Source organism: Citrobacter sp. RHB36-C18, assembly GCF_013814485.1.
In the GTDB taxonomy this organism is placed as follows: Bacteria; Pseudomonadota; Gammaproteobacteria; order Enterobacterales; family Enterobacteriaceae; genus Citrobacter; species Citrobacter braakii.
In genome coordinates this window covers 114,419-172,089 of record NZ_CP057125.1, presented here as the reverse complement: position 1 = coordinate 172,089, position 57,671 = coordinate 114,419, and the positions used below count along the sequence as shown (strand labels likewise).

53 protein-coding genes (1 of these 53 cut by a window edge) are annotated in these 57,671 nt (G+C 52.0%); 24 read left to right on the top strand and 29 right to left on the bottom strand.

From position 1 onward, the window contains the following. The first annotated feature begins 68 nt into the window (after window positions 1-68). Entirely contained in the window at window positions 69-608 is a 540-nt protein-coding gene (cueP, locus tag HVZ52_RS00800; protein WP_016157727.1) for a copper-binding periplasmic metallochaperone CueP, read from the top strand. Window positions 609-671: 63 nt separating this feature from the next. Here cueP and glyS read toward each other — a convergent pair whose 3' ends face one another. The 3 genes from glyS to HVZ52_RS00785 form a co-directional block, all read right to left on the bottom strand. After that, on the bottom strand, window positions 672-2,741 hold the full coding sequence (gene glyS / locus HVZ52_RS00795) for a glycine--tRNA ligase subunit beta (protein WP_016157728.1): 2,070 nt from the start codon (window positions 2,739-2,741) through the stop codon (window positions 672-674). 9 nt (window positions 2,742-2,750) lie between these two features. After that, entirely contained in the window at window positions 2,751-3,662 is a 912-nt protein-coding gene (gene glyQ, locus HVZ52_RS00790) for a glycine--tRNA ligase subunit alpha (protein WP_001168551.1), read from the bottom strand. Between the two features lie 95 nt (window positions 3,663-3,757). After that, window positions 3,758-4,066: a YsaB family lipoprotein gene (locus HVZ52_RS00785; RefSeq protein WP_016154920.1), complete on the bottom strand. Its 309-nt coding sequence runs from the start codon at window positions 4,064-4,066 to the stop codon at window positions 3,758-3,760. 173 nt (window positions 4,067-4,239) lie between these two features. On the opposite strand from HVZ52_RS00785, the gene HVZ52_RS00780 reads away from it, so the two are divergent. After that, the gene (locus HVZ52_RS00780; protein ID WP_016154921.1) at window positions 4,240-5,235 is read left to right on the top strand and encodes an acyltransferase; all 996 of its coding nucleotides are present in this window, start codon (window positions 4,240-4,242) and stop codon (window positions 5,233-5,235) included. A gap of 40 nt (window positions 5,236-5,275) precedes the next feature. Here HVZ52_RS00780 and yiaA read toward each other — a convergent pair whose 3' ends face one another. The 4 genes from yiaA to xylA form a co-directional block, all read right to left on the bottom strand. Further along, window positions 5,276-5,713, bottom strand: coding sequence for an inner membrane protein YiaA (yiaA, locus tag HVZ52_RS00775; protein ID WP_016154922.1), 438 nt, complete (start codon window positions 5,711-5,713; stop codon window positions 5,276-5,278). Window positions 5,714-5,737: 24 nt separating this feature from the next. After that, on the bottom strand, window positions 5,738-6,082 hold the full coding sequence (gene yiaB, locus HVZ52_RS00770) for an inner membrane protein YiaB (RefSeq protein ID WP_049271785.1): 345 nt from the start codon (window positions 6,080-6,082) through the stop codon (window positions 5,738-5,740). Between the two features lie 166 nt (window positions 6,083-6,248). After that, the gene (gene xylB / locus HVZ52_RS00765; RefSeq protein ID WP_047415853.1) at window positions 6,249-7,703 is read right to left on the bottom strand and encodes a xylulokinase; all 1,455 of its coding nucleotides are present in this window, start codon (window positions 7,701-7,703) and stop codon (window positions 6,249-6,251) included. A gap of 71 nt (window positions 7,704-7,774) precedes the next feature. Then, window positions 7,775-9,097 carry a xylose isomerase gene (xylA, locus tag HVZ52_RS00760; protein ID WP_016154925.1) on the bottom strand — a complete coding sequence of 441 codons (1,323 nt, stop codon included), beginning with the start codon at window positions 9,095-9,097 and terminating at the stop codon, window positions 7,775-7,777. Between the two features lie 365 nt (window positions 9,098-9,462). Between xylA and xylF the strand changes: the two genes are divergently transcribed. The 4 genes from xylF to xylR all read left to right on the top strand — a co-directional run bounded on the left by xylF (window position 9,463) and on the right by xylR (window position 14,524). Then, window positions 9,463-10,455 (top strand): D-xylose ABC transporter substrate-binding protein, encoded by a 993-nt coding sequence (xylF, locus tag HVZ52_RS00755; RefSeq protein ID WP_016154926.1) that lies wholly within the window; start codon window positions 9,463-9,465, stop codon window positions 10,453-10,455. Between the two features lie 109 nt (window positions 10,456-10,564). Further along, entirely contained in the window at window positions 10,565-12,106 is a 1,542-nt protein-coding gene (locus HVZ52_RS00750) for a xylose ABC transporter ATP-binding protein (protein ID WP_181598759.1), read from the top strand. Then, window positions 12,084-13,265 (top strand): xylose ABC transporter permease XylH, encoded by a 1,182-nt coding sequence (xylH, locus tag HVZ52_RS00745; RefSeq protein ID WP_181598758.1) that lies wholly within the window; start codon window positions 12,084-12,086, stop codon window positions 13,263-13,265. Before HVZ52_RS00750 ends, xylH begins: the two co-directional genes overlap by 23 nt. 80 nt (window positions 13,266-13,345) lie before the next feature. Next, a complete protein-coding gene (xylR, locus tag HVZ52_RS00740) occupies window positions 13,346-14,524 on the top strand; it encodes a D-xylose utilization transcriptional activator XylR (RefSeq protein WP_016154929.1) in 1,179 nt (392 codons plus the stop codon). Between the two features lie 42 nt (window positions 14,525-14,566). On the opposite strand, the gene HVZ52_RS00735 is transcribed toward xylR, so the two are convergent. Beyond that, entirely contained in the window at window positions 14,567-15,391 is an 825-nt protein-coding gene (locus tag HVZ52_RS00735; RefSeq protein WP_016154930.1) for a protein bax, read from the bottom strand. A gap of 316 nt (window positions 15,392-15,707) precedes the next feature. On the opposite strand from HVZ52_RS00735, the gene malS reads away from it, so the two are divergent. Together malS and avtA are read left to right on the top strand one after the other, a co-directional pair. Beyond that, window positions 15,708-17,738 carry an alpha-amylase gene (gene malS, locus HVZ52_RS00730; protein ID WP_016154931.1) on the top strand — a complete coding sequence of 677 codons (2,031 nt, stop codon included), beginning with the start codon at window positions 15,708-15,710 and terminating at the stop codon, window positions 17,736-17,738. Between the two features lie 134 nt (window positions 17,739-17,872). After that, complete coding sequence (avtA, locus tag HVZ52_RS00725) at window positions 17,873-19,165, top strand: valine--pyruvate transaminase (protein ID WP_231390989.1); 1,293 nt, start codon at window positions 17,873-17,875, stop codon at window positions 19,163-19,165. A gap of 35 nt (window positions 19,166-19,200) precedes the next feature. Here the strand turns inward: avtA and HVZ52_RS00720 are convergent, their stop codons facing one another. Further along, window positions 19,201-19,674, bottom strand: a complete 474-nt coding sequence (locus tag HVZ52_RS00720; RefSeq protein WP_181598756.1) for a 4Fe-4S dicluster domain-containing protein — start codon at window positions 19,672-19,674, stop codon at window positions 19,201-19,203. Window positions 19,675-19,911: 237 nt separating this feature from the next. Further along, window positions 19,912-20,652 (bottom strand): MipA/OmpV family protein, encoded by a 741-nt coding sequence (locus HVZ52_RS00715; protein ID WP_181598755.1) that lies wholly within the window; start codon window positions 20,650-20,652, stop codon window positions 19,912-19,914. A gap of 121 nt (window positions 20,653-20,773) precedes the next feature. On the opposite strand from HVZ52_RS00715, the gene HVZ52_RS00710 reads away from it, so the two are divergent. Further along, a complete protein-coding gene (locus HVZ52_RS00710; protein ID WP_047501322.1) occupies window positions 20,774-21,727 on the top strand; it encodes a LysR family transcriptional regulator in 954 nt (317 codons plus the stop codon). A 47-nt stretch (window positions 21,728-21,774) separates the two neighbouring features. Here HVZ52_RS00710 and HVZ52_RS00705 read toward each other — a convergent pair whose 3' ends face one another. The 9 genes from HVZ52_RS00705 to HVZ52_RS00665 form a co-directional block, all read right to left on the bottom strand. Continuing rightward, window positions 21,775-22,911: an HlyD family secretion protein gene (locus HVZ52_RS00705; RefSeq protein WP_016154946.1), complete on the bottom strand. Its 1,137-nt coding sequence runs from the start codon at window positions 22,909-22,911 to the stop codon at window positions 21,775-21,777. A 5-nt stretch (window positions 22,912-22,916) separates the two neighbouring features. After that, window positions 22,917-23,240: a DUF3302 domain-containing protein gene (locus HVZ52_RS00700; protein ID WP_003024200.1), complete on the bottom strand. Its 324-nt coding sequence runs from the start codon at window positions 23,238-23,240 to the stop codon at window positions 22,917-22,919. A 184-nt stretch (window positions 23,241-23,424) separates the two neighbouring features. Beyond that, window positions 23,425-24,963 carry an aldehyde dehydrogenase AldB gene (gene aldB / locus HVZ52_RS00695; protein ID WP_181598754.1) on the bottom strand — a complete coding sequence of 513 codons (1,539 nt, stop codon included), beginning with the start codon at window positions 24,961-24,963 and terminating at the stop codon, window positions 23,425-23,427. Between the two features lie 92 nt (window positions 24,964-25,055). After that, entirely contained in the window at window positions 25,056-26,207 is a 1,152-nt protein-coding gene (gene yiaY / locus HVZ52_RS00690) for an L-threonine dehydrogenase (protein ID WP_137380157.1), read from the bottom strand. 188 nt (window positions 26,208-26,395) lie between these two features. After that, window positions 26,396-28,240, bottom strand: a complete 1,845-nt coding sequence (selB, locus tag HVZ52_RS00685) for a selenocysteine-specific translation elongation factor (protein WP_016157738.1) — start codon at window positions 28,238-28,240, stop codon at window positions 26,396-26,398. Next, on the bottom strand, window positions 28,237-29,628 hold the full coding sequence (selA, locus tag HVZ52_RS00680; RefSeq protein ID WP_016154951.1) for an L-seryl-tRNA(Sec) selenium transferase: 1,392 nt from the start codon (window positions 29,626-29,628) through the stop codon (window positions 28,237-28,239). The genes selB and selA overlap by 4 nt, the downstream gene beginning before the upstream one ends. Before the next feature lie 98 nt (window positions 29,629-29,726). After that, window positions 29,727-30,335 (bottom strand): glutathione S-transferase, encoded by a 609-nt coding sequence (locus HVZ52_RS00675; RefSeq protein WP_016157739.1) that lies wholly within the window; start codon window positions 30,333-30,335, stop codon window positions 29,727-29,729. 70 nt (window positions 30,336-30,405) lie between these two features. Further along, window positions 30,406-31,542 carry an HlyD family secretion protein gene (locus HVZ52_RS00670; RefSeq protein WP_016157740.1) on the bottom strand — a complete coding sequence of 379 codons (1,137 nt, stop codon included), beginning with the start codon at window positions 31,540-31,542 and terminating at the stop codon, window positions 30,406-30,408. A 2-nt stretch (window positions 31,543-31,544) separates the two neighbouring features. After that, window positions 31,545-31,907 carry a DUF3302 domain-containing protein gene (locus HVZ52_RS00665; RefSeq protein WP_016154955.1) on the bottom strand — a complete coding sequence of 121 codons (363 nt, stop codon included), beginning with the start codon at window positions 31,905-31,907 and terminating at the stop codon, window positions 31,545-31,547. A 533-nt stretch (window positions 31,908-32,440) separates the two neighbouring features. Between HVZ52_RS00665 and mtlA the strand changes: the two genes are divergently transcribed. From mtlA to mtlR, 3 genes are all read left to right on the top strand, one after another. After that, window positions 32,441-34,357: a PTS mannitol transporter subunit IICBA gene (gene mtlA / locus HVZ52_RS00660; protein ID WP_016154956.1), complete on the top strand. Its 1,917-nt coding sequence runs from the start codon at window positions 32,441-32,443 to the stop codon at window positions 34,355-34,357. A gap of 220 nt (window positions 34,358-34,577) precedes the next feature. Continuing rightward, on the top strand, window positions 34,578-35,726 hold the full coding sequence (gene mtlD / locus HVZ52_RS00655) for a mannitol-1-phosphate 5-dehydrogenase (RefSeq protein ID WP_181598753.1): 1,149 nt from the start codon (window positions 34,578-34,580) through the stop codon (window positions 35,724-35,726). Then, on the top strand, window positions 35,723-36,313 hold the full coding sequence (gene mtlR, locus HVZ52_RS00650; protein WP_016157742.1) for a mannitol operon repressor MtlR: 591 nt from the start codon (window positions 35,723-35,725) through the stop codon (window positions 36,311-36,313). Before mtlD ends, mtlR begins: the two co-directional genes overlap by 4 nt. A gap of 12 nt (window positions 36,314-36,325) precedes the next feature. Here mtlR and HVZ52_RS00645 read toward each other — a convergent pair whose 3' ends face one another. Then, window positions 36,326-36,532 carry a hypothetical protein gene (locus HVZ52_RS00645; RefSeq protein ID WP_016154958.1) on the bottom strand — a complete coding sequence of 69 codons (207 nt, stop codon included), beginning with the start codon at window positions 36,530-36,532 and terminating at the stop codon, window positions 36,326-36,328. Between the two features lie 292 nt (window positions 36,533-36,824). On the opposite strand from HVZ52_RS00645, the gene HVZ52_RS00640 reads away from it, so the two are divergent. The 6 genes from HVZ52_RS00640 to trmL all read left to right on the top strand — a co-directional run bounded on the left by HVZ52_RS00640 (window position 36,825) and on the right by trmL (window position 43,120). Further along, window positions 36,825-37,187 carry a YibL family ribosome-associated protein gene (locus HVZ52_RS00640; RefSeq protein ID WP_016154959.1) on the top strand — a complete coding sequence of 121 codons (363 nt, stop codon included), beginning with the start codon at window positions 36,825-36,827 and terminating at the stop codon, window positions 37,185-37,187. 261 nt (window positions 37,188-37,448) lie between these two features. Beyond that, the gene (gene lldP / locus HVZ52_RS00635; protein WP_016154960.1) at window positions 37,449-39,104 is read left to right on the top strand and encodes an L-lactate permease; all 1,656 of its coding nucleotides are present in this window, start codon (window positions 37,449-37,451) and stop codon (window positions 39,102-39,104) included. Next, window positions 39,101-39,877: a transcriptional regulator LldR gene (gene lldR, locus HVZ52_RS00630; RefSeq protein ID WP_003024170.1), complete on the top strand. Its 777-nt coding sequence runs from the start codon at window positions 39,101-39,103 to the stop codon at window positions 39,875-39,877. The genes lldP and lldR overlap by 4 nt, the downstream gene beginning before the upstream one ends. Beyond that, the gene (gene lldD, locus HVZ52_RS00625; RefSeq protein ID WP_016154962.1) at window positions 39,874-41,064 is read left to right on the top strand and encodes an FMN-dependent L-lactate dehydrogenase LldD; all 1,191 of its coding nucleotides are present in this window, start codon (window positions 39,874-39,876) and stop codon (window positions 41,062-41,064) included. The genes lldR and lldD overlap by 4 nt, the downstream gene beginning before the upstream one ends. A 195-nt stretch (window positions 41,065-41,259) precedes the next feature. Next, the gene (locus HVZ52_RS00620) at window positions 41,260-42,600 is read left to right on the top strand and encodes an aromatic acid/H+ symport family MFS transporter (RefSeq protein WP_047415818.1); all 1,341 of its coding nucleotides are present in this window, start codon (window positions 41,260-41,262) and stop codon (window positions 42,598-42,600) included. A gap of 46 nt (window positions 42,601-42,646) precedes the next feature. Continuing rightward, window positions 42,647-43,120, top strand: a complete 474-nt coding sequence (gene trmL, locus HVZ52_RS00615; protein ID WP_016157744.1) for a tRNA (uridine(34)/cytosine(34)/5-carboxymethylaminomethyluridine(34)-2'-O)-methyltransferase TrmL — start codon at window positions 42,647-42,649, stop codon at window positions 43,118-43,120. Between the two features lie 181 nt (window positions 43,121-43,301). On the opposite strand, the gene cysE is transcribed toward trmL, so the two are convergent. The 5 genes from cysE to HVZ52_RS00590 all read right to left on the bottom strand — a co-directional run bounded on the left by cysE (window position 43,302) and on the right by HVZ52_RS00590 (window position 46,468). Continuing rightward, complete coding sequence (gene cysE, locus HVZ52_RS00610; RefSeq protein WP_016154965.1) at window positions 43,302-44,123, bottom strand: serine O-acetyltransferase; 822 nt, start codon at window positions 44,121-44,123, stop codon at window positions 43,302-43,304. 77 nt (window positions 44,124-44,200) lie between these two features. Beyond that, the gene (gene gpsA, locus HVZ52_RS00605) at window positions 44,201-45,220 is read right to left on the bottom strand and encodes an NAD(P)H-dependent glycerol-3-phosphate dehydrogenase (protein WP_016154966.1); all 1,020 of its coding nucleotides are present in this window, start codon (window positions 45,218-45,220) and stop codon (window positions 44,201-44,203) included. Then, complete coding sequence (gene secB, locus HVZ52_RS00600; RefSeq protein ID WP_003024155.1) at window positions 45,220-45,687, bottom strand: protein-export chaperone SecB; 468 nt, start codon at window positions 45,685-45,687, stop codon at window positions 45,220-45,222. Before secB ends, gpsA begins: the two co-directional genes overlap by 1 nt. A gap of 46 nt (window positions 45,688-45,733) precedes the next feature. Beyond that, window positions 45,734-45,985 (bottom strand): glutaredoxin 3, encoded by a 252-nt coding sequence (gene grxC, locus HVZ52_RS00595; protein ID WP_003024152.1) that lies wholly within the window; start codon window positions 45,983-45,985, stop codon window positions 45,734-45,736. 51 nt (window positions 45,986-46,036) lie between these two features. Next, window positions 46,037-46,468 (bottom strand): rhodanese-like domain-containing protein, encoded by a 432-nt coding sequence (locus tag HVZ52_RS00590; protein ID WP_005120473.1) that lies wholly within the window; start codon window positions 46,466-46,468, stop codon window positions 46,037-46,039. Between the two features lie 247 nt (window positions 46,469-46,715). Here HVZ52_RS00590 and gpmM point away from each other — a divergent pair, with 247 nt between their 5' ends. The 3 genes from gpmM to HVZ52_RS00575 are packed head-to-tail and all read left to right on the top strand — an operon-like array spanning window position 46,716 to window position 50,528. After that, the gene (gene gpmM / locus HVZ52_RS00585) at window positions 46,716-48,260 is read left to right on the top strand and encodes a 2,3-bisphosphoglycerate-independent phosphoglycerate mutase (RefSeq protein ID WP_047501311.1); all 1,545 of its coding nucleotides are present in this window, start codon (window positions 46,716-46,718) and stop codon (window positions 48,258-48,260) included. 33 nt (window positions 48,261-48,293) lie between these two features. Then, a complete protein-coding gene (envC, locus tag HVZ52_RS00580; protein WP_231390992.1) occupies window positions 48,294-49,553 on the top strand; it encodes a murein hydrolase activator EnvC in 1,260 nt (419 codons plus the stop codon). A gap of 3 nt (window positions 49,554-49,556) precedes the next feature. After that, on the top strand, window positions 49,557-50,528 hold the full coding sequence (locus HVZ52_RS00575; RefSeq protein ID WP_153689905.1) for a divergent polysaccharide deacetylase family protein: 972 nt from the start codon (window positions 49,557-49,559) through the stop codon (window positions 50,526-50,528). Here HVZ52_RS00575 and HVZ52_RS00570 read toward each other — a convergent pair. Beyond that, window positions 50,515-51,549 (bottom strand): glycosyltransferase, encoded by a 1,035-nt coding sequence (locus tag HVZ52_RS00570; RefSeq protein ID WP_049042810.1) that lies wholly within the window; start codon window positions 51,547-51,549, stop codon window positions 50,515-50,517. The two genes, HVZ52_RS00575 and HVZ52_RS00570, sit on opposite strands and share 14 nt — an antisense overlap. A 244-nt stretch (window positions 51,550-51,793) precedes the next feature. On the opposite strand from HVZ52_RS00570, the gene rfaY reads away from it, so the two are divergent. Further along, window positions 51,794-52,480, top strand: coding sequence for a lipopolysaccharide core heptose(II) kinase RfaY (gene rfaY, locus HVZ52_RS00565; protein WP_181598752.1), 687 nt, complete (start codon window positions 51,794-51,796; stop codon window positions 52,478-52,480). A gap of 67 nt (window positions 52,481-52,547) precedes the next feature. On the opposite strand, the gene tdh is transcribed toward rfaY, so the two are convergent. From tdh to yibB, 3 genes are all read right to left on the bottom strand, one after another. Next, a complete protein-coding gene (gene tdh / locus HVZ52_RS00560; RefSeq protein ID WP_016154972.1) occupies window positions 52,548-53,573 on the bottom strand; it encodes an L-threonine 3-dehydrogenase in 1,026 nt (341 codons plus the stop codon). A gap of 9 nt (window positions 53,574-53,582) precedes the next feature. Then, the gene (kbl, locus tag HVZ52_RS00555) at window positions 53,583-54,779 is read right to left on the bottom strand and encodes a glycine C-acetyltransferase (protein WP_046275754.1); all 1,197 of its coding nucleotides are present in this window, start codon (window positions 54,777-54,779) and stop codon (window positions 53,583-53,585) included. A 279-nt stretch (window positions 54,780-55,058) separates the two neighbouring features. Continuing rightward, on the bottom strand, window positions 55,059-55,916 hold the full coding sequence (yibB, locus tag HVZ52_RS00550) for a protein YibB (RefSeq protein WP_032932023.1): 858 nt from the start codon (window positions 55,914-55,916) through the stop codon (window positions 55,059-55,061). A gap of 278 nt (window positions 55,917-56,194) precedes the next feature. Here yibB and rfaD point away from each other — a divergent pair, with 278 nt between their 5' ends. Next, window positions 56,195-57,127: an ADP-glyceromanno-heptose 6-epimerase gene (rfaD, locus tag HVZ52_RS00545; RefSeq protein WP_003827312.1), complete on the top strand. Its 933-nt coding sequence runs from the start codon at window positions 56,195-56,197 to the stop codon at window positions 57,125-57,127. Between the two features lie 2 nt (window positions 57,128-57,129). After that, window positions 57,130-57,671 carry the 5' portion of an ADP-heptose--LPS heptosyltransferase RfaF gene (rfaF, locus tag HVZ52_RS00540; protein ID WP_131347174.1) on the top strand. The gene runs 505 nt beyond the window's last position, so 542 of the gene's 1,047 nt are visible here — the first part of the coding sequence; it begins with the start codon at window positions 57,130-57,132; its stop codon lies off the right edge, out of view.

Below are 57,671 nucleotides of genomic sequence, written 5' to 3'. Positions count from 1 at the left end.
CTTTCCCTAAGGGCAAGCTTTATAGTGAGCCAGTCTGTATTCCACAATATTCACAAGGAATTGAAGCTATGTCGAAATCCTCACTGCTGCTGGTTTTAGGTTTGCTCACTACCGCTAGCGCGTTCGCAGCAACTCCGGAAGCTGCTTTTCTGGCGGAACACGGGCTCAGCGGTAAATCCGTCGAGCAAATCGTCGAGACCATTGACCAGTCGCCACAGAACCGCCCGCTGCCGTACTCAGCATCTATCACCAGTACCGAACTGAAGCTCTCTTCGGGCGATCAGATTTATACCCTACCGCTCGGTGACAAGTTCTATCTGTCATTTGCCCCCTATGAATGGCAAACACATCCTTGCTTCAACCACAGCCTTTCTGGCTGCCAGGGCGAAATGCCGGAGAAGGCATTCAATGTCAAAGTGACGGATAACAAGGGTGAGGTGGTGGTACAAAAAGTGATGAAGAGCGGTCGAAATGGCTTCGTCGGGGTATGGCTACCGCGCAATATGGCAGGCACAATCGCGGTAAGTTACAACGGTAAAACGGCAGAGTATCCCATCAAGACGATGGAAGACAGCCAGACCTGTCTGACAAAATTACAGCTGCGCTAACAACATACAAAAAAGCCGGATGGCACAATGCTTATCCGGCTTTTCTAAGTCAGCTCAGGAGCGTTACTGCAGCAGAGAAATATCCGCTACGCGCAGGAACAGTTCGCGCAGTTTTGCGAGCATAGACAGACGGTTAATACGCAGATCTTTATCTTCCACGTTGACCATCACTTTCTCGAAGAACGCATCAACCGGTTCACGCAGTTCCGCCAACTCAACCAGCGCCTCCTGGTAACGACCAGCTGCAAAGACAGGCTCCAGCTTATCGCGCAGCACCACAACCTGCAGCGCCAGCGCAATTTCTTCCGGCTCTTTCAGCGTTGCCGAATTTACACGGTCATTCAGCGTCTCTTCAGACTTCGCCAGGATGTTCGATACACGCTTGTTCGCTGCAGCCAGCGCGGACGCAGCTTCCAGCGTACGGAAGTGCGAAACCGCCTTCATACGTGCGTCGAAATCAGCCGGACGAGTCGGACGACGCGCCAGTACTGCCTGAATGGTATCGACGGTGTAACCTTCATCCTGATACCAGGCGCGGAAGCGACCGAGCATAAAGTCGATCACATCATCCACCACGTTGGCGTTAGTCAGCTTGTCGCCATACAGACGAACCGCTTCTTCGGTCAACGTTTGTAGATCCAGATTCAGGTTCTTCTCAACGATGATACGCAGTACGCCCAGCGCGGCACGACGCAGCGCAAACGGGTCTTTGTCGCCTTTCGGATGCTGACCGATACCGAAGATACCCGCCAGTGTGTCCATCTTATCGGCAATCGCCACGGCACAGGCAACCGGATTAGATGGCAGGTCATCACCGGCAAAACGCGGCTGATACTGCTCGTTCAGCGCCACAGCGACATCTTCCGCTTCACCATCGTGACGCGCGTAGTGCATGCCCATCACGCCCTGGGTATCGGTGAACTCGAAGACCATGTTGGTCATCAGGTCGCACTTGGACAGCAGGCCAGCACGCGTTGCGTGGTTAACGTCAGCGCCAATTTGACCAGCAATCCAGCCCGCCAGCGCCTGGATACGGTCAGTTTTGTCGCGCAGCGTACCCAGTTGCTGTTGGAACAGCACGGTTTGCAGACGCGGCAGATGGTCTTCCAGACGTTTTTTACGGTCAGTATTGAAGAAGAATTCGGCATCCGCCAGACGCGGACGAACCACCTTCTCGTTACCGGAGATGATTTGCTGCGGGTCTTTGGATTCGATGTTAGCAACGAAGATAAAGTTCGGCAGCAGTTTGCCGTCGTTCGCGTATACCGGGAAGTACTTCTGGTCACCTTTCATGGTGTGTACCAGCGCTTCGGACGGAACAGCGAGGAATTTCTCTTCGAACTTCGCGGTCAGCACGACCGGCCATTCCACCAGCGAGGTGACTTCTTCCAGCAGGCTTTCACTCAGATCGGCGTTGCCGCCAATTTTACGCGCCGCGTCTTCGGCATCAGCTTTGATTTTGGCTTTACGCTCAGCGTAATCCGCAATCACTTTGCCGCGCTCACGCAGAATTTCTGGGTACTGATCGGCATTATCGATGGTGAACTCCGGCTCGCCCATAAAGCGATGCCCGCGGATCACGCGATCGGACTGAATACCCAGAATAGTTGCCGGAATAACTTTGTCGCCCAGCAGCAGCGTCACGGTGTGAACCGGACGCACGAAGTGAACGTCAGACGCGCCCCAGCGCATCAGTTTCGGGATCGGCAGCTTCGCCAGTGAGGTGGCGATCATGTTCGGCAGCAACGCTTCAGCGCTTTCGCCTTTCACATGCGCGCGATACAGCAGCCACTCGCCTTTGTCGGTGGTCAGACGCTCAGCCTGATCAACCGTGATGCCACAGCCACGCGCCCAACCTTCGGCCGCTTTGCTCGGTTTACCTTCGGCGTCAAACGCCTGGGCGATAGCCGGGCCGCGTTTTTCTACTTCACGGTCGGGTTGTGCTTCAGCCAGGGCAGCGACTTTCAACGCCAGACGACGCGGCGCGGCGAACCACTCCACGTTGCCGTGCGCGATGCCAGCATTATCCAGCTCCGCGGTAAAGTTCGCAGCAAAGGACTCAGCCAGGCTGCGCAGTGCTTTTGGTGGCAGCTCTTCAGTGCCGATTTCCACCAGAAAAGTTTTCTCAGACATGGCCGCCTCTTATTTGTCTTTGTTGCACATCGGGAAGCCAAGGGCTTCACGGGAAGCGTAGTAAGCTTCTGCCACTGCTTTGGTCAGGGTGCGAATACGCAGGATATAGCGCTGACGCTCGGTGACGGAGATGGCTTTACGCGCATCCAGCAGGTTGAAGCTATGGGCGGCTTTCAGAATACGTTCATACGCAGGCAGCGGCAGCGGATTTTCCAGCGCCAGCAACTGCTGCGCTTCTTTCTCGTACTGCTCGAAGCAGGTGAACAGGAAGTCCACGTCGGCGTATTCGAAGTTGTAGGTGGATTGCTCCACTTCGTTCTGATGGAACACGTCGCCGTAAGTGGTTTTACCCAGCGGGCCGTCGCTCCAGACCAGGTCGTAAACGCTGTCTACGCCCTGAATGTACATGGCCAGACGTTCCAGACCGTAGGTAATTTCCCCGGTCACTGGTTTACATTCCAGACCACCAACCTGCTGGAAGTAGGTGAACTGCGTGACTTCCATGCCGTTCAGCCACACTTCCCAACCCAGACCCCAGGCACCCAGCGTTGGGTTTTCCCAGTTATCTTCCACGAAACGGATATCGTGAATGGTCGGGTCCATACCCAACTCTTTCAGAGAACCCAGGTACAGCTCCTGAATGTTGTCCGGAGACGGCTTAATCACTACCTGGAACTGATAGTAGTGCTGTAAGCGGTTCGGGTTTTCGCCATAGCGGCCGTCGGTCGGACGACGAGAAGGCTGCACATAAGCAGTCGCCATCGGTTCCGGCCCCAGCGCCCGCAGGCAGGTCATTGGGTGAGATGTCCCCGCGCCGACTTCCATGTCCAATGGTTGAACGATGGTGCAGCCCTGGCGAGCCCAGTAATCCTGTAAGGTCAGGATCAAGCCCTGGAAGGTCCTGGTATCAAACTTTTGCATATTATTTCGTGCTGGATACGTGTGGATTTAAAGGAAGCGGTCAGTATACCCGCTGGCTGCAAGATATACAGTACGAAACGGGAAAAAGGGGGAACTTAGCGCATGGAAAGGTGTAAAAACTGCCCGTCTGCATCAAAAGAGCAGACAAAACTCTCTTTACGGAAGGTAGAACCACGCATCTCATAGCTGCCCTGAAATTGTTCCAGACCGGAGATATCAATTTTCTGCACACCAGTGTTGTAGATTTGTGCCGCCTCATTTTTACACAGTGACTCCATATCCAGCGAACGTGTTGCACTGACTTTGATCTTTTGCGCCTTCTGCGCGGGTGCAGGCGGCTGGGTGTCGGCGCACGCAACCAGTAAAAGGGTAACGATCGCGGAAAAGAAATACTTCATCATCATTTTATTACCGCCTGGTTTGCTGGTCAGTCTTATTATTAAGTGTCTGGAAACGGATGCTATTTTGAGAATCTCATCAGACCATCTCAAGCTTTAGCGTAAGAACTCGGATTTTTCCAGTGAGCTACGCTCGCAAAATTTCGGTCAGACTTTTTTTAATGAATACAGAGGAACTGATGCAGCCCAAAATATTCTGGATTGATAACCTGCGCGGGATAGCCTGTCTCATGGTTGTGATGATCCACACCACGACCTGGTACATCACCAATGCGCAAAGCGTCAGCCCATTGAATTGGGATCTGGCCAATGTGCTCAATTCAGCCTCTCGCGTCAGCGTCCCGTTGTTCTTTATGATTTCGGGCTATCTGTTTTTTGGCGAGCGCAGCGCCAAACCGCGCCATTTCATGCGCATTGCGCTCTGCATCCTGTTTTACAGCAGCGTGGCGCTAGCCTACATTCTGCTGTTTACCTCGATCAACGCTGAGCTGTCGCTGAAAAACCTGCTGCAAAAGCCGGTGTTCTATCACCTGTGGTTTTTCTTCGCGATCGCCGTAATCTACCTGGTTTCCCCGCTGATACAGGTAAAAAATATCAGCGGCAAGATGCTGCTGGCGCTTATGATGGTGATTGGGGTGATTGCCAATCCCAATACCGTCTCACAAAAAATTGGTGGTTTTGAGTGGCTTCCCATCAACCTGTACATCAGTGGCGACACGTTCTACTACATCGTGTACGGTATGCTAGGCCGAGCGATTGGTATGATGGATACGCACAAGCGCGCGCTTACCTGGCTCTGTGCGGCGTTGTTTATCACCGCAGTGTTTATTATTTCTCGAGGCACGTTGCATGAACTGCGTTGGCGAGGCAATTTTGCCGATACCTGGTATCTCTATTGTGGCCCGGCGGTGTTTATTTGTGCCGCCTCCCTCCTGACGCTGGTCAAAAATACGCTCAGTACGCGCACTCTGCCGGTACTGGGCCTTATTTCCCGCCACTCTCTGGGCATTTATGGCTTTCATGCGCTGATCATTCACGCGCTACGCACCAACGGTGTAGAACTCAAAAACTGGCCGCCGCTGGATATGCTGTGGATTTTTAGCGCCACGCTGGCGGGAAGTTTACTGTTGTCTGTATTGTTGCAGCGCATCGATACGCGCAGACTGGTGAGCTAACAATAAAAGCCCTCGATCGGTAACCATCGAGGGCATACGATCACTCCGTAAAATCGTCTGCGACTGCCAGCGTTTCTTTTGGATGCTCAAAGCCACTATCACGGATATTTTTCTGCACCGCAACGGTACCAAACAGGCTTAAAAAGAAGGCCAGGCCGTAAAACCCTTTCTCGTTTAGCAGCAGCGTGGCATTCCACAAACCGATAACCAACAATGCAACCGCAATAATAAACGCGGCAAGACAGGTTATGTAGTAAATCGGCGTAGTCGGGATCCCCTCATATTTATCCCGTACCGTCTTTTGATACGACGCAGCAGAAAACAAACCAAGCACCAAAACAGCAAAGTAATACCCCTTTTCGTTTAACTGCATATCGGCATTCCACAACCCCAGCAGATAAACCACAATACCGCCGAGAAGCGCGACCCATGACACAATACTAAATGCCGGTGAATAAGTTGATGTCCTGTTTTCCATTTAGAGTTCCGGTCCTTTAGATAACTATTCTGCTGAACGCATGAGTAAAACTTGCCCCAGTAAACATACGATGAATGCCACCGGGAACAGCCCCTTTTCGAGGGGTGATAATGGGACGTTCAATACGCCCACCAACAGCACCCCTACCGTGATGAGCGCCACCATCTGACATACAGAGGCGAAGAGTTCATCGTTCTGATTGAGATTATCTGCACGCTGATAAACGTACGTCACAAACATTCCCGTCATCAGCACGGCGAAAAAATAGCCTTTGCTACTCAATAACGGGCATGCCCGCCATAAGCCAATAACGTAAATAAATGCACCAGAGAAGAATAATATCCATGGCAACAGCCTTGTTGTCTTCATTGGGACCTCCTTATCCATCATGGATACAATATGAATAACCCGCTAAAGACAACACAGAAAAGGCCACTACGCCGGACTTTCAGAATAAATTCATGCGCGCTAATTATTAATTAGATTGAAATATATATTTGATAAATCCCCTCTGTTTACCAGAGGGGATTTAGGGTCAGGACATCAGCGGGTGTAATTGCTGATAGATTCGGCGGAAGGTTTCCCGACGCTGTTGGTAAAGGGCATGGCGCTCGACATCAGGATAATGCGCCTGCTCCAGCGTAAGCTGAGGTAGAAGGTCTGATAATGGCTGCTGCGGATTAATGGCAATTTGCGCCAGACGCGCCGCACCGAGAGCAGGACCAACATCGCCGCCGGTACGGTAATCCAACTGCAATCCGCTGATGTCAGACAGCATCTGACGCCAGTATTCGCTGCGCGCCCCGCCGCCAATCAGCGTAATGCTGGAGGGCTGCACGCCGCAGGCGTGTACCACGTCCATACCCTCAGCCAATGCAAAACCAACGCCTTCCAGCACCGCCTGTGCCAGCTCCGCCGGACCATGCTGATGCGTCAGACCGAAAAATACGCCCTTCGCCTGCGGGTTGTTGTGCGGCGTACGTTCACCGGACAGATAGGGTAAAAACCAGACCGGCTCAGCGTGTTCATCCGCCTGTTGCGCTGCGGCAATCAACGCAGGAACGCTCGCCAGTCCGGTTAATTTTGCCGCCCAGTCCAGGCAGGATGCCGCACTTAACATCACGGACATCAGGTGCCATCGTTCAGGCAAGGCATGGCAAAAGCTATGGACCGCGCTTTCCGGTTTGCTGAGAAAGCCGTCGCTGACCGCAAAATAGACCCCGGAAGTACCCAGCGATAGCATCGCCTGACCGGCATTCATCATGCCCACGCCAACTGCCCCCGCTGCGTTATCCCCGCCTCCGGCGACCACCGCAACCTCCTGCATTCCCCAGGCCCTGGCGACTGCTGGCAACAATGTTCCGGTAATCTCACTGCCTTCATAGAGCGCAGGCATATGCGCACGAGTCAGCTTACAGGCTTCCAGCATGACATCACTCCAGTCACGCTTCGCAACATCCAGCCACAGGGTACCAGCCGCATCAGACATATCGCTGGCGAAATCGCCGGTCATACGCAGGCGCAGGTAATCTTTCGGCAGCAGGACTTTATCAACCCGGCTAAAAATCTCCGGTTCGTGGCGCTGTACCCACAGCAGCTTTGGCGCGGTAAAGCCAGGCATCATTAGGTTGCCGGTGATGGCACGAGACTGCGGAACCAGGCTCTCCAGCATGACGCACTCTTCGGCGCAGCGACCATCGTTCCACAGGATAGCCGGGCGCAATACCTTCTGTTGTGCATCCAGTAGCGTCGCGCCGTGCATCTGTCCGGCAATTCCCAACGCTTTCACCTCGCGAAGTGAATGCTGCCGACCCAGAGCTTTCACAGCGCGATCCGTTGCCAGCCACCACTGCTCTGGGTCTTGTTCTGACCATAACGGGTGCGGGCGCGAAACGGTGAGTTTCTCTGTTTGCGAAGCGACCACATCGCCCTGCTCGTTGAGCAGAATGGCCTTTACGCCTGATGTGCCAAGATCTATCCCGATATACATAGGGCATCGTTCCTTAAAGAAAGGCCCGGTCGCGCGAGCTGACCGGGCTTACGGACATTCTCAGAGACCCGTTATTTGTCGAACAAATAATGGTTCACCAGATTTTCCAGCAATTCCTGATGACCGCTTTGGTGCACTGGCGCCAGGTTGTGTTGTTCAGCGTACTGCGCAATTTCCGTCAGCGTCATCTGCCCTTTCAGAATTTGCTGGCCCAGCTCACCATTCCAACCGGCATAACGTTTAGCCACGCGCTGATCCAGACCACCGTCTTCAATCATACGCGCCGCAATTTTCAGCGACAGCGCCATGGTATCCATCGCACCAATATGACCATAGAACAGATCGTATTTATCGGTACTCTGACGACGAACCTTGGCATCGAAGTTCAGGCCACCGGTGGTGAAGCCGCCGGCTTTCAGGATTTCGTACATCACCAACGCATTCTCTTCTACGCTGTTCGGGAACTGGTCAGTATCCCAGCCCAGTTGCGCGTCCCCACGGTTGGCATCGACAGAGCCAAACAGGCCCAGCGCGATAGCGGTGGCGATTTCGTGATGGAATGAGTGACCCGCCAACGTGGCGTGGTTGGCTTCGATATTCAGTTTGATCTCTTTTTCCAGACCGAACTGCTTGAGGAATCCGTATACGGTCGCCGCATCGTAATCGTACTGGTGCTTGGTCGGTTCCTGCGGCTTCGGCTCGATAAGCAAAGTGCCCTGGAAACCGGTTTTGTGTTTGTGTTCCACGACCAGTTGCATGAAGCGACCAATTTGCTCACGTTCCTGCCGCAGATCGGTATTCAGCAGCGTTTCATAGCCTTCACGACCGCCCCACAGAACGTAGTTTTCACCGCCTAATTTATGCGTGGCATCCATAGCCGTAACCACCTGAGTGGCGGCCCAGCTGAACACTTCCGGATCCGGGTTCGTGGCCGCGCCCGCGCCGTAACGTGGGTTGGTGAAGCAGTTTGCCGTTCCCCACAGCAGCTTCACGCCGCTCTGTTCCTGTTTTGCCGCCAGTACATCAACCATCTGCGCAAAATTGTTTTTGTACTCTTTCAGCGACGCGCCTTCCGGCGAGACATCCACGTCATGGAAGCAGTAGTAGGGCACGTTCAGCTTGTGGAAAAACTCGAACGCTACGTCCGCCTTGCGCTTCGCTAATTCCAGCGCTTCACCGGGCTGCTGCCACGGGCGATTAAATGCACCAACACCAAACATATCTGCACCATTCCAGCAGAAAGTGTGCCAGTAGCAGGCAGCAAACCGCAGGTGATCTTCCATACGCTTGCCTAACACTAACTCATCAGAGTTGTAGTGGCGAAATGCTAATGGATTAGTTGATTTGGTACCTTCATAACGAACGCGCTCAAGCTGGTCAAAATAGGCTGGCATAATGAACTCCATAATCAGGTAATGCGGCGGGTAATGGATAATGTCGTAATATTGGGCACTCCCCACCCATTGCTCAATTATGTTATTTCATACTGCCATTGAGATAATTCACAAGTGTGCGCTACTTCTCAAAATAAAATCTGAACAATTTAAAAATTGTTACTTATCAAACTTAAATGCAACCCAGGTAACGAATCATTTAAAATACGATCCCGGTCATAAATCAAGAAATAAACCAAAAAACGTAATTGGAAGATAAAAATCTATAATTGCCTTCCCGCCGTTACCTGTTAAAACTCTGCTACGTCTTATGCTGTGATTGTTACTTTTACTGCTGTTTCTCCCCTACAAAAGGCATCACGATTATGAAGATGAAGAACATTTTACTTGCTGTTTGCACATCCCTTTTACTCACCAGTGTCGCAGGTCATGCCAAAGAAGTAAAAATCGGTATGGCGATTGATGATCTCCGCCTGGAACGCTGGCAGAAAGATCGCGATATTTTCGTCAATAAAGCTGAATCGCTTGGTGCGAAAGTATTTGTACAATCGGCGAATGGTAATGAAGAAACCCAAATGTCGCAGATTGAAAACATGATAAACCGGGGCGTGGATGTCCTTGTGATAATCCCTTACAACGGCCAGGTATTAAGCAATGTTATCAAAGAAGCAAAACAAGAAGGGATCAAGGTGCTGGCTTACGATCGCATGATCAATGATGCTGACATCGATTTTTATATCTCTTTCGATAATGAAAAAGTAGGTGAATTACAGGCTCAATCATTAGTCAATATTGTTCCCGAAGGGAATTATTTCCTGATGGGTGGCTCACCCGTTGATAACAACGCGAAGCTGTTCCGCGCTGGACAAATGAAAGTATTAAAACCTTATATCGACAGCGGAAAAATTAAGGTGGTGGGCGATCAATGGGTTGACGGCTGGTTACCGGAGAATGCGTTGAAGATTATGGAAAATGCGCTAACCGCCAACAATAACAAAATTGACGCAGTAGTTGCCTCAAATGACGCCACAGCTGGCGGTGCGATTCAGGCGCTGAGTGCGCAAGGATTATCAGGAAAAGTCGCTATTTCCGGACAAGATGCAGACCTTGCAGGCATCAAGCGCATTGTCGCCGGGACTCAAACCATGACGGTTTATAAACCTATTACATTGCTCGCAAATACCGCTGCGGAAATCGCCGTCGAACTGGGAAATGATCAACAGCCTAAAGCAGATACTTCGCTGAATAATGGCCTGAAAGATGTCCCTTCCCGACTACTCACACCTATTGATGTTAACAAAGATAATATTAACGAGACCGTCATTAAAGACGGATTCCACAAGAAAAGCGATCTGTAAGCCATGTGCCCTCTGCAAATCAGAGGGCAATAAAACGTGGTGTCAAATTCGCCACGGATAAACGTGAATATCCACGCAGGGTTCTCTTATTGGCTTATGTGGAGCAGTTATGCCATATCTTCTTGAAATGAAAAACATTACCAAAACATTCGGCGTAGTGAAGGCGGTTGATAACGTTAGCCTTAGGATCAATGCTGGCGAAATCATTTCATTATGCGGTGAAAATGGTTCGGGTAAATCGACGCTAATGAAAGTTCTGTGCGGAATTTACCCGCATGGAACCTACGAAGGCGAGATCATTTTTGCTGGCGAAGCCATCCGTGCCAGCCATATTCGTGATACCGAACGTAAGGGTATTGCGATCATCCACCAGGAATTAGCCCTGGTGAAAGAGTTAACAATACTGGAAAATATTTTCCTCGGTAACGAAATGACCCATAACAGCGTTCTTGATTACGAGATGATGACGTTACGCTGTCAAAAATTACTCGATCAGGTCAGTTTGTCTATTTCGCCAGATACGCGCGTGGGCGATTTAGGATTAGGGCAACAACAGCTGGTAGAAATTGCAAAAGCGCTGAATAAGCAGGTCCGCTTACTTATTCTGGATGAACCAACGGCCTCCCTCACCGAGCAGGAAACTGCAATACTGCTGAATATTATACGTGACCTACAACAGCATGATATCGCCTGCATTTATATTTCACACAAATTGAATGAAGTTAAGGCCATCTCGAATACCATTTGCGTTATTCGCGACGGTAAACACATCGGCACACGCGATGCAACCAACATGACTGAAGACGATATTATCACCATGATGGTTGGTCGTGAGCTCACCGCACTTTACCCCAGCGAGCCTCATACCACGGGAGAAGAGATTTTACGGGTTGAGAATCTGACAGCCTGGCATCCCGTCAATCGCCATATAAAACGCGTCAACGACATTTCTTTCTCACTCAAGCAGGGCGAAATTCTCGGCATTGCCGGACTCGTCGGTGCAGGACGTACCGAAGCCGTACAGTGTCTGTTTGGCGTCTGGTCTGGTCGTTGGGAGGGAAAGATTTTTATTGAAGGCACTCAGGTGCATATCCATAACTGCCAGCAAGCTATTGCTCATGGCATCGCCATGGTGCCTGAAGACAGAAAAAAAGATGGCATTGTTCCGGTGATGGCTGTGGGGAAAAATATCACGCTGGCTGCACTCGATAAATTTACCGGGGGCATGAGCCATCTTGATGATGCCGCTGAACAAAAATGCATTCTGGAATCGCTTCAACAGCTCAAAGTAAAAACATCGTCCCCCGACCTTGCGATCGGGCGTCTGAGCGGAGGGAATCAGCAAAAAGCGATTCTCGCGCGTTGCCTCCTGTTAAATCCCCGGATTCTCATTCTTGATGAACCCACCAGGGGTATTGATATCGGCGCCAAATATGAAATCTACAAACTCATCAACCAGCTCGTCCAGGAAGGCATTGCCGTGATTGTCATCTCCTCTGAATTACCTGAAGTGCTCGGACTAAGCGATCGCATCCTCGTGATGCATGAAGGAAAACTGAAAGCTAACCTGGTAAATCATAACCTGACTCAGGAGCAGGTGATGGAAGCCGCATTAAGGAGCGAACATCATGTCGAAAAACAATCCGTCTGAAGCGAAACTTTCTCCCTCTATCACAGGTGGTTTCCCAGCAATAAAATCGCTTAACTTGCAAGTCTTCGTCATGATTGCGGCGATTATCGTGATTGTGCTGTTTTTCACGTGGACCACTGATGGCGCATACCTGAGCGCACGTAATGTCTCGAACCTGCTTCGACAGACTGCGATTACCGGTATTCTTGCCGTGGGTATGGTGTTTGTGATCATTTCCGCTGAAATCGATCTCTCTGTCGGTTCCATGATGGGATTGTTGGGCGGCGTAGCGGCGATCTGTGATGTTTGGCTAGGCTGGCCTTTACCGCTGACGGTGATCGTAACCCTGACTCTGGGATTGCTCCTCGGGGCATGGAATGGATGGTGGGTTGCTTACCGCAAGGTTCCGTCGTTTATCGTCACCCTTGCGGGAATGCTGGCTTTCCGCGGTATTCTGATTGGCATCACCAACGGCACCACCGTATCCCCCACCAGCGCAGCAATGTCTCAGATTGGTCAGAGCTACTTGTCTGATGGCACAGGCTTTGTCATCGGTGCTCTCGGCTTAATGGCGTTTGTTGGCTGGCAATGGCGAGGCCGTATGCGTCGCCAGGCGTTAGGCCTTGCCACTCCCGCATCAACGTCGGCTGTGGGTCGCCAGGCATTCACAGCCATTGTCGTCTTAGGGGCAATCTGGCTATTAAACGATTATCGTGGTGTTCCAACGCCCGTCCTGCTGCTGACGCTGCTGCTGCTCGGTGGGATGTTTATGGCCACGCGCACTGCATTCGGTCGGAGAATTTACGCCATTGGCGGGAACCTGGAAGCCGCCCGCCTTTCAGGTATCAACGTTGAACGCACCAAACTTGCCGTCTTCGCTATTAATGGTTTGATGGTCGCAATTGCCGGGCTCATTCTTAGCTCCCGGCTTGGCGCAGGTTCCCCTTCCGCAGGGAACATTGCAGAACTGGATGCCATTGCCGCATGTGTCATCGGGGGAACCAGCCTGGCGGGAGGGGTCGGGAGTGTTGCCGGCGCCGTCATGGGCGCATTCATTATGGCTTCTCTCGATAATGGAATGAGTATGATGGACGTCCCCACCTTCTGGCAATACATAGTGAAAGGGGCGATATTGTTGTTGGCGGTATGGATGGACTCAGCAACCAAACGTCGTTCCTGAATTTAAGAAGTGGGTGTATCTCAATGCCGGTTAATGCAACCGGCATTGTCTTATCTACATGATTCAGCAGGAAAAGAACCATGTTTTATAAACGTCATCGTATTACGTTGTTATTTAATGCCAATAAAGCCTACGACCGTCAGGTGGTTGAAGGGGTTGGCGAGTATCTGCAAGCGTCGCAATCGGAGTGGGATATCTTCATAGAAGAAGATTTTCGTGCTCGCATTGATAACATTAAAGAGTGGTTAGGCGACGGCGTTATTGCCGATTATGACGATGATGATATTGCGCAATTACTTGTCGATGTGGATGTTCCGATCATTGGCGTTGGGGGTTCCTACCATCTGCAGCAAGATTATCCACCAGTACATTACATTGCCACCGACAACCACGCGCTGGTAGAAAGCGCCTTCCTGCATCTGAAAGAGAAAGGGATTAACCGGTTTGCATTTTATGGTCTTCCGGCTTCAAGCGGTAAACGCTGGGCCGCAGAACGTGAATATGCGTTTTGCCAGTTGGTTGCCAAAGAGAAGTACCGCGGCGTCGTCTATCAGGGGCTGGAAACCGCGCCGGAGAACTGGCAGCACGCGCAAAATAGGCTGGCGGACTGGCTGCAAACCTTACCTCCACAAACCGGGATTATCGCCGTCACCGACGCACGTGCGCGGCACGTTCTGCAGGCCTGTGAACATCTGCATATTCCGGTACCGGAAAAACTGTGCGTCATTGGTATCGATAACGAAGAGCTGACCCGTTACCTGTCACGAGTCGCCTTGTCCTCCGTCGCTCAGGGGGCCAGACAAATGGGGTATCAGGCAGCCAAACTACTCCACCGCCTGCTGGCTCACGAAGAGATACCCTTACAGCGCATTCTGGTTCCTCCTGTACGCGTTGTTGCGCGTCAGTCTACAGATTATCGTTCACTTACCGATCCTGCCGTTATTCAGGCGATGCATTACATTCGCAACCATGCCTGCAAAGGTATCAAGGTTGATCAAGTGTTGGACTCAGTAGGGATTTCACGTTCGAATCTGGAGAAGCGCTTTAAAGAAGAGGTCGGAGAGACCATTCACGCCGTGATTCATGCCGAAAAGCTGGAAAAGGCGCGCAGCCTGTTGATTTCTACCACGCTTTCAATCAACGAAATTTCACAGATGTGCGGCTACCCATCTCTGCAGTATTTCTATTCGGTATTCAAGAAAGAGTACGACACGACGCCAAAAGAGTATCGCGATGTGAACAGTGAAGTGTTGCTATAAGGATGATAGCCGGAGGGCGAAGTCGCCATCCGGCACTCGAAATTACATATGCGCGGCGATTAAACGCTGGTTGTCCTGATACATTGCGAACAGATAGTTGTTATAACTCTGTCCCTTAGTGGAATAACCCTTCAGCTTATGGATCATCGCGGTGGCGGTGACTTCCTGATCGGCTTTACGCAACTGCGCACGTGACTTACGGAAGGAAGAGTAGGCCGGATGCGTATTCAAATTAATGACGTAAGCATTCACCGACTCTTTCACTGATTCAAACTGTGAGTAGCCTTTCACCTTACCCGGTGCATTGTTACAACGACCCTTGCCACATTTCATGCCAAACAGGTTGTTGTTGCTCCGCGCCAGCTTCGACGTACCCCAGCCGCTTTCTGCCGCAGCCATGGTTGCCACCATACTGGTCGGGATAATGTCTACACGCTCAAGTAGCGTATTCCACGGAATTTTACGCGTGTTACCAGACCAGTTCACCTTGTAGCGCTTCGCGATGTCTTTCATACGCGTACGCTCAGTCGGTGACCAGCGGTTCTGGTACTGTTTTGAAATCAGCCAGTTACGGTCCGCCGTAATGGCAGCATTTTGACTGGTAATATAAGGCATAACTGTCCGGAGAAACGCTTTTTTCCTTGGTGTTCCGGAAGGGTATTTTCGCAAATCAGGAAGTGAACTACTCTTTGCACTATTGCGAGAATACTCTTGTTTACTGCTAACCTGTTTATTACTTGCCTTGGTTATCTGGGGCTTGTGACTCGTTGTCGCCGTGTGTGTCTTTGCCAGCACCTCACCCGAAAATGCAACGGTGAGTAACATAAGAATCATTGCCCCATATCGTCGAATGGGAGTCAATATCATTAGGTCTCCTGGTCGGATTTATACATTCCAACACCTTATATTTTTCACAAAAATGAGAGATGAATCTCAAATCATATCAAAAATAGCCGTCAAGAGCACCCACAGGAATAGTCCAATTCTGAAACTATGTCACGTATTAACGGTTCTGGGTGCCATTAATTCGAAGAAAATGTGGAGGTTATCGCAAAATAAGTTCATTTTTTGCGCGCGATCGCTCACCCTCACTTCTCCTCCTGGCGGAATCAACTCAAAGGAGGAGTTTCCGGCCTGATTTCACTGGCAAACTGGCGAAAATCGCAGCATCAAGGACAGCACTATGAAACTTGCCGCCGTTGCGCTGGCGCTAATGCCCAGCATTGCCATCGCCTCATCATGGACGTCTCAAGGACTTCCCACCTTCGAAGCGGAAGGTACGGGTAAATTCGTCAGCCATGCAGCGTTGACGAAGGGTACCCGTCCTTTAACCCTGAATTTTGACCAACAGTGCTGGCAGCCTGCTGATGCGATAAAACTCAACCAGATGCTGTCGCTAAAACCTTGTGAAGGCACGCCGCCACAGTGGCGTTTATTCAAAGACGGCGATTACACGCTGGAAATCGATACCCGCTCCGGTACGCCAACGCTGATGCTGTTGGTAAAAAGTGCTAAGGACACCGTCACCACCCAGATTCGCCAATGCCCGAAATGGGACGGTTCACCATTAACGCTGGACGTGAGCCTGACCTTCCCGGAAGGTGCCGTGGTGCGTGATTTCTACAGCCAGCAAACGGCAACAGTAAAAAACGGGTCGATTACCCTACAGCCCGCCGCAACCAGTAACGGGCTGTTGCTACTGGAACGGGCGGAAACCGATGCCCCCGCCGCTTTCGACTGGCATAACGCCACGGTGTATTTCGTCCTGACGGACCGCTTTGTGAATGGCGATCCGAGTAACGACCACAGCTATGGGCGTCGCAACGACGGCATGCAGGAAATTGGCACGTTCCACGGTGGCGATTTGCGCGGGCTCGCCAGCAAACTCGACTACCTGCAACAGTTAGGCGTCAACGCCCTGTGGATCAGCGCGCCGTTTGAGCAAATCCACGGCTGGGTCGGCGGTGGCGCCAAAGGGGACTTCCCCCACTACGCTTACCACGGCTACTACACCCAGGACTGGACCACGCTTGACGCCAATATGGGAAACGAAGCGGACCTGCGCGCGCTGGTTGATGGCGCACACCAGCGCGGCATCCGTGTCTTGTTTGATGTGGTGATGAACCATACCGGCTACGCCACGCTGGCGGATATGCAGGAGTATCAGTTTGGGGCACTGTACCTATCGGGCGATGAACTGAAAAAAACGCTCGGGGAACGCTGGACGGACTGGCAGCCATCCGCCGGGCAAAGCTGGCACAGTTTCAATGATTACATCAACTTTAGCGATAAAGCTGGCTGGGAAAAATGGTGGGGGAAAAACTGGGTCCGCACCGATATTGGCGATTACGACAATCCTGGCTTTGACGACCTGACGATGTCGCTGGCCTTCCTGCCCGATCTGAAAACCGAATCCACTACGCCTTCCGGGCTGCCAAACTTTTATCAGCACAAGCCGGATACGCACGCCAAAGCCATCGCCGGTTACACGCCCCGGGATTATCTGACGCACTGGCTCAGTCAGTGGGTGCGTGATTATGGGATTGACGGCTTTCGGGTCGACACCGCTAAACACGTCGAGCTTCCCGCCTGGCAGCAGCTAAAAACACAAGCCAGCGCGGCGCTGGTCGAATGGAAGAAAGCCAATCCGGAAAAAGCGCTGGATGATAACCCCTTCTGGATGACTGGCGAGGCCTGGGGTCACGGTGTGATGCAAAGCGACTATTACCGTCACGGCTTCGATGCGATGATCAATTTCGACTACCAGGAGCAGGCGGCAAAGGCCGTTGATTGTCTGGCAAATATGGACCCCACCTGGCAGCAGATGGCGGATAAATTGCAGGACTTCAACGTCCTGAGTTATCTCTCCTCGCACGATACACGTCTGTTCCGCGAAGGTGGAGACAACGCCGCCGAGCTATTGCTGCTGGCACCTGGCGCGGTTCAACTCTTTTATGGCGACGAGTCGGCCCGCCCCTTTGGCCCAACCGGCTCAGACCCATTACAGGGTACGCGCTCAGAGATGAACTGGCAGGATGTGACCGGGAAATCTGCCGCCAGCGTCGCACACTGGCAGCGAATCAGTCAGTTCAGGGCCAGGCATCCCGCCATTGGCGCCGGTAAACAAATCACGCTGCCGCTGACGCAGGGATACGGATTTATTCGTGAGCATGGCGACGATAAGGTGATGGTGGTGTGGGCCGGTCAGCCCTGATCCCGGTAGGCTTCTCGCTGTCCACGCAGCGGGAAGCCTTACTCAACATTAAAAACCAGCCAAATAAAAATCAGTAGCACAAAATCTCAATCCGGCCTGATACCCCTGATTTGCACCCTGCCATGGGTAGCGCTATGGTTAGCCACTTTACTACTCAGTTCGACAGACCACCTGCTATGACATTCTCACTTTTTGGCGACAAATTTACCCGCCATTCAGGCATCACACGCCTGATGGAGGACCTTAACGACGGTTTACGCACCCCAGGCGCCATCATGCTCGGTGGCGGCAATCCGGCGCAAATTCCAGAGATGCAAAATTACTTTCAATCTCTGCTGGCAGATATGCTGGAAAACGGCAAAGCCACTGATGCGCTTTGCAATTACGATGGTCCACAAGGTAAAACCGAGCTGCTGACTGAGCTGGCGAAACTGCTACGTGAGAAGCAGGGTTGGGATATCGAGCCACAAAATATTGCACTGACAAATGGCAGTCAGAGTGCATTTTTCTACTTATTCAATCTGTTCGCCGGACGCCGCGTCGACGGAACAACGCAAAAAGTGTTGTTCCCGTTAGCTCCGGAATACATTGGCTATGCCGATTCCGGGCTGGAAGAGGATCTCTTTGTCTCCGCGCGCCCAAATATCGAACTGTTACCAGAAGGTCAGTTTAAGTATCACGTTGATTTTGAACACCTGCACATCGGTGAAGAGACGGGCATGATCTGCGTGTCACGTCCGACAAACCCGACAGGCAACGTGATCACCGATGAAGAGCTGATGAAGCTGGACCGGCTGGCCAACCAGCATGGGATCCCGCTGGTGATTGATAACGCCTATGGCGTACCGTTCCCCGGCATCATCTTTAGCGAAGCGCGCCCGCTGTGGAATCCCAACATTGTGCTGTGCATGAGCCTTTCCAAGCTGGGTCTGCCAGGCTCCCGCTGCGGCATCATTATCGCGAATGAAAAAATCATCACCGCCATCACCAACATGAACGGCATTATCAGTCTCGCGCCTGGCGGAATGGGTCCGGCAATCATGTGCGAAATGATTAAGCGCAACGACCTTCTGCGCCTGTCCGAGACGGTGATAAAGCCGTTTTATTATCAGCGCGTTCAGGAGACGATTGCGATCATTCGCCGCTATTTATCTGAAGATCGGTGCCTTATTCATAAACCGGAGGGCGCGATTTTCCTGTGGTTATGGTTCAAAGATTTGCCTATCAGCACCGAACTGTTGTATCAGCGTCTGAAAGCGCGCGGCGTGCTGATGGTTCCCGGTGACTACTTCTTCCCGGGTCTGGATAAACCCTGGCCGCATACGCATCAGTGTATGCGGATGAACTACGTGCCAGAACCGGAGAAAATAGAAGCTGGAGTGAAGATTCTGGCTGAAGAGATCGAACGCGCCTGGCAGGAAGGCTAACGCAAGTCCCGACCCGAGAGCGGGTCGGGCTCACTTCACAGCGGCTGTGAACACAGACGCTGGCGCTGAATACTGACGGCATCTATACACTGCAACGCGCTGGTCGGGCAGGCTTCGACACACGCGGGTCCCGTATCACGGTGCCAGCATAAATCGCACTTTATCGCCTGCACCCGTGACGAGCGGGCGACGACATTCATTGCCCCAAACGGGCAGGCCAGCATACAACTTTTACAACCAATACAACGCGCCTGTTCAACGAAGATATGCCCATGTTCACGACGAATTGCGTGCGTCGGGCAGACATTTGCACAGGGAGCGTCCTCGCATTGATGGCAGGCGACTGCCGTCGTAAAGGCGTCGTCTTTGATCACGCGGATGCGCGGGGTAAACGCAGTGGAAGAGACCGACGCGCAGTCCTGGTTTTGCTGGTGCGCGACGACGCAGGCAACTTCACAGGTACGACACCCAATACATTTTGCCGCATCCGCCATAATAAACTCGTTCATTGCTCCCTCCGTCTGCGTGAAAACCACAGAGTGCCAGAGAGGTTGCCCCTGACGCCTTGATCGGACAGGGGAAACGGTTAAATATTGTCAGGTGCCTGAACAACTATGGCGATCCGCCTAATCGCGAACGGTAAAACCCAGCTCATTGGAAATGAGCCGGATGACGATGCTTCGGGTCTTATCCAGTCTACCGCATTGAAAAGATTGCCCTCCTTCCTGAGGACAAACGGGTGAGAATCAGAAACGCCAGGTCAGACCGGACATAAAGGTAAAGCTGTCATCACGGTCAACCATCGGGCTATTTTTAATATCATCTGGCAGCGCACTATAGTTGGCGCTGGCCAGCAGCGTCAGATTGCTGGTCAATGCGTATTTAGCGGACAGGCCAACATACGGTGTCCAGCTATCGCCAGGGGAGTAACTTGATAACCCACTACGGCGGGATTCATTGCCAGAGATGCCGTAGTAATATTCGTTGAAGTTTTCGTCATAGTAGAGCACGCCAATCGCCGGCGTCAGCGTCAGCTTGCCTATCGGCATTTGGCGAAACAGAGACATTTCCCCAACCCAACCGTTGCTGTTGTCCAGCACATCCGCTGCTGCGGAGACTTTCACGCTGCCCCATTTCTCATGGTGATACCATGCAGCACCCGCCATCGCGGTTGCGTCACGCTTGTTCAGTTGCTTCATCGCTTGATCGTCGTTATCACCCGGATCAAACTCAAGCGGCATGTACGAGGCAGTAATGCTGAATTCATTACTTTCATTTTTTGAAAGAATATAACCTAACGTTGTTTGCCTAAAATAAAATGATTCACTTTCATAACTGACAAGCGGTACTGCGTGAACGTTATCATTATATCCACGATAAGGAGATTCGTTATATACAGCGCCGCCGCCAATAGAAAATTCTGCGGCAGTTGCGCTCGCCATAAATGAAAAGGCGAATAGCGCCACAATATTGCGTTTAATTAACATGCCCACATTCCATTTTAAAATAAGATACAAAACGCGTGCATAATAATGCTTACAATTTCATCGGTGCAAGATTCATATTTATATAGTAATATATACAAACATATATATATTGGGTTTGGCGATGAACAAATTACAACTCAAACACCGGGAACTGAAGATTATTTCGGTAATTGCTGCCAGTGAAAACATCAGTCATGCCGCTACGGTTCTCGGCATCGCACAAGCCAACGTTAGTAAGTACCTTGCTGATTTTGAATCCAAAGTTGGACTAAAGGTATTTGATCGCACCACTCGACAGCTCACCCTCACACCGTTTGGTACAGCGCTGCTTCCTTACATCAATGACATGTTGGACAGAAACGATCAGCTCAATAATTTCATTGCTGATTATAAGCACGAAAAACGTGGGCGGGTAACCGTATATGCACCGACGGGCATAATTGCTTATTTATCGCAACATGTGATCGCAAAAATTCAGGATATCGGTGGAATTAGCCTCTCACTTAAAACATGTAACCTGGAACGAAAGGCATTTTTTGAAGGTGTCGACTTCCCTGAAGATTGTGATATTTTAATCACCTATGCGCATCCTAAAGATGAATCTCTGGTTGCCAGTTTCATTACCAAATATGCGGTGACGGCTTTTGCCAGCCCTGAGTATATCAAAGCACATCCTATTAGTAGCCCTGATGAACTGGAAGAACATTCCTGTATCCTGATTGATTCCATGATGATAGATGAGGCTAATATCTGGCGTTTCACTTCTGCCGGAGGCAAGGAGATGCACGATTATCGGGTGACCGGAAATTATGTCTGCGACAATACGCAGTCTGCACTGGCGCTGGCACGTAACCATCTGGGCATTGTTTTTGCGCCAAATGCGAGTATCCAAAAAGATATTGAATCCGGGTCGCTGGTTCCATGTTTCTCAGAACAACATGAATGGTGGCTGGATTTGGTGGTGATTTTCCGCAAACGTGAATATCAGCCATGGCGGGTACAGTTTATTCTTGATGAGATGTTGGCAGAGCTCCGCCAGCAACTTACTCAGGCGCTGGAACAGCAGCCTGAGTAAGCGAATTAGGGTACCAGGTTCAAAATGGTAAGCAAAATAGCCTGCGCCTAGTGATCGAGATACAGATAATGCACCCAACTGGTCATACGCAGCAGAACCTTACGCATCACCGACACATGGGTGAAGTGATCAGAATAAACCGCGACCTGCGCATAAATCCCATCAGGCAGAGCGTTCACATCCACATTATCATTCAGCTCAATCGTGGCGATCACCCCTTCCGATCCGGGCGTAGAATTTAAGGATTGCAGCGCCCCATTCGACTGGTATGTCCCCCCCGGTACGGCCGGACTGATGGCAGCCAGTTTGCCGCTGAAAACCTTACCTGGCAGGGCGTTAAACACCACTTCAGCTTCATCGCCTGGCTCCAATCGCAGCAACGAGTTTTGCCGGAACTGGGCGATAATTTGCCGTTTTTGATCCGGGATAAACACCATCACCGGACGCATAGGCAGCGCGGCGGCATAGGTTCCCGGTCGCATCAGCACCTGCGTAACGTAACCATCGCTGGGCGCGCGAACCACTGTCTGGTCCAGGTTGAACTCCGCTTCGGCTAACTGCGCTTTCAGGCTGGCAATTTGCGAATTCTCACCCTGCACCAGGCTGTCTAACTGACTCTGGATTTGCTGTTGTTCCGCAACGGAGGATTTCACCGCTGCTTCCTGTGCCAGATAGTTTTGCCGCGCCGCATCGATATCGCGTTCAGAAAAAGGATTGACCTTCGCCTGACTCCCCTGCGCATAGCGCTGGTAATCTTTAGCTAGCTTGTCACGCGTAGCCTTTGCCCGCTGCGTGTTGGCTTGCATTTCGTCTAACTGCGCCACCAGCACCTGCTCTTTATGTTGTGCGGTGACAATATCAGCTTTCAGGCGATCAACTCGTGCCTGATAACGTCCCGGATTAAGTTTAAACAGTACCTCACCTTTTTTGATCAGCGTATTCTTCTTATCCGTCACTTCCGTCACGACCCCCGTGACCTGCGGTACTACGGGAATAGAAATTACTGCCTTTTGCGCCTTAAATGTATACGGATGGTTATAATTCATCAGTAATATAAGCCCGCAAACAATGAATATACCGCCCAATGCTGCAGTGGGTACTGTCCATTTATTGGCAGGAATTTTAAAAATCTTAAATATTGACCATGCGCACGCCACATAGGTCAGAACGATCAATAAATCCATCGATATTACTCCGCCGGAGAGGTCTTCGCCTCACCCAGTTTCTTTTCCAGATCGGCAACCCTGGCCTGCAACTGGATCAGGGAAGAATCCGCGCTTTGCATGCCCCACCCGCGTTCCGGGCGATAAAGCGTTGCCCAGATCCATAAAAAGGGCCAAATGACATGTAAGGTAAACAAACTCACCCAGCCCGCGACATGTATTGCGTCAGCATGAGGATGGTTACGTTTCTTTGCAATGAGATAGGGAATATCATGCAGAATAATAATCCCGTAAAAAATGACCAGGAATACAAAAATAAGCACTCCTAATGCAAAATAATTAAGGAACATATTTGCCTCAGGGATTTAAATTGAAAACTCAGCTGTAATTTGATTTACACAATAGAGTTGATAATAGTAGTGGAATGACCAGATTGGATGCAATCGTCTTATTTATATAACGATATATGGGTTTATATATAACTGCAGAATAAAGATATGCCCGGCGCAAAACCGGGCAATAAGTGATGAGAAATTAAAATAGTCCCAGCGGTTTATCTGAGTAGCTCACCAGCAGACATTTGGTTTGCTGATAATGCTCGAGCATCATCTTATGCGTCTCGCGCCCGATACCCGACTGCTTATAGCCACCGAATGCCGCATGGGCCGGGTAAGCATGGTAACAGTTGGTCCAAACACGCCCCGCCTGAATCCCACGGCCCATCTTGTACGCCAGATTTCCGTTACGGCTCCAGACACCAGCGCCAAGCCCATATTGGGTGTCATTGGCGATTTCCAGCGCCTCTTCCATGGTTTTAAAGGTCGTGACGGCCAGCACGGGCCCGAAGATCTCTTCCTGGAAAACCCACATGTTGTTCTTGCCAAACAGAATGGTTGGTTCGAGGTAATAACCTTCTTTTAAGTCGCCATCCAGTTGCTTGCGCCGCCCGCCGGTGAGAACATCAGCCCCTTCTTTCTTACCAATATCGATGTAATTCAAAATGGTTTCCAGTTGACCATGCGACACCTGCGCACCCATTTGCGTCACGCTGTCTAACGGGTTGCCGCTGCGAATACTCTCCACCCGGCGAATAGCTCTTTCCATAAAACGTTCGTAAATAGATTCCTGTACTAATGCACGGCTCGGACAGGTACACACTTCACCCTGATTGAAGGCAAACAGCGCGAAACCTTCCAGCGCTTTGTCAAAAAACGCATCTTCTTCATCCATCACATCAGCGAAGAAGATATTGGGCGATTTCCCACCCAGCTCCAGCGTGACGGGAATAATGTTCTGCGTGGCGTATTGCATGATCTGCTGCCCAACTTCCGTTGAGCCGGTAAACGCCACTTTCGCAATGCGCTTAGACGTCGCCAGATACTCACCGATTTCCCCACCCGCACCGTTTACCACGTTTACCACGCCTGGCGGGAGCAGATCGCCGATGACTTCCATCAGCAACAGCACGGACAGCGGCGTGAGGCGCGCGGGTTTAAGCACGACGCAGTTACCCGCCGCCAGCGCGGGCGCCATCTTCCAGCTGGCCATCAGCAACGGGAAGTTCCACGGGATAATTTGCCCTACCACGCCAAGAGGTTCATGGAAGTGATAAGCCACGGTCTCGCTATCAACCTCGCTTATACCCCCTTCCTGCGCACGAATACAGGAAGCGAAATAGCGGAAATGGTCAATCGCCAGCGGAACATCTGCCGCGCTGGTTTCGCGGATGGGCTTACCGTTATCCCAGGTTTCTGCCGTCGCCAGCAGTTCCAGGTTTTGCTCCATACGATCGGCGATTTTGAACAGTATCGCCGCCCTGTCCTGCACGGATGTCTGTGCCCACTTGTCTTTTACTTTGTGCGCGGCATCCAGTGCCAGATCGATATCCTTTTTGCCGGAAGAGGCCACTTCGCACAGTAATTGCCCGGTTACCGGCGTCAGGTTTTGGTAATACTCGCCGTCCACCGGGGCAACCCAGTCACCGCCGATAAAGTTATCGTATCGGGCTTTTAACTTCAGAGGGTAACCATACTCGCCGGGATAAATACGCGTTGAAGGGGGGTTATTGGTCATGACCGTCTCCTTGCTGTAGGGGTACTACAAGGGTAGACGGGGCTGGCGAATTATTCGCCAGCCATTTACTGCTTTACGACAGGTATCACGAATTACATAGCAGCGCGATAAATCGCCATGATTTCTTCATGAGTCGCCTGAATCGGGTTAGTGAAACCGCAGGCATCTTTCAGGGCATTGGTCGCCAGTACGGCAATATCCTCTTCCTTCACGTTCAACTCACGCAGACCGTCCGGGATATTCACTTTCTGCGCTAGTTCGCGGATCGCCGTGATGCAGGCTTCCGCCCCTTGCTCTGCGCTCAAGCCAGCAACGTCCACACCCATTGCCGCAGCGCAATCACGCAGGCGAGCGGCAGCCACTTTGCTATTGAAGACCTGCACATGCGGCAGCAGCACTGCGTTACATACACCGTGCGGCAGATCGTAGAAGCCACCCAACTGGTGCGCCATTGCGTGCACATAACCAAGAGAAGCGTTGTTAAAAGCCATGCCCGCGAGGAACTGCGCGTAAGCCATGGCTTCGCGCGCCTGAGCATTGCTGCCATCTGCAACGGCGACCGGCAGGTTTTCCGCAATCATGGTGACCGCTTTCAACGCGCACGCATCGGTAATCGGCGTTGCAGCAATAGACACGTAGGCTTCAATGGCGTGGGTCAGCGCATCCATACCGGTTGCCGCTGTCAGGGACTTCGGCATGCCGACCATCAGCGAGGAGTCATTAACGGACAGCAGCGGCGTAACGTGCTTATCCACAATCGCCATTTTTATGTGGCGTACTTCATCGGTAATGATGCAGAAACGGGTCATCTCAGATGCCGTGCCCGCGGTGGTGTTAATGGCGATCATCGGCAGCTGTGGTTTTGCAGAACGGTCCACACCTTCGTAATCGCGAATATCGCCGCCGTTAGCCGCCACCAGCGCAATGCCCTTCGCACAATCGTGCGGAGAACCGCCGCCGAGGGAAATAACGCTATCACATTCGTTTTCTTTCAGTATATGCAGGCCAGCAGCGACGTTACTGGTCGTGGGATTAGGATGCGTACCGTCGAAAATTACGCTGAAAATATCACGTTCCTGTAATGCTTTTTGAATCTCGCCAGCCATACCTAATTTTGTCAGCATGGCATCCGTGACAATCAGCGTACGACGAAAACCATATTCCGCCATTGTATTCATTGCTTCTTTTAATGAATCAGCGCCGATTACATTCACGGAAGGAATAAAAAATGTTGAAGCAGCCATTGTACGATCCTTAATTACTCTAAAGAGTCAGGAAGCATACGAGTGAAATATCCAACAAAATATGATCGTGGTTGTTATTTTAATAACACCCACAATTAAAAAGCACATTAGGTTCATAATCTAATGTGCTTATTTCAATCAATATTTATTTTGTATTAATTCATTTAATTCCTGAATTAATTGTTTCATTACTTTTCGGGAAACAACAAAGCATCGCGTAATAAATGATCATTTCCCCGGCGACGCGTAAAACCAATGCGGTCAAAATATTCCAGAATCTGGATAGCCAATTTGCGTCCAACGTTAAGCCTGTCGCGGAAATCGGCAGCACAGGTCGATCCTTTCTCCTGATCCAGTTCGCGGATCATATTGGCAAAGGCCACAATCCGATCGTTACGGTAATAGCGATCTTTGACGATCGCGGTGATGATGCCCTGCTGCGCTGCTTGTCGTAACGCCACACGCATCATCTGCTCATCTGTGCCCGTCTGTTTTGCCAAATCGCGCACCCACCACGGCTCATCGCCAAAAAGCGGTTCTGCTTTTTGCCAGATAGCCTGCTGCTCTTCGCTGAAACCGGCCTTATGATCCGGCAAATGCAGCCAGCCATGATGGCTATGGATGGCGCCGCTCTCACGCATCTTTTCAATCAGCAGCAGGACCAACGCTTCGTCTTCCATCGGCAAAGCCATACGGCGCAGGCGTTCTCGCCCAGGTCCTGGTTCATCACGGTGCTGCTCGTGGTACGTTGCCAGCGTATCAAGGACTTTCCGCTGCCAGCGCGCTGCAACGGCAGCATTCAACAGACTGTATCCCGCCTGAATAAAGCCATGCAGCTCAATCAACGGACGCATACCGTTGCCGTTGAGCTGACGCGCCCAGGCGAAGTCAGGAATATTCACCGCCCCGCGCGTCAGATGCAGCGCCAGAGCTTCGCCGTCACTCTGTACCTTCTCCAGCGCTGCCAGCCACTGCAAATATTCCGGCTTACGCTTCCCGCGACGCGGCGGATTGAGCGTTACCACGCGCGCGCCAGCCAGCGTCGTGCGGGCCGAAATATCGCGTAGCACCAGACGGTCGTTATCGGCGAGCCAGAGCGGTGTATCAAACACCAGTTCCGCCAGCGTCCCTTCAAGCAGCGAGATTCTCCCGGTGACATGGCTGGCCGCGTGGTGAATATGCAGCGGTTGCCACTGCATCAGCGGCGCGGCATGCTCTAAAGAGACAATCACGCGGGTAAACGCCTCTGGCGGTGCATCGGACAGCAGCCAGTCGCCGCGGTTAAGCTCTTCTTTTTGTGCATCACCGGCAATATTCAGCGCAATACGTTGCCCCGCCTGCGCGCGATCGGTGGCCTGATTTTGCGCATGCAAGCTACGTACGCGCATCGGTTTGTTGACGCCCGTGAGCCACAGCGTGTCACCAACAGTCACCTCACCGCTAAGCGCCGTCCCGGTCACCACCAGACCCGCGCCTTTGACCGTAAAGGCACGGTCAATCGCCAGGCGAAAGCTGCAATCGCGGGCATGCTCGCGCGACGTTAATTGCTGTAAATGATCGCGCAGTTCTTCGATTCCACGACCTTCACTGGCAGCCGTCACGAACAGAACCGCATCGGCGAATCCATAGTTTTCAAGCGCAGTATGCACCTCAGTACGTACCGCGTTGATGCGATCGTCATCCACGCGATCGGCTTTCGTGAGCGCCACGGTGATCTGCGGGTTGCCCGTCAGTTGCAGAATTTGCAAATGCTCACGCGTTTGCGCCATCACGCCGTCATCACACGCCACCACCAGCAGCGCATGGTCGATCCCGCCGACACCCGCCAGCATGTTGGACAAAAACTTTTCGTGTCCGGGCACATCGATAAATCCCAGAATCCTTCCGTCCGGCTGCGGCCAGTAGGCATAACCGAGATCGATGGTCATGCCGCGCTTTTTTTCTTCCGGCAAACGGTCGGCATTCACGCCGGTAATCGCCTGTAATAACGTTGTTTTTCCGTGGTCAACGTGTCCGGCGGTTGCAATAATCATTTCAGCATCATCTCCATAAACCGGGTCTCGTCCTCAAGGCAACGCAGATCCAGCCATAAGCGACCATCATAAATTCGCCCAATGATCGGCACGGGCAGCGCACGCCAACGGGCGGCCAGTGCTTCGAGGCGGCTACCGCGCCCGTCATGTGGAGTAAAGGTTAATGCCGCGCTGGGCAGCCTATCAACAGGTAGCGAACCGCTGCCTATCTGCGATAAACAAGGCATAACGTTCAGGGCGAATTCGTCGCCGTAATGATCAGCAAGCCGTGCCTGTAATTGTTGTGCCTGCGCGTGGACAGCCTCCTGCGAGCGGGTGAGCTGGCGTAACGTCGGCAACTTCGCTGCCAGTGCTTCCGGGTGCAGGTAAAGCCGCAACGTCGCTTCCAGCGCAGCCAGCGTCATTTTATCAGCCCGTAATGCACGTTTCAGCGGATGGCTCTGTAAGCGCGCGATCATCTCTTTTTTACCGACAATAATCCCTGCCTGCGGCCCTCCCAGTAATTTATCGCCAGAGAAGCTCACCAGGCTGACGCCTGCGGCAATCAGCTGTTGCGGCATCGGCTCCTGCGGTAATCCATACTGGCTGAGATCAACCAGCGAGCCGCTGCCGAGATCCGCCACTACCGGAACATCCAGCTCCTTGCCAATAGTGGCCAGCTCTGCCTCATCCACCGACTTCGTAAAGCCTTCGATACTGTAATTACTGGTATGCACTTTCATCAGCAGACCGGTGTTTTCATTTACCGCCTGACGATAATCTTTCGTGTGGGTCCGGTTGGTGGTACCCACTTCGCGCAGAATACATCCGGCCTGACACATCACGTCAGGAATACGAAACGCGCCGCCAATTTCTACCAGTTCTCCGCGTGAAACGACCACCTCTTTGCCGTTAGCTGTGGCCGCCAGCATCAGCAAAACCGCGGCCGCGTTGTTATTGACGATACAGGCGTCTTCCGCCCCCGTCAGACGGCAGAGTAAATCCGCCAGGGCCCGATCCCGATGTCCACGCCCGGCATCATCCAGGCTGTATTCCAGCGTCACTGGCGTGCGCATCGCCTGCACCACAGCCTCGATCGCTTCTTCGGCCTGCGATGCGCGCCCAAGATTGGTATGCAGCACCGTTCCGGTAAGGTTAATTACCGGACGCAGCGCACTTTGCGATTCTCGTTCCAGCCGGGCGCAGGCCTCTTGCGCCCAGTCCTCACACCATGCCGGGAGCGCGTGCGTATCGCGAATAGCTTCTCTGGCTTCGTCGAGCATGTGACGCAGCAGGTCAACCACCCGGGTATGACCGTGAGACTCACGTAAAGCTGGGAAGGCGCTATCGCGCAATAAACGATCGATAGCAGGAAGCTGGCTGTAGAGTGAACGCATGTCGGTTGTCATGAAAGGGCCTGGCTGTTGGTGGCCCTCTCCACCGTGGAGAGGGATATCGATATAGGAAGGATTGTACCGTGACTTTGCTCAGGCGAGTATAATGTGTATCAAGCCTTTGGCGGTTCCGTACGGGCAAAACTTTCGCGTTGAAAGAGCGTTTCCACCAGTTTGACCAGACGCGGGCGATCAACACACCAGCCTGGCGCAACCCGACGGAAATTGAGATAACCGACGGCACAGGCAATCGCAATGGTTGCCAGGTTAACCGTATCCGTTTTCAGCGTACCCTCCGCCAGATAACCTTCCAGCATATCCAGACTACGGGTAATCTTCTCTCGCTGGCGTAACAGTTCGGTTTCTGACTGCTGCGCGGCGGGGCGAGCCTGTTCGCGTACTGAGACTAAACCGGCATCCATAATGCCATCGGCCAGCGCTTCCAACTGGCGTACCTTCAGCGCCGCCAGTGGTTCACGCGGCAGCATCGCTGGCGCAATATCCAGCAGTTCTATGTATTCCGCGATGATCGGAGAGTCAAACCAGTACTCGCCCTCATCGGTAACCAACGCGGGCACTTTTCCTAACGGGTTATAGCGTGCCACGCCGCTATCTGCGTTATAGGGGAGTTCATTCACAAATTCGAAGGTGATGCCCTTTTCCAGTAACAGAATAGAAATTTTACGCACAAAAGGGCTGGTATAGCTGCCAATGAGTTTCATGCCGGGTCCTTTTTGCCAACAAAAATATCAGTATGGCTCAGGTCAGTGCAAATGGCAGGTGATGACGGTCTCAATGATCCAAATAAAGGTAATGCATCCAACTGGTCATGCGCAGCAGCACTTTACGCATCACTGAAACGTGAGCGAAATGGTCGGAATAGACCGCCACCTGGGCATAGATACCGTCCGGCAGCGCATCCACATCGGCATTGGGAGCCAGCTCAATCGTGGCCAGCACGCCATCGGTACCCGGCACCACCGTTAAGGACTGTAATGCTCCCTGCGCCTGATAAGAACCGCCCGGAACAACCGGCAGAATGCTGGTGAGCTTGCCGGAGAATACCTGGCCTGGCAGCGCGTTGAAGACCACTTCCGCTTCATCACCCGGTTTAAGGCGCAGCAACGAATTCTGGCGGAATTGCGCCACGATTTGCCGTTTTTGTTCCGGAATAAATACCATCACCGGGCGCAGAGGCAGCGCGGCGGCATAGGTCCCGGGCCGGATAAGCACCTGTGTTACATAACCGTTGCTGGGCGCACGTACGATAGTCTGTTCAAGATTGTATTTGGCTTCAGCGAGTTGGGCGCGCAGAGACGCAACCTGAGATTGCTCTCCATTGACCATACTGTCTAACTGGCTCTGAATCTGCGTCTGTTCAGCAACAGAGCCTTTGACCAGCGCATCCTGCGCCAGGTAGTTTTGCCGGGCATTGTCGATGTCGCTTTCAGAGAATGGATTAACCTTCGCCTGACTGCCCTTCAAATAGCGTTGATAATCTTTATACAGGCGATCTCGTTCAGCGGAAACGCGGGTGGTATTGGCTACGGCTTCAGACAGCTGCGCTTTCATATTGTCGATGTTGTGTGTAGCGGTCACCAGGTCGGCCTGTAGCCTGTCGACCCGCGCCTGATAACGAACGGGATCGAGTTTAAATAACACCTCGCCTTTTTTAATCAGCTGATTATTTTTATCTGTCACCTCACTAACAATTCCGGTGACCTGTGGGGTAACAGGAATTGAAATAACCGCCTTTTGCGCCGTAAAGGTATAAGGGTGGTTATAGTTCATTAATAAAATGAGTCCCGCCACAATAAACACCCCACCTAATGCGGCGGTAGCAAGCGTCCATTGATTTACCGGAATACGGAATATTTTAAAAATGGCCCAGGCGAATGCCACATAGGTCAGGACAATCAACAAGTCCATGATCAAATCTCCGGAAAGGTGGAGTTATCGTTTTTTTTCTCCCCATCCAGTCTATTTTCCAACTGGGTGATGCGCGCGGCCAGCGCGGCAATTTCAGGGTCAGGTTCCTTCCCGGACGGCGTGATGTGTGACTGCATTCCCCAGCCTCGTTCTGGCTGATAGAGCGTGGCCCAGATCCACAGGAAGGGCCAAATAACATGCAGCGTAAATAAGCTAACCCAACCCGCCGTATGGATGGCATCTGCATGGGGATGGTTGCGCTTCTTAGCCATGTTATAGGGAATATCATGGATGGCGATGATTCCGTAAAACAGAACCAGAAAAACGAAGATCAGCACACCTAACGCGAAATAGTTTAGAAACATACCCGCCTCGTATTCACGCTAATCAGAGCTTTCAATTGCAGGCAGCCGAAAGGAGTCATGGCTGGTAATTTGAACATAATTGCAGTTAGTCATTTCCGCCATACCACCAGGGTATAAATTTTCAGGTTGATGGCTTGCGGGGTAGTTGCAAGAAATAGGTGATGAAACAGAATCCACTCCAGATCACACCAGGAGAAATCCAGACAAATATTTATTGCGAAGTAGATCACAAATATCCAACAAACAGCCAAAGCAAAAACGTGAACAACTTCACACTTAACGCCCATTTTTAGCCAATTCTTGACCTGTGATGTTTTTTTGTACCGATATTTTGTGATGAAAATCACATTAACTAACGCCATACACCCTATATTTACGTGACAAACGTCACATAAAAAGCCGTCGACTGGACAGTTGAACGATTCAGTGCCAGATTTCGCAGTATCTACAGGGTCCGGCTACCTCCTGCCGCTACATTAACAAACCTCGGGCTTTTAGCCTGCGCGACAGCAAACATAAGAAGGGGTGTTTTTATGTCATCCGATATTAAGATCAAAGTGCAAAGCTTTGGTCGATTCCTCAGTAACATGGTGATGCCAAATATCGGCGCGTTTATCGCGTGGGGTATTATCACCGCATTATTCATTCCGACAGGGTGGTTGCCGAACGAAACGCTGGCGAAGCTTGTCGGCCCAATGATCACCTATCTGCTGCCGCTGCTGATCGGTTATACCGGTGGTAAGCTGGTTGGCGGCGAGCGTGGCGGCGTGGTGGGTGCTATCACCACCATGGGCGTTATCGTCGGTGCCGATATGCCAATGTTCCTCGGCGCGATGATCGCAGGTCCGCTGGGCGGCTGGGCTATCAAACATTTCGACAACTGGGTAGACGGTAAGATCAAGTCCGGTTTTGAGATGCTGGTGAATAACTTCTCCGCAGGCATCATCGGGATGATCCTCGCCATTCTGGCATTTCTTGGCATTGGCCCATTGGTTGAAGCACTGTCCAAAATCCTGGCGGCAGGCGTTAACTTCATGGTTGTCCATGACATGCTGCCGCTGGCGTCTATCTTCGTTGAACCGGCGAAAATCCTGTTCCTCAACAACGCCATCAACCACGGTATTTTCTCACCGCTGGGTATTCAGCAGTCCCACGAGATGGGCAAATCCATCTTCTTCCTGATTGAAGCTAACCCGGGTCCGGGTATGGGCGTTCTGCTGGCATACATGTTCTTCGGTCGCGGCAGCGCTAAGCAGTCCGCAGGCGGCGCGGCTATCATCCACTTCCTGGGTGGTATCCACGAAATTTACTTCCCGTACGTGCTGATGAACCCGCGTCTGATCCTGGCCGTTATCCTCGGCGGTATGACTGGCGTATTTACCCTGACTATCCTGAACGGCGGCCTGGTTTCTCCGGCTTCTCCGGGTTCTATCCTGGCCGTACTGGCAATGACGCCGAAGGGTGCTTACTTCGCGAACATCGCTGCTATCTGTGCCGCAATGGCTGTCTCCTTTGTCGTCTCAGCCATTCTGCTGAAAACCAGCAAAGTGAAAGAAGATGATGACATTGATGCCGCAACTCGTCGTATGCACGACATGAAAGCGGAATCCAAAGGTGCATCTCCGCTGGCGGCTGGCGACGTGACTAACGACCTGAGCCATGTGCGTAAAATCATCGTTGCCTGCGATGCGGGTATGGGCTCCAGCGCCATGGGGGCGGGCGTACTGCGCAAGAAAGTGCAGGATGCCGGTCTGTCTCAGATTTCCGTCACCAACAGCGCGATTAACAATCTGCCGCCGGATGTCGATCTGGTCATTACTCACCGTGACCTGACCGAACGTGCGATGCGCCAGGTGCCTCAGGCGCAGCACATTTCGCTGACCAACTTCCTCGACAGCGGCCTGTACGCCAGCCTGACCGAACGTCTGGTTGCAGCACAGCGCCACAACGTGAACGAAGAGAAAGTCCGCGATCACTTGAAAGACAGCTTTGAAGAGGGTGATACCCACCTGTTCAAACTGGGTGCGGAGAATATCTTCCTCGGCCGTAAAGCCACTAACAAAGAAGAAGCGATTCGCTTTGCCGGTGAGCAACTGGTGAAAGGCGGCTACGTTGAGCCAGAATACGTCGAGGCAATGCTGGACCGCGAAAAACTAACCCCGACTTACCTCGGTGAGTCCATCGCAGTGCCGCACGGTACGGTTGAAGCCAAAGACCGCGTACTGAAAACCGGCGTGGTGTTCTGCCAGTACCCGGAAGGCGTGCGCTTCGGTGAAGAAGAAGACGATATTGCCCGCCTGGTCATTGGTATCGCCGCACGTAACAATGAACATATCCAGGTGATCACCAGCCTGACCAACGCTCTGGATGACGAATCCGTGATCGAACGTCTGGCCCATACCACCAGCGTGGATGAAGTTCTGGAACTGCTGGCTGGTAAAAAAGCTTAACCATTAAGTATCTCCAAAATAGTTCGAGCTGCAGAAAGGCGGCAACGCAGCGAATCCCCAGGAGCGTACATAAGTACGTGACTGGGGTGAGCGAGGAGAGCCAACGCATCTGCAGTTCGAAATATGAAGGCGATATCCTCTCCCTTGTGGAGAGGGTTAGGTTGAGGGAAACGCCTCACCCCAGCCCTCTTGGGTAAAAACATTAATGAAGGTTAATACTATGAAAGCATTACATTTTGGCGCAGGTAATATCGGTCGTGGCTTTATCGGCAAACTGCTGGCGGACGCGGGGATACAACTGACGTTCGCGGATGTAAACCAGGTCGTGCTCGATGCCCTGAATGCCCGTCATAGCTATCAGGTTCATGTGGTGGGTGAAAACGAGCAGGTTGATACCATTTCCGGCGTCAACGCCGTGAGCAGCATCGGCGATGATGTTGTCGACCTGATTACCCACGTAGATTTAATCACTACCGCCGTCGGCCCGGTCGTGCTTGAGCGTATCGCTCCGGCCATCGCCAAAGGGCTGGTTAAACGCAAGGCGCAGGGCATCGCCACTCCGCTGAATATTATCGCCTGTGAAAACATGGTGCGCGGAACCACCCAGTTGAAAGGCCACGTTATGAACGCGCTGGCAGATGAAGACAAATCCTGGGTTGAAGAACATGTTGGCTTCGTCGATTCCGCCGTGGACCGCATTGTTCCCCCTTCGGCTTCTGCGACCAACGATCCGCTGGAAGTCACCGTCGAAACCTTCAGTGAGTGGATTGTCGACAAAACACAGTTCAAAGGCGAACTGCCTAACATCCCGGGAATGGAATTAACTGATAACCTGATGGCATTTGTCGAACGTAAACTCTTCACGCTGAACACCGGGCATGCTATAACCGCGTACCTCGGAAAATTGACCGGTCATCAGACCATCCGTGACGCGATTCTCGACGAGAAAATCCGTGCAGTGGTAAAAGGTGCGATGGAAGAGAGCGGCGCGGTACTGATCAAACGCTATGGCTTTGATGCAGCAAAACATGCGGCATACATTCAGAAAATCCTCGGTCGCTTTGAAAACCCGTATCTGAAAGATGACGTTGAGCGCGTGGGTCGTCAGCCGCTGCGTAAACTGAGCGCGGGCGATCGTCTGATTAAACCGCTGCTGGGCACGCTGGAGTATGGCCTGCCGCACGCGAATCTGGTCACCGGTATTGCTGCAGCGATGCACTATCGCAGTGAAGAAGATCCGCAGGCCCAGGAACTGGCCGCGCTGATTGACGAAAAAGGTCCACAGGCCGCGCTGGCACAGGTTTCCGGTCTGGATGCCAACAGTGATGTGGTGGCGGAGGCGGTTAACGCATATAACGCAACCAAATGATAGAGAATGTGGCGCAGGTCAGCCTGCGCCCAAATGACAGATTGTCAGATATGCAGGCAATAATGGAACAAACGCAGGCCTTTGAAAATCGTGTGCTTGAGCGTCTGAATGCTGGCAAAACCGTACGCAGCTTCCTCATCACCGCCGTAGAACTGCTCACCGAAGCGGTGGATATCCTTGTGCTTCAGGTATTTCGCAAAGACGACTATGCGGTAAAATATGCCGTAGAACCCCTACTCGACGGCGACGGTCCGCTGGGCGATCTTTCCGTTCGTCTGAAGCTAATTTACGGTCTGGGCGTACTCAGCCGGCCGGAGTATGAAGATGCGGAGCTTCTGATGGCGCTGCGGGAAGAGTTAAACCATGACGGTAATGAATACGCGTTCACCGACGACGAAATTCTTGGCCCGTTTGGCGAACTCCACTGCGTGACGGCACTCCCGCCGCCACCGCAGTTTGATACCTCAGACTCAGGTTTGCACGCAATGCAGATTCAGCGCTACCAGCAGATGGTACGCTCCACGATGGTACTTTCCCTGACCGAGCTGATTTCTAAAATCAGCTTAAAAAAAGCCTTTCAAAAATAAGACCCTGCAGGCTTACTTCTCTTCCTGCTGCGGTCGATACAGCTGCCGATAATACGCCAGACGTTGCAGATACAACTGCGCATTCTCCTGCGGTATTTCAGTAGGGACAACGTTGCGCGGTGGTGTTTTATTCAGATATTCGCGAAAAGCCTGGCTTGAAGCCATAAAATCGACCGTCTTATCAATAAGGGCCGAAACGTTCTCACCTATTTTCGCCATAATCTTCCCTCCTCCATGTATTAACCGCGCTCAGCCTGCGCGGTTGCTCATTTAAGTTTAGGATCGGTTGGGCGATTATATTGAGGAAAACGTGCTTCACTATGAACCCGTCAATAAAAAGCACCACGGCCGACCTTATCACTTAAAATTCCATATTAATCAAAATATTAGTATTTTCATTAGCTGAATAATACTTGCAACATTTGATTATTTATCTTCGATTAGTTGTGAATAATCCCGCTCTGCGCGCATACTATAGGATATTCATCCTATTTTTATCAGAAGCTATCCTATGAAAGAAGTCGAAAAAAACGAAATTAAACGCCTGAGCGATCGTCTGGACGCTATCCGCCACCAGCAGGCAGACCTGTCCCTGGTTGAAGCCGCCGACAAATATGCCGAGCTGGAGCAAGAGAAAGAAACGCTGGAAACCGAGATCGCGCGTCTGCGTGACGTCCACGGCCAGAAGCTGAGCAAAGAAGCGCAAAAGCTGGCGAAACTTCCTTTCCGTCGTGCGATCACCAAAAAAGAACAGGCCGACATGGGCAAGCTGAAGAAGAGCGTGCGCGGCCTGATCGTCGTTCACCCGATGACCGAGCTTGGCCGTGAAATGGGCCTGAAAGAGATGACGGGCTTCGCGAAGAGCGAGTTCTGATCTCCCACCGGGCAACATTCGCTTGCCCGGTCCTTCCCTTCCCTCGCAATTGGCCCTACCAATTTCAGCCAGATCCTACCAGCACCTCACATTTCATTAAAATGTGCGAACAATACCGTTGCCAATAAATAACATTTGATTAACCATTCATTGTCATTACCCCTACACAACAATATTGGCAGGGCCACTTTTACACATAATGTGACCAGGAGATGAGCACAGACTCATTCCATTATGTCGGCGGCCCCCAGGAGACCTGCAATGAATCTCTGGCAACAGAACTACGACCCGGCCGGTAACATCTGGCTTTCCAGTCTGATCGCATCGCTCCCTATCCTGTTCTTTTTCTTCGCCCTGATTAAGCTCAAGCTGAAAGGCTATGTTGCGGCGTCATGGACGGTGGTGATCGCTCTGACGGTCGCCCTGCTGTTTTACAAAATGCCGGTCGATCACGCTCTGGCTTCCGTGGTATACGGCTTCTTCTATGGTTTGTGGCCAATTGCCTGGATCATTATCGCCGCGGTATTCGTCTATAAAATCTCGGTGAAAACCGGGCAGTTCGACATCATCCGCTCCTCAATACTCTCGATTACCCCGGACCAACGTCTGCAAATGCTGATTGTCGGTTTCTCCTTTGGGGCATTCCTCGAAGGGGCGGCAGGATTTGGCGCTCCGGTAGCGATTACCGCCGCACTGCTGGTTGGTCTGGGCTTTAATCCTCTGTACGCGGCAGGTTTGTGTCTGATCGTAAACACCGCTCCGGTCGCTTTTGGCGCAATGGGCATTCCGATTCTGGTTGCCGGTCAGGTTACCGGGCTGGATAGCTTCGAGATTGGTCAGATGGTGGGCCGTCAGTTACCGTTCCTGACCATTATCGTGTTGTTCTGGATTATGGCGATTATGGATGGCTGGCGCGGCGTAAAAGAGACCTGGCCTGCGGTGATGGTCGCTGGCGGCTCGTTTGCTATCGCGCAGTACCTCAGCTCTAACTTTATCGGGCCGGAACTGCCGGACATTATCTCGTCTCTGGTTTCGCTGGTCTGCCTGACGCTGTTCCTGAAACGCTGGCAGCCAGTACGCATCTTCCGCTTTGGCGATATGGGCGCTTCACAGGTCGATCAGACGCTGGCTCGCACCCACTATACCGCTGGACAGGTGGTCCGCGCCTGGTCTCCGTTCCTGTTCCTGACCGCCACCGTCACGCTGTGGAGCGTACCGCCGTTTAAAGCGCTGTTTGCGCCTGGCGGCGCGATGTACCACTGGGTGGTCAATATTCCGGTTCCGTACCTCGATAAGCTGGTTGCCCGTATGCCGCCGGTCGTACACGAAGCCACAGCCTACGCGGCGGTGTATAAATTTGACTGGTTCTCCGCAACCGGTACCGCGATTTTGTTTGCCGCCCTGCTGTCTATCGTCTGGTTGAAGATGAAGCCGTCCGCAGCGCTGCAGACTTTTGGCAGCACGCTGAAAGATCTGGCATTACCTATTTACTCCATCGGAATGGTGCTGGCATTCGCGTTTATCTCAAACTACTCCGGGCTTTCATCAACCCTGGCGTTGGCCCTGGCACACACCGGCAGCGCGTTTACCTTCTTCTCACCGTTTCTCGGCTGGCTGGGGGTATTTCTGACCGGGTCCGACACCTCATCAAACGCACTGTTTGCCGCCCTGCAGGCTACGGCTGCTCAGCAAATCGGCGTTTCGGATGTGCTGATGGTTGCGGCAAATACCACCGGCGGCGTGACCGGCAAGATGATCTCGCCGCAATCTATCGCTATTGCCTGTGCGGCAGTGGGATTAGTGGGGAAAGAGTCTGACCTGTTCCGCTTTACCGTGAAACACAGCCTGATTTTCACCTGCATGGTGGGTGTGATTACCACGCTGCAGGCCTATGTCTTAACCTGGATGATTCCATGATAGTGATGCCCAGACGCCTGTCAGACGAAGTCGCATCTCGTGTGCGGGCGCTGATTGAAGAACAACAGCTGGAGGCGGGCATGAAGTTGCCCGCTGAGCGCCAACTGGCCGTACAGCTCGGCGTATCGCGTAACTCGCTGCGCGAGGCGTTAGCAAAGCTGGTCAGTGAAGGCGTACTGATTAGCCGTCGTGGCGGCGGGACGTTTATCCGCTGGCAGCATGAGGCCTGGTCTGAACAAAACATCGTTCAGCCGCTGAAAACCCTACTGGCGGACGATCCTGATTACAGTTTCGATATTCTGGAGGCCCGCCACGCCATCGAAGCCAGTACCGCCTGGCACGCAGCCATGCGGGCCACCGCCGCGGATAAAGAGAAAATCAGGCTCTGTTTCGAGGCCACGCAAAGCGAAGATCCGGATCTCGCCTCGCAGGCTGACGTTCGCTTTCATCTCGCCATTGCGGAAGCCTCGCACAACGTGGTGCTGTTGCAGACCATGCGCGGTTTCTTCGACGTCCTGCAGTCTTCGGTAAAACAGAGCCGCCAACGTATGTACCTGGTACCGCCCGTATTTTCTCAACTGACGGCGCAGCATCAGGCCGTGCTGGACGCCATTGTTGCCGGGGATGCCGACGGGGCGCGTAAGGCCATGATGGCGCACCTCAGTTTTGTCCACACCACAATTAAACGATTTGATGAAGATCAGGCCCGGCAGGCGCGTATTACTCGCCTGCCCGGTGATCCTGGTGAGAATAGCAGGGAGAACAACACATGATTATTTCAGCAGCCAGCGACTATCGCGCCGCAGCCCAGCGCATCCTGCCCCCCTTCTTGTTCCACTATATTGACGGCGGGGCGTATGCCGAGCACACCTTGCGCCGTAACGTGGCAGACCTGTCAGAGGTGGCGCTGCGCCAGCGCGTACTGAAGAATATGTCTGACCTGAGCCTGGAAACCAAGCTGTTCAACGAAACACTCTCCATGCCGGTAGCCCTCGCGCCTGTCGGTTTGTGCGGCATGTACGCACGCCGGGGCGAGGTTCAGGCCGCCGCCGCCGCTGATGCCAAAGGCATTCCGTTTACGCTTTCCACAGTGTCCGTATGTCCGATTGAAGAAGTCGCCCCGACCATCAAGCGTCCGATGTGGTTCCAGCTGTATGTTCTGCGCGATCGCGGTTTTATGCGTAACGCACTGGAGCGCGCCAAAGCGGCGGGTTGCTCCACGCTGGTCTTTACCGTCGATATGCCAACGCCTGGCGCACGCTACCGTGATGCCCATTCCGGTATGAGCGGCCCAAATGCGGCACTGCGTCGCTACTGGCAAGCAGTCACTCATCCACAGTGGGCATGGGACGTTGGTCTGAACGGTCGCCCGCATGATTTAGGCAATATTTCGACTTATCTGGGCAAACCCACCGGCCTTGAAGATTACATCGGCTGGCTGGCGAATAACTTCGATCCGTCGATTTCCTGGAAAGACCTCGAGTGGATCCGTGAATTCTGGGATGGTCCGATGGTGATCAAAGGGATCCTCGATCCTGAAGATGCCCGCGACGCCGTACGCTTTGGCGCGGATGGCATCGTTGTCTCTAACCACGGTGGCCGTCAGTTAGATGGCGTGCTGTCTTCAGCTCGTGCGCTGCCCGCCATTGCCGATGCGGTGAAAGGCGATATCACCATTCTGGCTGATAGCGGGATCCGCAATGGTCTGGACGTTGTACGCATGATAGCGCTGGGCGCGGATAGCGTGCTGCTGGGGCGTGCTTATCTGTACGCGCTGGCGACCCACGGCCAGGCCGGTGTGGCGAATCTGCTGAACCTGATCGAGAAAGAGATGAAGGTGGCGATGACCCTGACCGGTGCGAAGTCGATTAGCGAAATCAGCCGTGATTCGCTGGTACAGGAACTGGGTAAGAGCCTGCCTGCCGCGCTGGCACCTCTGGTCCAGGGTAGCGCAGCGTAACAACATCCCCGTAAACCCCATTTTCTGAATGGTCGGTCTGTTTTCAGCCCGACCATTTTTTATCCAAAAATAACGACTAGTTAACATTTACAACCAATATATTTGACAACTTTTTATCCACCTGCCAAATGTATAGACAAGCTAATACAACAGCATTTTATACATATAACAACCATCATAACGGGCGAGGGTGACATGGCTTATTCCGGAAAAGTGAATATCCAGCAGGCGATAGATGACAGTGCTTTTTCGCGCTTCCACTGGGTCATTATTGTCCTGGGTTTTCTGGTTTTAGCCATTGACGGCTTCGATACGGCGGCGATGGGCTATATTGCCCCCACGCTTTCAGCCGACTGGGGCATCAAGAAACAAGATCTCGGACCGGTGTTAAGCGCCGCGCTATTGGGCCTCTCATTTGGTGCCCTGCTGGCCGGACCGATTTCCGATCGTATGGGTCGTAAGCGCGTCCTGGTCTTTTCCTGTCTGTTCTTTGGCCTCGCCAGTCTGGGAACCGCCTATGCCCAGACGCTGAATATGCTCACGTTTTGGCGCTTTCTCACCGGGCTTGGGCTTGGCGCGGCAATGCCCAATGCCATCACCCTGGTGTCAGAATTCGCCCCGAAACGCTGTCGTTCAATGGCGATTAACACCATGTACTGTGGCTTTCCGTTAGGGGCTGCGGGCGGCGGCGTGATCTCCTCCTGGCTGATCCCCAACTACGGCTGGCACAGTGTTCTGCTTGCTGGTGCGATCGCCCCGCTGGTCCTCACCGCACTGTTGGTGCTGTTCCTGCCAGAGTCGGTTAAGTATCTGGTTCACCGCGGTAAAGGGGTTGCACAGATTAAACGCATTGCTCAACGCTTTATGTCGGGAAGTCTGGAACAGGTTACCCAGTTTTATCTGGATGAAGACCGTATCACGGTCAAAAAAAGCAGCGTGGCACAGTTATTTAGTATGCCCTGGCTGCCGGGTACGCTGATGCTCTGGATGACCTACTTTATGGGGCTGGTTATCTATTACGTGCTGCTGAGCTGGATGCCAACGCTGATGCTGGGAATGGGCTATCCGCTGGCCGAATCCGCCTGGCTGACATCGCTGTTTACCTTTGGCGGTACGGCGGGGATCCTGCTGGCCGGTTGGTTAATGGACCGCTGGGAAGCCCATAAAGTGGTCTCACTCGGCTTTATTCTGACGATGCTGTTTGCCCTCGCTCTCGGGTTTGAACATAACCACATCATCTTGTTCGGCGCACTGATCTTCCTGATGGGGATTACCATGAACGGCGCGCAGTCCGGGCTGCAGACGCTGGCCGCCACGTTTTATCCAACCCACTGCCGTGCGACGGGCATTGCCTGGATGCAGGGCGTGGGCCGCTTCGGCGGCGTAGCCGGAACGATGATGAGCGCCCAGTTGCTTTCCCTGCAATGGCAGGCAGACAGTATCTTAATGTTCCTCAGCCTTCCGGCCCTGGTCGCTGCTGCCGCGACAATTTACAAGCTGCAGCGCTATAAACCGCACGCGCTGACCGTCGCATAGTACCCGCTCTTTCTGCTATTCTGCCCCCCGTTATCAAGGGGGCAGTATGCTTAACATCGTTTTATTCGAACCAGAAATCCCGCCAAATACCGGCAATATTATCCGTCTTTGCGCCAACACCGGCTTTCGTCTGCATATTATAGAGCCAATGGGCTTTACCTGGGACGACAAGCGCCTGCGTCGCGCGGGGCTGGATTACCATGAATTTACCGCCGTGCTACGCCACCCTGATTACGCCGCCTTCGTCGCCGCAGAACATCCGCAGCGCCTGTTTGCTCTGACCACCAAAGGTACGCCAGCGCATAGCGCGGTATGCTATCAGGACGGGGATTATCTGATGTTTGGTCCGGAAACACGCGGTCTGCCAGCCAGCATCCTTGACGCGCTGCCGGCCGAACAAAAAATTCGTATTCCGATGATGCCAGACAGTCGCAGCATGAACCTGTCAAATGCGGTGTCGGTGGTGGTGTATGAGGCCTGGCGCCAGCTAGGGTATCCGGGCGCGGTACTGCGTAGCTGATGATTGTTGGATAGCGGCTAGCGCCTGATCCGACCTACATTAATTTGATGAAATTCATTTCGAGCGTTATCGGCGCAGACAGATTGAACACGGACTGCGCACAGTCACCGGAGCGTACACGCAATACGTGAGGATGATGAGCACAGCTCAGGTTCAATCTGCCAGGTAAGATAGCTCGAAATCAGATACCATCTCCATACTCAAAAGTATGATGTATCCCGTTGAAATGCTGATCCATATCCATGGACGGCTTATCGCTGTCAGGCTTGCCGACGATGCGTGCCGGAACGCCTGCTGCAGTGGTATGCGGGGGTACCGGCTGTAAAACGACGGAACCTGCGCCAATCTTCGCGCCGCGCCCGACTTCAATGTTGCCGAGAATTTTTGCTCCCGCGCCAATCATCACGCCTTCACGAATTTTCGGATGACGGTCACCGCCAGCTTTACCGGTCCCGCCCAGCGTGACGGATTGCAAAATAGAGACGTCGTTTTCAATCACGGCAGTTTCACCGACCACAATACCAGTGGCGTGATCGAGCATAATCCCACGGCCAATTTTTGCCGCCGGGTGAATGTCTACCTGGAAGCTAACGGACACCTGATTTTGCAGGAAGATCGCCAGCGCCTGACGCCCCTGATGCCACAGCCAGTGACCGATACGGTAGGCCTGAAGCGCATGAAAGCCCTTCAGATACAGAAGTGGGGTGGAATATTTATCGACAGCCGGATCACGCGTGCGTACCGCCTGAATATCACAGGCCGCTGAGGCAATCATTTCAGGATCGGCCGCGTAGGCCTCTTCCACGACTTCGCGAATGGCAATGGCGGGCATGATCGGAGAAGCGAGTTTATTCGCCAGCATATAGCTCAGCGCACTGCCGAGGTTTTCATGCTTGAGCAACGTTGCGTGATAAAAACTGGCCAGCATTGGCTCACATTCCGCCAGTGCCCGGGCTTCCGCTTTAATGTTTTTCCAGACGATATCCAGTTCTTCACACGGCATTGCGTACTCCAGAAGGTAGCAAAACGACCGACCCGTTCTTCGCGGGTCGGGTCGTTATATTCAACAGTTCCTTACAGCTAGTGGCGACTCAGCTCGTCCCTGCGTGCACGGCCTAATAACGTCAATGCTGCCTCGCGCGCGTTTTTTCCGCAATACAATACTTGATAAATTTCCTCGGTTATTGGCATCTCAACACCAAAACGGTGCGCCAATTCACGAACTTCTTTCGTATTGCGGTAGCCTTCAACCACCTGACCAATCTTGTCCTGCGCCCCCTGCACGTCCATCCCCTGGCCGAGCATCATGCCAAAACGACGGTTACGCGACTGGTTGTCGGTACAGGTCAGCACCAGATCGCCTAAACCCGCCATCCCCATAAAGGTGGCAGGATCGGCACCCAGCGCCGCGCCAAGACGAGACATTTCGGTCAGTCCACGGGTGATCAATGCGGTTCGCGCATTCGCGCCGAAACCGATGCCGTCAGACATCCCCGCGCCAATCGCAATGACGTTTTTCACCGCGCCGCCAAGCTGCACGCCAATGAAATCCGGATTGCTGTAAACGCGGAAGCTCTTGCCGCAGTGCAGCAACTGCTGGAGATCGTCAGCAAAGGTGTCGTCCGTCGAGGCCAGAGAAATCGCCGTCGGCATGCCCGCCGCCAGCTCTTTGGCGAACGTCGGACCGGAGATAACCGCCAGTGGAATAGAATTCCCCAGCGCTTCACGCGCGACGTCCTGCAGCAGGCGTCCCGTTTCCGCTTCCAGACCTTTTGTCGCCCAGACCAGACGCGCGTCAGGACGCATCAGCGGTTTGATGTTGCGCAGCACTTCGCCAAAGACGTGGCTAGGCACCACCACCAGAATATTACGACTGGCGGCCAGCGCAGTGGCTAAATCACTTTCCAGGCGCAGCGTTTCGGGAAAAGGCACATCAGGGAGGAACGCGACGTTGCAGCGATCGTGCTCGAGGGTCGCGATATGTTTCGGATCATGGCCCCACAGGACAACCTGATGGCCATTTCTTGCCAGGGTGATGGCAAGAGCGGTGCCGTACGAGCCGGCACCAATCACAGTCATTGAAGCATTACTTTGGTTCATCAGGCATCCTGATGTTCTTCAGTACCTTCGCCAGCCTGCTGCTGTAAATAGTTCATGAACAGCGCATCAAAGTTGACCGGCGCAAGGTTCAGTTGCGGGAATGTACCGCGGGAAACCAGGCTGGTGATGCATTCGCGGGCATACGGGAACAGAATGTTCGGGCAGTATGCACCAAGGCAATGCGCCATCTGAGTCCCTTCAATACCACTGATGGAGAAAATACCGCCCTGCTGAACTTCACACAGGAACGCAGTTTCTTCACCCAGAGATGCCGTTACGGTGACACGCAGCACTACTTCATACACATCATCTGCCAGTTGGGTAGATGCGGTATCAAGATCCAGTTTAACCTCTGGCTGCCAATCTTTCTGGAAAACATGTGGTGCATTTGGCGCTTCGAAAGACACATCCTTGGTATAAATACGTTGGATCTGGAAAGCCATTTCAGTGTTATTTTGTTCTGACATGTTGAGAAAACCCTTTAGTGTTGTCCTTTAAATACTTCGGTACGCCTTAACGCAGCAGTGGATCCAGTCCACCACGTGCATCCAACGCATACAAGTCGTCACAACCACCAATGTGCTGTGCATCAATAAAAATCTGCGGAACCGTTGTACGGCCACTGCGCTTGATCATCTCTTCACGCTTCACGGCATCGCCGTCAATCGGAAGTTCCTGGAAACTCACACCCTTGCTGTTCAACAGCGCCTTTGCGCGATGGCAAAACGGGCAGGTCGCTTTGGTATAGATCTCAATATTGGCCATGACTTATCTCCAGTGTTCTTTTACCCTGAGGCATGAAAGAAGACGGGTAAATTACTTGCCGCGAACCAGTGGCAGATTCTCGCCACTCCAGCCCGCTACGCCGTCTTTCAGTACAGATACCTGCTCAAAACCGGCTTTAATCAGCGCAGTTGCTGAATCCTGGCACTGCATACCAGAGCCATCAACCACAATAACAGGTTTGTTTTTGTGTTTTTCCAGCTCGCCAAAATTGTTGGCTTTGATTTCGCTCGGCAGCAGGTTAGTGGAGCCCGCGATATGGCCTTTGCGGAAGTCGTCGCGCTGACGTAAATCCACAATCACCGCATCTTCTTTGTTGATAAGACGAGTGGCTTCTCCGCGCGTAATTACCTTCACTTTCGAAGTCAGGCTCTTAAACGTGGTAAATAATACAGCCGCCAGTAACGCAATCCAGGCGATACTCAATACAGGGTGGCGACTAACAAATTGCATAATTTCTTGCATGGGGGGTAACAACTCCCGACTTAGTGATTAAAAAACCAGGAAAGGAGTATACCTGCGCGTTGGCGCAAATACAGCCAGAGCGTGCATTGGATTGCATTTTTGCGGGGCGCTACGGAAAAAAAAACGTAAATCCGCGCCCTCTGCGACACGCTCTGGTCGATTATTTGATCTTCTGGGGCTATTTTATCGATTCAGCTGTAGTAAAATTACGCAATTATTTTTGTCTATTGAGTGTGAGGTTGTCGCAATGTCGGTTTCTAAAAAACCTATGGTACTGGTGATTCTGGATGGCTATGGCTATCGTGAAGACAGCCAGGATAACGCCATCTTTAATGCCAAAACCCCGGTAATGGATGCTCTGTGGGCAAAACGTCCGCATACCCTGATTGATGCCTCTGGCCTGGAAGTCGGCCTGCCCGATCGCCAGATGGGCAACTCCGAAGTGGGTCACGTCAACCTGGGCGCGGGCCGCATCGTGTATCAGGACCTGACCCGTCTGGATGTTGAAATTAAAGAACGGACTTTCTTCGCTAACCCAGTGCTGACCGATGCGGTCGACCAGGCAAAAAATAGCGGCAAAGCGGTTCATATCATGGGCCTGCTCTCTGCTGGCGGCGTTCACAGCCACGAAGATCACATCATGGCGATGGTCGAAATGGCAGCTGAACGCGGTGCTGAGAAAATCTATCTGCACGCTTTCCTTGATGGCCGTGATACCCCGCCGCGCAGCGCTGAACATTCGCTGCAGAAATTCGAAGAGAAATTTGCCGCGCTGGGCAAAGGCCGCGTAGCGTCCATCATCGGTCGTTACTACGCCATGGACCGCGACAACCGTTGGGATCGCGTTGAACAGGCTTATGACCTGATGACGCTGGCAAAAGGCGAGTTCCAGTTCGCTACGGCTGTTGAAGGCCTGCAGGCTGCTTATGCCCGCGACGAAAACGACGAATTCGTGAAAGCGACCGTGATCCGTGCTGAAGGCCAGGCTGAAGCCGCCATGGAAGACGGCGATACGCTGATTTTCATGAACTTCCGTGCTGACCGTGCGCGTGAAATCACCCGTGCGTTTGTTAACGCTGACTTCGACGGCTTCACCCGTAAGAAAGTCGTTAACCTCAACTTTGTGATGCTGACCGAATACGCAGCCGACATCAAAACGGCTGTTGCTTACCCACCAGCGTCTCTGGCCAACACCCTTGGCGAGTGGATGGCGAAGAATGACAAAACGCAGTTGCGTATTTCCGAAACTGAAAAATATGCCCACGTGACCTTCTTCTTTAACGGCGGCGTAGAAGAGCCGTTCAAAGGCGAAGATCGCATCCTGATCAATTCGCCGAAAGTCGCGACCTACGATCTGCAGCCGGAAATGAGCTCTGCTGAGCTGACCGAGAAGCTGGTTGCTGCGATTCAGAGCGGAAAATACGACACCATCATTTGTAACTACCCGAACGGCGACATGGTTGGTCACACCGGGGTGATGGAAGCTGCGGTTAAAGCGGTTGAAGCGCTGGATCACTGCGTTGAGCAGGTGACTAAAGCGGTTGAATCCGTTGGCGGCCAACTGCTGATCACCGCGGACCACGGTAACGCAGAGCAAATGCGCGATCCGTCCACCGGTCAGGCGCATACAGCACACACCAACCTGCCCGTTCCGCTGATTTATGTCGGTGGTAAAAACGTCAAAGCAGTTGAAGGCGGCAAACTTTCTGATATCGCCCCGACGATGCTGACGCTGATGGGTATGGAAATCCCGCAAGAGATGACTGGTAAGCCGCTGTTCATCGTGGAATAATCCCTCCCCATGAGGGGAAAGGCGATTAATACCATCACTTGGGCCGTGAAACTGCGAAAGCTTTCAGTCAGGCCCTTGTTCTACGCCAGCGCGCTTAGCGCTGGCGTATTGCTGTGCGCCTTTTCCGCCCACGCGGACGAGCGCGATCAGCTCAAATCTATTCAAGCTGATATCGCGGCAAAAGAACGCGCGGTACGCCAACAACAACAACAACGCTCCACTCTCCTCGCTCAACTTAAAGCTCAGGAACAAGCCATCGCCGTTGCCGCCAGGCAACTACGCGAAACGCAAAACTCGCTGGCGCAGCTGAATGCACAAATCACAGAGATGAATGCCGCCCTCGCGAAGCTGGAAAAACAGCGGGCTGCGCAAGAGCGTAGCCTGGCAGCCCAACTTGACGCAGCGTTTCGCCAGGGCGAACACACCGGTATTCAGCTCATTCTGAGCGGGGAAGAGAGCCAGCGCGGGCAACGCCTGCAGGCCTATTTCGGCTATCTGAACCAGGCGCGGCAGGAAACCATCGCGCAGTTGAAACAAACCCGCGAAGAGGTCGACTCGCAAAAAGCCGAGCTGGAAGATAAGCAGAGCGAACAGCAGACGTTGCTGTACGAACAGCGCGCTCAGCAGGCTAAGCTGGAGCAGGCGCGTAATGAACGCAAGAAGACGCTCTCGGGTCTGGAGTCATCGATTCAGCAGGGTCAGCAGCAACTGGGCGAAATGCGCGCCAACGAATCACGCCTGCGCAACAGCATTGCTCGTGCCGAAGCCGCAGCCAAAGCACGTGCGGAACGTGAAGCTCGCGAGGCGCAGGCCGTACGTGACAAACAGAAGGATGCGTCACGGAAAGGCTCAACCTACAAGCCAACCGAAAGCGAAAAATCACTGATGTCCCGTACCGGCGGTTTAGGTTCCCCACGCGGCCAGGCATTCTGGCCCGTTCGTGGCCCAACGCTACATCGTTATGGCGAACAGTTGCAAGGTGAGCTACGTTGGAAGGGGATGGTTATTGGCGCATCCGAAGGCACCGAAGTTAAAGCCATTGCCGATGGTCGCGTCATTCTGGCGGACTGGTTGCAAGGCTACGGTCTGGTGGTCGTCGTTGAGCACGGTAAAGGCGATATGAGCCTTTACGGTTATAACCAGAGCGCGCTGGTCAGCGTCGGTACGCAGGTTCGCGCCGGGCAGCCTATTGCACTTGTGGGTAGCAGCGGCGGACAGGGCAGGCCGGCACTCTATTTCGAAATTCGTCGCCAGGGTCAGGCGGTCAATCCACAGCCGTGGTTGGGAAGATAAGTTTTGCCTCAATTTCGTCGTCTATTATTCTCTCTCGCCAGCGTGCTGGCCTTCGCAACACCTGTTTTTGCTGGCAAACTTGCCATCGTTATTGATGATTTCGGCTATCGTCCACACACCGAAAATCAGGTTCTGGCGATGCCTTCCACCCTCTCCGTTGCCGTTCTGCCTAATGCCCCACACGCGCGTGAAATGGCGATTAAAGCGCATAACAGCGGGCATGAAGTTTTAATCCATCTGCCGATGGCGCCGCTGAGCAAACAGCCGTTAGAGAAAGATACTTTGCGCCCGGAAATGAGCAGCGAAGAGATTGAGCGGATTATTCGCGACGCGGTAAGCAAAGTACCGAATGCGGTCGGGCTGAACAACCATATGGGCAGCGCGATGACCTCCAGCCTGTTCGGTATGCAGAAGGTGATGCAGGCGCTGGAACGCTACGATCTCTACTTCCTGGACAGTATGACCATCGGCAACAGTCAGGCAATGCGCGCAGCATCAGGAACCGGCGTGAAGGTTATCAAACGCAAAGTCTTCCTGGATGACACGCAAAACGAAGCCGATATTCGCCGTCAGTTTAATCGTGCCGTTGAGCTTGCGCGCCGCAACGGTTCAGCAATTGCCATTGGGCATCCTCACCCTTCGACGGTTCGCGTCCTGCAGCAGATGCTTTATAACCTGCCTGCGGACATTACGCTGGTTCGCCCAAGCAGCCTGCTCAATGAACCACAGGTAGACACCTCCAGACCAAACCTTACACCGCCGAAGAATGGTAAACCTGATGCGCCACGTAATCCTTTCCGCGGGGTGAGATTATGCAAACCGAAGCAGCCGTTAGAGCCGGTTTACGCCAGCCGCTTCTTCAGCGTGCTCGGTGAAAGTATCACCCAAAGCACGCTGGTGCAGTACATGCGCCTGCAATGGCAGGGCTGGGGGAATACATCCTCACCCAGCCCTATGAACGCTAACGTAAATTAAGCGTTTTACGGGCAATACGAGAAGGCGAGGATGTTTTATCGCGCCATTTCCAGAGACGGAATGACCATAGCAGCGCCTGGTACAAAACTTTGGCGCTGCGTACGTTAGTAATCATGCGTTTATACATACCAGAGACAAAAATCTCTGCAATCATGCGTTGACGAATATGGACATCCGGCTCTTTGCGTACTGCGTGGCAAACGCGTAATGCTTCATAGGTTATTTGCTGATGAAATTCCGGATAAATAGTAATCCGACCCGCATATTCACGATTCAACTTATCCAATAACCGTGTAATTTTAATATAGTGGCGTTGGTAATTGAGATTTTTTAAGCCTTGTCTTTTAAGACGGCTAACTGATTGATCGTGTAAGAAGTATTTATACAATGATTGCTCGGTATATCGCACACGTTTGGCGTTAAACATAAACTCCGTCGTCCATACAATATCCTGATGATGCAACCCTGGAATAAACGCTATCTTGTTTTTCTCGATAACATCTCTGCGATAAACCCCCATCCAGACCACATGCGTCCAACGGCGTGAAGCCAATGCCATACGTAACCAGTCGGGGCCGGTCAATACACCCGTAGACCGCAGACGGTCCGTCGGTATTGATTGCCAGGTGTCCCCCGTTTCGAAAATGCACCAATCAGAATTGCACTGTGCCAGATCGAGGTCATCCTGAAGCGCCATGGTCATCAGGGTTTCATACATATTGGGATAAACCAGGTCATCGGCATCGACAAATGCAACATAATCCCCTTTGGCCACTGCCAGACCACGATTACGCGCGACAGATGCCCCGGCGTTAGCCTGATGTAACAACCGGACATGGGAATAGTTATCAGCATAATGTCTTGCAATATCAACAGAGTTATCCGTTGAACCGTCATCCACAATAATGATCTCTATCGCAGCCCATGTCTGTGCGATCAAAGATTCCATGCAATCCCGAAAACTATCACCCGCGTTATACAACGGAATAATAACACTCAACATATTTGTGCGGTTTCTCATCAGATAACCCAAGTTTGTCAGTACACTGACGACTTTTACTACAGTTTCATTAAGGAATTATTAAGGTTAGAACGTTTAATTTTCAGAAGCGGCGCAGCGAAAGCAACCAGTATGGGAAAATGCCATGCGGCGCCTGAGTTCAGCGGCCTGTGATAGCTCAGATCGTCTACATATTGAGGGACACAACCTGTATACTATACCCCTGTAAATTAACGCGCGATGTACACTGATATTGAGGAAAGTGATGGCCATCAGTAAGACATATGAAAAAGGTTATACGGTCTATTGCAAAGAGACCAAAACAGACCTTAAGTCACTGATGAATAAGTATATAAACAAAGAAATCAGTGGCAAACCGTTGAGCAGTGGTAACGCCATGCGCAGTGTAGAACTGGTCGAGTACAACTCACAAAAATTTATCATCAAAAACGACCGTGAAGTTGATCCTCGATTTGAGAAAAAAATGCAGAATTTTATCTCCGGCCCCTTTTATTCCAGGCTCATCAAGAAGCTGGACACACTCTCCCCGGAAATGCGCGCCTGTACAGCCGATCTCTACTATGCCGCTGAAAAAGTACGCCTTCGTCAGTGTCATGATGTTTATATTATTCATGAATATGTTGAAGGCACTCCTTTAAAAGAAATTAACCATAAGAATGCCGATGAAGTGAAACAGTGCGTTCTGCGCCTTCACAAAGCCGGGTTGGCATCTAATGATATCCACCCTGGAAATTTCATTCGTACGCCAGGCGGTGAATTAAGAATAATTGACTTATCCTGTAAGGGAAATATGAAGATTTGCCAGGCTAATGACATTTTAGCATTGCAGCGAAAATATCATATTAATATCAAAGGAAAAGGGTTAATCTACAAGCTCATCTGGCTCAAAGAAGCGACAAGAACTTTATCCAGAAAGCTTCGTGGCAAATAGTATTTATTATTTATACGGCCAGAATAAAGAATCTGGCCGTTGGTAGCATTTAATACAAGTCGAGCATTCAATCCCAGCTCAGGATCACTTTCCCTGACTGGCCCGAGCGCATCGCGTCAAAGCCCTGCTGGAATTCATCAATGGAGAATCGATGGGTGATGATCGGCGACAAATCCAGACCAGACTGAATCAATGCGGCCATCTTGTACCAGGTCTCAAACATCTCACGACCGTAGATACCTTTAATAAACAATCCCTTAAAGATAACTTTAGTCCAGTCGATGGACATGTCTGATGGTGGAATACCCAGCATAGCAATACGGCCACCGTGGTTCATGGTGTCCAGCATGGCGCGAAACGCTGGCGGCGCGCCGGACATCTCCAGACCGACATCAAACCCTTCGGTCATGCCCAGTTCAGCCATCACGTCGGTCAAACTCTCTTTCGACACGTTGACCGCGCGAGTGATGCCCATTTTACGCGCCAGTTCAAGGCGATACTCATTAACATCGGTAATCACCACGTGGCGTGCGCCAACGTGCCTGGCAACCGCTGCCGCCATAATACCGATTGGACCCGCGCCGGAAACCAGCACATCTTCCCCAACCAGATCGAACGACAGCGCCGTATGCACCGCATTACCGAACGGATCGAAGATAGACGCCAGGTCGTCAGAGATGTTGTCCGGAATTTTAAACGCGTTAAATGCCGGGATCACCAGGTATTCTGCAAAGCAGCCAGGACGGTTTACGCCAACACCGGTCGTATTGCGGCACAGGTGAGTACGTCCACCGCGGCAGTTACGGCAATGCCCGCAGGTGATATGACCTTCGCCTGAAACGCGATCGCCGATTTTAAAGCCTTTAACTTCCTGGCCGATGCCAACAACTTCGCCGACATATTCATGTCCAACGACCATCGGTACCGGGATGGTTTTTTGCGACCATTCATCCCAGTTATAAATGTGAACGTCAGTCCCGCAGATGGCTGTTTTACGGATTTTAATCAGCAAATCGTTATGGCCGACTTCCGGTTCAGGAACGTCGGTCATCCAAATGCCCTCTTCCGCTTTCAGTTTGGATAACGCTTTCATTTCACATCCTCAGGCAATAACGCCCAGTTGTTTACCAATGCGTGTGAACGCCTCAACAGCACGCGTAATCTGCTCAGGGGTATGCGCCGCAGACATCTGGGTACGAATACGCGCCTGACCTTTTGGAACCACCGGATAGAAGAATCCAGTAACGTAAATCCCCTCTTTTTGCAGCTCGCGGGCGAACTCTTGCGCCACTACCGCATCCCCCAACATGACCGGGATAATTGCGTGATCCGCTCCCGCTAACGTAAAGCCTGCGGCTGACATTTGCTCGCGGAACTGACGTGCGTTCGCCCACAGGCGATCGCGCAGCTCGCTGCCTGCTTCGACCATCTCCAGCACTTTAATGGAGGCAGAAACAATTGCAGGAGCCAATGAGTTGGAGAACAGATACGGACGGGAACGCTGGCGCAGCCACTCAACAACCTCTTTGCGCGCTGCGGTATAACCGCCAGATGCACCGCCGAGCGCTTTACCCAGCGTACCAGTGATGATGTCCACACGCCCCATCACATCACAGTATTCATGTGAGCCACGACCATTTTCGCCGACAAAGCCGACAGCATGGGAATCATCAACCATGACCAGCGCGTCGTATTTATCCGCCAGGTCACAAACGCCTTTCAGGTTAGCAATCACACCATCCATAGAGAACACGCCATCGGTGGCGATCAGGATATGACGGGCTCCCGCTTCACGCGCTTCTTTCAGGCGCGCTTCCAGTTCGACCATGTCGTTGTTGGCGTAACGGAAACGCTTTGCTTTACACAAGCGAACACCGTCAATGATAGAAGCGTGGTTGAGCGCATCTGAGATAATCGCATCTTCTGCGCCCAGCAGCGTTTCAAACAGGCCGCCGTTGGCGTCAAAGCAGGAAGAGTAAAGGATGGCATCTTCCATACCGAGGAATGCCGCCAGTTTTTGCTCCAGTTGCTTATGGCTGTCCTGGGTACCGCAAATAAAGCGGACCGAAGCCATACCAAATCCGTGAGAATCCATACCTGCTTTTGCAGCTGCAATCAGTTCCGGGTGGTTAGCCAGCCCCAGATAGTTGTTCGCACAAAAGTTAATAACGTGGCTTCCGTCCGCCACGGTGATATCCGCCTGCTGGGCAGACGTAATAATGCGCTCTTCTTTAAACAATCCTTCCGCACGTGCGGTTTCGAGATCGTTCGTTAACTGTTTGTAAAAATCCCCACGCATTTCAATTCTCCAGACTGGGCAAATTTCAGCACATATTACCCAAAGCTATACGCTGATACGAGATGACGCATCATCACTTCTTCAAAATGAAGCATAAATCACGTATACCCACATGGCTAATCAGTGATGCCGTCGTATGGATTCATTGGACGCAAGGAATCACAACCAATTGAATTGGCTGGATTTTATAAAAAATCATAAAAAAACAACAGCAATAGCAGAAGAATGCCTTTGCAGCATTCTATCTGGTTAGGTAACCCTTCAATCTCATTCAAGCCACTACTTTCGAGTGAGAAAAATTCGCAATGCCTGGAGTTTTGCACCTAAAGCGGTTCGCCGATAAACACGGAACAGATCGAACCATTTGCCACGACCAAGGTAATTAAGCATTAATAGATCAGGGCGCTTGTAATAACACATGACAAAAATACCCTGATCATCATCAACAATATTATTTCTGAGAGTCTCTTTTTGACACTCAGTGACTAATGAGTAAAACTCTTTCCATTTCTCTGGTGAACCAACAATAGCGCCGCCGATAATATAAGTATGATTTCCGATCATAAAATCAAAAACCTGTTTTCTGGATGATATAACCAGACCCTTTTTAATCGTGAAGAGATGCATTTTATTACGGTCAAAAGGGAAGTCCCATACTTTTAATCCGCGAGTAACCTGCGGTTTACGGCAATATCCGAAGTCTACCCAGGCAACCATCGGAGTATTAACTAAGCCTGCATTTATGGCCTTCACTACAAAATATGCTTTTAAATTATTGATCAACACATATTCTGGAGACCAGTACTCAGGGTTACCTAGCTGTCGCGTCTCTAATTTATTCTTAAAGGTATCATCCTGCTGAATTTGTCTTATTTTATTATTAATATGCTTAAATTTTTTACCTAAATCTATGGTTATAATTTTTGTGGGCTTACCTTTGCGTATTTCCGCAACTCTGTCTTCAAACTCAGACGAGGTAAAAATAACCATATCATTTTCTAAAGCGGCTAACCGTTTGAAGTAGTCAAAATAGACATCAGAAGATCGGGAAAGTTTTTCACGGAAGCCTTTATTAACAGTCCACTCCCCCCTACCGATATCAAAATATGCTGTCACAATAGTGGTAGACGATTTCATAACCATTTTCAAACCATTAATAAAAAAAATATTATATCACATAGTTTTTGTTTTTGTACATATAATATACATAGATGGATATAAAAAAACTAAGTACATTTAAGATTAATTTAATAGACTTAATAACCATTAAATAAGCATTCTTATACTGGTGTTTATAGGCCTTCTACCGACCCACCATCTTACTTAAGAGGCTGAAGGGATGCCGATGTGATGGTATGATTACAGACATTAGTGTCTGAGATTGTCTCTGACTCCAAAATTCGAAGGTTACATTTATGATCATCGTTACCGGCGGCGCGGGCTTTATCGGCAGCAACATCGTCAAGTCATTGAATGATAAAGGCATCACCGACATCCTGGTGGTGGACAACCTGAAAGATGGCACCAAGTTTGTTAACCTGGTGGATCTGAATATTGCTGACTACATGGACAAGGAAGACTTCCTGATCCAGATTATGGCCGGAGAAGATTTCGGCGATATCGAAGCGATTTTCCACGAAGGCGCATGCTCCTCCACTACCGAGTGGGACGGCAAGTATATGATGGATAACAACTATCAATACTCCAAAGAGCTGTTGCACTACTGCCTGGAGCGTGAAATTCCGTTCCTGTATGCGTCCTCTGCCGCCACCTACGGCGGCCGCACTTCTGATTTCATCGAATCCCGTGAATATGAGAAACCGCTGAACGTTTACGGCTACTCAAAATTCCTGTTCGACGAGTACGTTCGTCAGATCCTGCCAGAAGCCAATTCTCAGATTGTTGGCTTCCGCTATTTCAACGTCTACGGACCGCGTGAAGGCCATAAAGGCAGCATGGCGAGCGTCGCTTTCCACCTCAACACCCAGCTCAACAATGGCGAAACACCAAAACTGTTCGAAGGCAGTGAAAACTTCAAGCGTGATTTCGTTTACGTAGGCGATGTGGCTGCGGTGAACCTGTGGTTCCTGGAAAACGGGGTTTCCGGCATCTTTAACCTTGGTACCGGTCGTGCGGAATCTTTCCAGGCCGTTGCCGATGCAACGCTTGCGTACCACAAAAAAGGCAGCATTGAGTACATCCCATTCCCGGAAAAACTGAAAGGTCGCTATCAGGCGTTTACCCAGGCCGATCTGACTAATCTGCGCGCTGCGGGCTATGACAAGCCGTTTAAAACCGTTGCTGAAGGTGTAACGGAATATATGGCCTGGCTGAACCGCGACGCGTAAGTATGAAAATTTTGGTGGTAGGCCCGTCCTGGGTGGGCGACATGATGATGTCGCAAAGTCTCTATCGCACGCTTAAGGCGCGCTATCCCCAGGCGATAATCGACGTGATGGCACCAGCATGGTGCCGTCCGTTATTGTCGCGCATGCCTGAAGTTAACGAAGCTATCGCCATGCCGCTGGGACACGGTGCGCTGGAGATCGGCGAGCGGCGTAAACTCGGTCATAGCCTGCGTGAAAAACGCTATGACCGCGCCTATGTGCTGCCTAACTCGTTTAAATCCGCGCTGGTACCGTTCTTTGCTGGCATTCCCCATCGTACCGGTTGGCGTGGTGAAATGCGCTACGGCCTGCTAAACGATGCGCGCGTGCTGGATAAAGATGCCTGGCCGCTGATGGTCGAACGCTATGTAGCCCTGGCCTATGATAAAGGCGTAATGCTGTCAGCTAAAGATTTGCCGCAGCCTCTGCTATGGCCGCAGTTGCAGGTAAGCGAAGGTGAAAAGTCCCTGACCTGTCGCCAGTTTTCCCTTTCTGCCGAACGCCC

Coding starts and splice junctions, on each gene's coding strand:
- cueP (WP_016157727.1), top strand. CDS start 69: ATGTCGAAATCCTCACTGCTGCTGGTTTTAGGTTTGCTCACTACCGCT.
- glyS (WP_016157728.1), bottom strand. CDS start 2,741: ATGTCTGAGAAAACTTTTCTGGTGGAAATCGGCACTGAAGAGCTGCCA.
- glyQ (WP_001168551.1), bottom strand. CDS start 3,662: ATGCAAAAGTTTGATACCAGGACCTTCCAGGGCTTGATCCTGACCTTA.
- HVZ52_RS00785 (WP_016154920.1), bottom strand. CDS start 4,066: ATGATGATGAAGTATTTCTTTTCCGCGATCGTTACCCTTTTACTGGTT.
- HVZ52_RS00780 (WP_016154921.1), top strand. CDS start 4,240: ATGCAGCCCAAAATATTCTGGATTGATAACCTGCGCGGGATAGCCTGT.
- yiaA (WP_016154922.1), bottom strand. CDS start 5,713: ATGGAAAACAGGACATCAACTTATTCACCGGCATTTAGTATTGTGTCA.
- yiaB (WP_049271785.1), bottom strand. CDS start 6,082: ATGAAGACAACAAGGCTGTTGCCATGGATATTATTCTTCTCTGGTGCA.
- xylB (WP_047415853.1), bottom strand. CDS start 7,703: ATGTATATCGGGATAGATCTTGGCACATCAGGCGTAAAGGCCATTCTG.
- xylA (WP_016154925.1), bottom strand. CDS start 9,097: ATGCCAGCCTATTTTGACCAGCTTGAGCGCGTTCGTTATGAAGGTACC.
- xylF (WP_016154926.1), top strand. CDS start 9,463: ATGAAGATGAAGAACATTTTACTTGCTGTTTGCACATCCCTTTTACTC.
- HVZ52_RS00750 (WP_181598759.1), top strand. CDS start 10,565: ATGCCATATCTTCTTGAAATGAAAAACATTACCAAAACATTCGGCGTA.
- xylH (WP_181598758.1), top strand. CDS start 12,084: ATGTCGAAAAACAATCCGTCTGAAGCGAAACTTTCTCCCTCTATCACA.
- xylR (WP_016154929.1), top strand. CDS start 13,346: ATGTTTTATAAACGTCATCGTATTACGTTGTTATTTAATGCCAATAAA.
- HVZ52_RS00735 (WP_016154930.1), bottom strand. CDS start 15,391: ATGATATTGACTCCCATTCGACGATATGGGGCAATGATTCTTATGTTA.
- malS (WP_016154931.1), top strand. CDS start 15,708: ATGAAACTTGCCGCCGTTGCGCTGGCGCTAATGCCCAGCATTGCCATC.
- avtA (WP_231390989.1), top strand. CDS start 17,873: ATGGTTAGCCACTTTACTACTCAGTTCGACAGACCACCTGCTATGACA.
- HVZ52_RS00720 (WP_181598756.1), bottom strand. CDS start 19,674: ATGAACGAGTTTATTATGGCGGATGCGGCAAAATGTATTGGGTGTCGT.
- HVZ52_RS00715 (WP_181598755.1), bottom strand. CDS start 20,652: ATGTTAATTAAACGCAATATTGTGGCGCTATTCGCCTTTTCATTTATG.
- HVZ52_RS00710 (WP_047501322.1), top strand. CDS start 20,774: ATGAACAAATTACAACTCAAACACCGGGAACTGAAGATTATTTCGGTA.
- HVZ52_RS00705 (WP_016154946.1), bottom strand. CDS start 22,911: ATGGATTTATTGATCGTTCTGACCTATGTGGCGTGCGCATGGTCAATA.
- HVZ52_RS00700 (WP_003024200.1), bottom strand. CDS start 23,240: ATGTTCCTTAATTATTTTGCATTAGGAGTGCTTATTTTTGTATTCCTG.
- aldB (WP_181598754.1), bottom strand. CDS start 24,963: ATGACCAATAACCCCCCTTCAACGCGTATTTATCCCGGCGAGTATGGT.
- yiaY (WP_137380157.1), bottom strand. CDS start 26,207: ATGGCTGCTTCAACATTTTTTATTCCTTCCGTGAATGTAATCGGCGCT.
- selB (WP_016157738.1), bottom strand. CDS start 28,240: ATGATTATTGCAACCGCCGGACACGTTGACCACGGAAAAACAACGTTA.
- selA (WP_016154951.1), bottom strand. CDS start 29,628: ATGACAACCGACATGCGTTCACTCTACAGCCAGCTTCCTGCTATCGAT.
- HVZ52_RS00675 (WP_016157739.1), bottom strand. CDS start 30,335: ATGAAACTCATTGGCAGCTATACCAGCCCTTTTGTGCGTAAAATTTCT.
- HVZ52_RS00670 (WP_016157740.1), bottom strand. CDS start 31,542: ATGGACTTGTTGATTGTCCTGACCTATGTGGCATTCGCCTGGGCCATT.
- HVZ52_RS00665 (WP_016154955.1), bottom strand. CDS start 31,907: ATGTTTCTAAACTATTTCGCGTTAGGTGTGCTGATCTTCGTTTTTCTG.
- mtlA (WP_016154956.1), top strand. CDS start 32,441: ATGTCATCCGATATTAAGATCAAAGTGCAAAGCTTTGGTCGATTCCTC.
- mtlD (WP_181598753.1), top strand. CDS start 34,578: ATGAAAGCATTACATTTTGGCGCAGGTAATATCGGTCGTGGCTTTATC.
- mtlR (WP_016157742.1), top strand. CDS start 35,723: ATGATAGAGAATGTGGCGCAGGTCAGCCTGCGCCCAAATGACAGATTG.
- HVZ52_RS00645 (WP_016154958.1), bottom strand. CDS start 36,532: ATGGCGAAAATAGGTGAGAACGTTTCGGCCCTTATTGATAAGACGGTC.
- HVZ52_RS00640 (WP_016154959.1), top strand. CDS start 36,825: ATGAAAGAAGTCGAAAAAAACGAAATTAAACGCCTGAGCGATCGTCTG.
- lldP (WP_016154960.1), top strand. CDS start 37,449: ATGAATCTCTGGCAACAGAACTACGACCCGGCCGGTAACATCTGGCTT.
- lldR (WP_003024170.1), top strand. CDS start 39,101: ATGATAGTGATGCCCAGACGCCTGTCAGACGAAGTCGCATCTCGTGTG.
- lldD (WP_016154962.1), top strand. CDS start 39,874: ATGATTATTTCAGCAGCCAGCGACTATCGCGCCGCAGCCCAGCGCATC.
- HVZ52_RS00620 (WP_047415818.1), top strand. CDS start 41,260: ATGGCTTATTCCGGAAAAGTGAATATCCAGCAGGCGATAGATGACAGT.
- trmL (WP_016157744.1), top strand. CDS start 42,647: ATGCTTAACATCGTTTTATTCGAACCAGAAATCCCGCCAAATACCGGC.
- cysE (WP_016154965.1), bottom strand. CDS start 44,123: ATGCCGTGTGAAGAACTGGATATCGTCTGGAAAAACATTAAAGCGGAA.
- gpsA (WP_016154966.1), bottom strand. CDS start 45,220: ATGAACCAAAGTAATGCTTCAATGACTGTGATTGGTGCCGGCTCGTAC.
- secB (WP_003024155.1), bottom strand. CDS start 45,687: ATGTCAGAACAAAATAACACTGAAATGGCTTTCCAGATCCAACGTATT.
- grxC (WP_003024152.1), bottom strand. CDS start 45,985: ATGGCCAATATTGAGATCTATACCAAAGCGACCTGCCCGTTTTGCCAT.
- HVZ52_RS00590 (WP_005120473.1), bottom strand. CDS start 46,468: ATGCAAGAAATTATGCAATTTGTTAGTCGCCACCCTGTATTGAGTATC.
- gpmM (WP_047501311.1), top strand. CDS start 46,716: ATGTCGGTTTCTAAAAAACCTATGGTACTGGTGATTCTGGATGGCTAT.
- HVZ52_RS00570 (WP_049042810.1), bottom strand. CDS start 51,549: ATGAGAAACCGCACAAATATGTTGAGTGTTATTATTCCGTTGTATAAC.
- rfaY (WP_181598752.1), top strand. CDS start 51,794: ATGGCCATCAGTAAGACATATGAAAAAGGTTATACGGTCTATTGCAAA.
- tdh (WP_016154972.1), bottom strand. CDS start 53,573: ATGAAAGCGTTATCCAAACTGAAAGCGGAAGAGGGCATTTGGATGACC.
- kbl (WP_046275754.1), bottom strand. CDS start 54,779: ATGCGTGGGGATTTTTACAAACAGTTAACGAACGATCTCGAAACCGCA.
- yibB (WP_032932023.1), bottom strand. CDS start 55,916: ATGAAATCGTCTACCACTATTGTGACAGCATATTTTGATATCGGTAGG.
- rfaD (WP_003827312.1), top strand. CDS start 56,195: ATGATCATCGTTACCGGCGGCGCGGGCTTTATCGGCAGCAACATCGTC.